This is a genomic window from Streptomyces sp. NPDC088097 (assembly GCF_044741845.1).
Lineage (GTDB): Bacteria > Actinomycetota > Actinomycetes > Streptomycetales > Streptomycetaceae > Streptomyces.
On sequence record NZ_JBIUTJ010000004.1, the window covers coordinates 110,769 to 166,907 of the forward strand.

48 protein-coding genes, 1 tRNA gene, 1 pseudogene and 1 riboswitch (1 of these 51 cut by a window edge) are annotated in these 56,139 nt (G+C 73.8%); of the genes and pseudogenes, 26 read left to right on the forward strand and 24 right to left on the reverse strand.

Annotated elements, in window-relative coordinates; genetic code table 11:
* The first annotated feature begins 98 nt into the window (after positions 1-98).
* The 3 genes from ACIOD1_RS14595 to ACIOD1_RS14605 all read left to right on the forward strand — a co-directional run bounded on the left by ACIOD1_RS14595 (position 99) and on the right by ACIOD1_RS14605 (position 2,586).
* A complete protein-coding gene (locus ACIOD1_RS14595) occupies positions 99-767 on the forward strand; it encodes a helix-turn-helix transcriptional regulator (protein WP_365618864.1) in 669 nt (222 codons plus the stop codon).
* Between the two features lie 65 nt (positions 768-832).
* Positions 833-1,390 carry a toxin-antitoxin system, toxin component gene (locus ACIOD1_RS14600; protein WP_401902466.1) on the forward strand — a complete coding sequence of 186 codons (558 nt, stop codon included), beginning with the start codon at positions 833-835 and terminating at the stop codon, positions 1,388-1,390.
* On the forward strand, positions 1,387-2,586 hold the full coding sequence (locus ACIOD1_RS14605) for an MAB_1171c family putative transporter (RefSeq protein WP_401902467.1): 1,200 nt from the start codon (positions 1,387-1,389) through the stop codon (positions 2,584-2,586). Before ACIOD1_RS14600 ends, ACIOD1_RS14605 begins: the two co-directional genes overlap by 4 nt.
* 56 nt (positions 2,587-2,642) lie before the next feature.
* Here the strand turns inward: ACIOD1_RS14605 and ACIOD1_RS14610 are convergent, their stop codons facing one another.
* Both ACIOD1_RS14610 and ACIOD1_RS14615 read right to left on the reverse strand, forming a co-directional pair.
* Positions 2,643-3,419: a hypothetical protein gene (locus ACIOD1_RS14610; RefSeq protein ID WP_365618873.1), complete on the reverse strand. Its 777-nt coding sequence runs from the start codon at positions 3,417-3,419 to the stop codon at positions 2,643-2,645.
* 48 nt (positions 3,420-3,467) lie between these two features.
* The gene (locus ACIOD1_RS14615; RefSeq protein ID WP_365618876.1) at positions 3,468-4,052 is read right to left on the reverse strand and encodes a hypothetical protein; all 585 of its coding nucleotides are present in this window, start codon (positions 4,050-4,052) and stop codon (positions 3,468-3,470) included.
* A 495-nt stretch (positions 4,053-4,547) separates the two neighbouring features.
* Between ACIOD1_RS14615 and ACIOD1_RS14620 the strand changes: the two genes are divergently transcribed.
* From ACIOD1_RS14620 to ACIOD1_RS14635, 4 genes are all read left to right on the forward strand, one after another.
* Complete coding sequence (locus ACIOD1_RS14620) at positions 4,548-6,077, forward strand: YfcC family protein (RefSeq protein WP_401902471.1); 1,530 nt, start codon at positions 4,548-4,550, stop codon at positions 6,075-6,077.
* A 49-nt stretch (positions 6,078-6,126) separates the two neighbouring features.
* Positions 6,127-7,473 (forward strand): sensor histidine kinase, encoded by a 1,347-nt coding sequence (locus ACIOD1_RS14625; RefSeq protein WP_401902473.1) that lies wholly within the window; start codon positions 6,127-6,129, stop codon positions 7,471-7,473.
* Positions 7,461-8,123 carry a response regulator gene (locus ACIOD1_RS14630; RefSeq protein ID WP_401902475.1) on the forward strand — a complete coding sequence of 221 codons (663 nt, stop codon included), beginning with the start codon at positions 7,461-7,463 and terminating at the stop codon, positions 8,121-8,123. The genes ACIOD1_RS14625 and ACIOD1_RS14630 overlap by 13 nt, the downstream gene beginning before the upstream one ends.
* Positions 8,124-8,214: 91 nt before the next feature.
* Entirely contained in the window at positions 8,215-8,562 is a 348-nt protein-coding gene (locus ACIOD1_RS14635) for a VOC family protein (protein ID WP_365618888.1), read from the forward strand.
* Here the strand turns inward: ACIOD1_RS14635 and ACIOD1_RS14640 are convergent.
* Complete coding sequence (locus tag ACIOD1_RS14640; protein WP_365618891.1) at positions 8,540-9,841, reverse strand: MFS transporter; 1,302 nt, start codon at positions 9,839-9,841, stop codon at positions 8,540-8,542. The genes ACIOD1_RS14635 and ACIOD1_RS14640 overlap by 23 nt on opposite strands.
* Before the next feature lie 101 nt (positions 9,842-9,942).
* Positions 9,943-10,362, reverse strand: coding sequence for a hypothetical protein (locus tag ACIOD1_RS14645; RefSeq protein WP_401902478.1), 420 nt, complete (start codon positions 10,360-10,362; stop codon positions 9,943-9,945).
* Between the two features lie 157 nt (positions 10,363-10,519).
* Here ACIOD1_RS14645 and ACIOD1_RS14650 point away from each other — a divergent pair, with 157 nt between their 5' ends.
* On the forward strand, positions 10,520-11,176 hold the full coding sequence (locus tag ACIOD1_RS14650; RefSeq protein WP_401902479.1) for a CatB-related O-acetyltransferase: 657 nt from the start codon (positions 10,520-10,522) through the stop codon (positions 11,174-11,176).
* Positions 11,177-11,198: 22 nt separating this feature from the next.
* Here the strand turns inward: ACIOD1_RS14650 and ACIOD1_RS14655 are convergent, their stop codons facing one another.
* The 3 genes from ACIOD1_RS14655 to ACIOD1_RS14665 form a co-directional block, all read right to left on the reverse strand.
* Positions 11,199-12,434: a glycosyltransferase 87 family protein gene (locus ACIOD1_RS14655; protein WP_401902481.1), complete on the reverse strand. Its 1,236-nt coding sequence runs from the start codon at positions 12,432-12,434 to the stop codon at positions 11,199-11,201.
* A 237-nt stretch (positions 12,435-12,671) separates the two neighbouring features.
* Positions 12,672-14,387 (reverse strand): methionine--tRNA ligase, encoded by a 1,716-nt coding sequence (gene metG / locus ACIOD1_RS14660; RefSeq protein WP_365618903.1) that lies wholly within the window; start codon positions 14,385-14,387, stop codon positions 12,672-12,674.
* Positions 14,388-14,724: 337 nt separating this feature from the next.
* The gene (locus tag ACIOD1_RS14665) at positions 14,725-16,710 is read right to left on the reverse strand and encodes a hypothetical protein (protein ID WP_365618906.1); all 1,986 of its coding nucleotides are present in this window, start codon (positions 16,708-16,710) and stop codon (positions 14,725-14,727) included.
* Positions 16,711-16,958: 248 nt separating this feature from the next.
* Here ACIOD1_RS14665 and ACIOD1_RS14670 point away from each other — a divergent pair, with 248 nt between their 5' ends.
* Positions 16,959-17,561, forward strand: a complete 603-nt coding sequence (locus tag ACIOD1_RS14670; RefSeq protein WP_365618909.1) for an RNA polymerase sigma factor — start codon at positions 16,959-16,961, stop codon at positions 17,559-17,561.
* A 755-nt stretch (positions 17,562-18,316) separates the two neighbouring features.
* A pseudogene (locus ACIOD1_RS14675) lies at positions 18,317-19,075 on the forward strand (IclR family transcriptional regulator C-terminal domain-containing protein); the annotation flags it as partial.
* Positions 19,076-19,430: 355 nt separating this feature from the next.
* Here the strand turns inward: ACIOD1_RS14675 and ACIOD1_RS14680 are convergent.
* From ACIOD1_RS14680 to ACIOD1_RS14695, 4 genes are all read right to left on the reverse strand, one after another.
* Positions 19,431-21,035: a serine/threonine-protein kinase gene (locus ACIOD1_RS14680; RefSeq protein ID WP_401903057.1), complete on the reverse strand. Its 1,605-nt coding sequence runs from the start codon at positions 21,033-21,035 to the stop codon at positions 19,431-19,433.
* Positions 21,036-21,347: 312 nt separating this feature from the next.
* Positions 21,348-22,934 (reverse strand): MFS transporter, encoded by a 1,587-nt coding sequence (locus tag ACIOD1_RS14685; RefSeq protein ID WP_401902483.1) that lies wholly within the window; start codon positions 22,932-22,934, stop codon positions 21,348-21,350.
* 78 nt (positions 22,935-23,012) lie between these two features.
* A complete protein-coding gene (locus tag ACIOD1_RS14690; RefSeq protein WP_365618915.1) occupies positions 23,013-23,492 on the reverse strand; it encodes a MarR family transcriptional regulator in 480 nt (159 codons plus the stop codon).
* Between the two features lie 88 nt (positions 23,493-23,580).
* A complete protein-coding gene (locus tag ACIOD1_RS14695) occupies positions 23,581-24,267 on the reverse strand; it encodes an SDR family oxidoreductase (RefSeq protein ID WP_401902485.1) in 687 nt (228 codons plus the stop codon).
* 125 nt (positions 24,268-24,392) lie between these two features.
* On the opposite strand from ACIOD1_RS14695, the gene ACIOD1_RS14700 reads away from it, so the two are divergent.
* A complete protein-coding gene (locus ACIOD1_RS14700; RefSeq protein ID WP_365618921.1) occupies positions 24,393-24,953 on the forward strand; it encodes a TetR/AcrR family transcriptional regulator in 561 nt (186 codons plus the stop codon).
* A gap of 165 nt (positions 24,954-25,118) precedes the next feature.
* Here ACIOD1_RS14700 and ACIOD1_RS14705 read toward each other — a convergent pair.
* Positions 25,119-25,203 (reverse strand) — tRNA-Leu (locus ACIOD1_RS14705).
* Positions 25,204-25,384: 181 nt separating this feature from the next.
* Entirely contained in the window at positions 25,385-26,326 is a 942-nt protein-coding gene (locus ACIOD1_RS14710; RefSeq protein WP_365618923.1) for a beta-ketoacyl-ACP synthase III, read from the reverse strand.
* Between the two features lie 206 nt (positions 26,327-26,532).
* Here ACIOD1_RS14710 and fdhD point away from each other — a divergent pair, with 206 nt between their 5' ends.
* On the forward strand, positions 26,533-27,375 hold the full coding sequence (gene fdhD, locus ACIOD1_RS14715) for a formate dehydrogenase accessory sulfurtransferase FdhD (RefSeq protein ID WP_365619380.1): 843 nt from the start codon (positions 26,533-26,535) through the stop codon (positions 27,373-27,375).
* Positions 27,376-27,408: 33 nt separating this feature from the next.
* Here the strand turns inward: fdhD and ACIOD1_RS14720 are convergent, their stop codons facing one another.
* A complete protein-coding gene (locus tag ACIOD1_RS14720; protein WP_401902487.1) occupies positions 27,409-27,834 on the reverse strand; it encodes a (2Fe-2S) ferredoxin domain-containing protein in 426 nt (141 codons plus the stop codon).
* A 9-nt stretch (positions 27,835-27,843) separates the two neighbouring features.
* Positions 27,844-28,893 carry a bile acid:sodium symporter family protein gene (locus ACIOD1_RS14725; protein ID WP_365618928.1) on the reverse strand — a complete coding sequence of 350 codons (1,050 nt, stop codon included), beginning with the start codon at positions 28,891-28,893 and terminating at the stop codon, positions 27,844-27,846.
* Between the two features lie 159 nt (positions 28,894-29,052).
* On the opposite strand from ACIOD1_RS14725, the gene ACIOD1_RS14730 reads away from it, so the two are divergent.
* The 7 genes from ACIOD1_RS14730 (at position 29,053) to ACIOD1_RS14760 (ending at position 38,348) form a co-directional block, all read left to right on the forward strand.
* Positions 29,053-29,904, forward strand: a complete 852-nt coding sequence (locus ACIOD1_RS14730) for a LysR substrate-binding domain-containing protein (protein ID WP_401902489.1) — start codon at positions 29,053-29,055, stop codon at positions 29,902-29,904.
* 176 nt (positions 29,905-30,080) lie between these two features.
* Positions 30,081-31,904 (forward strand): AMP-dependent synthetase/ligase, encoded by a 1,824-nt coding sequence (locus ACIOD1_RS14735; RefSeq protein WP_401903060.1) that lies wholly within the window; start codon positions 30,081-30,083, stop codon positions 31,902-31,904.
* Positions 31,905-32,039: 135 nt separating this feature from the next.
* Positions 32,040-33,311, forward strand: coding sequence for an ABC transporter substrate-binding protein (locus ACIOD1_RS14740; protein ID WP_401902491.1), 1,272 nt, complete (start codon positions 32,040-32,042; stop codon positions 33,309-33,311).
* A gap of 10 nt (positions 33,312-33,321) precedes the next feature.
* The gene (locus tag ACIOD1_RS14745) at positions 33,322-36,150 is read left to right on the forward strand and encodes an ATP-binding cassette domain-containing protein (protein ID WP_401902494.1); all 2,829 of its coding nucleotides are present in this window, start codon (positions 33,322-33,324) and stop codon (positions 36,148-36,150) included.
* The gene (locus ACIOD1_RS14750) at positions 36,147-36,917 is read left to right on the forward strand and encodes an ABC transporter ATP-binding protein (RefSeq protein WP_401902496.1); all 771 of its coding nucleotides are present in this window, start codon (positions 36,147-36,149) and stop codon (positions 36,915-36,917) included. The genes ACIOD1_RS14745 and ACIOD1_RS14750 overlap by 4 nt, the downstream gene beginning before the upstream one ends.
* Positions 36,918-37,054: 137 nt before the next feature.
* On the forward strand, positions 37,055-37,897 hold the full coding sequence (locus ACIOD1_RS14755; RefSeq protein WP_365618943.1) for an aldo/keto reductase: 843 nt from the start codon (positions 37,055-37,057) through the stop codon (positions 37,895-37,897).
* A gap of 7 nt (positions 37,898-37,904) precedes the next feature.
* Positions 37,905-38,348 (forward strand): RICIN domain-containing protein, encoded by a 444-nt coding sequence (locus tag ACIOD1_RS14760; RefSeq protein ID WP_365618946.1) that lies wholly within the window; start codon positions 37,905-37,907, stop codon positions 38,346-38,348.
* A 200-nt stretch (positions 38,349-38,548) separates the two neighbouring features.
* Here ACIOD1_RS14760 and ACIOD1_RS14765 read toward each other — a convergent pair whose 3' ends face one another.
* A complete protein-coding gene (locus tag ACIOD1_RS14765; protein WP_401902498.1) occupies positions 38,549-38,854 on the reverse strand; it encodes a 4a-hydroxytetrahydrobiopterin dehydratase in 306 nt (101 codons plus the stop codon).
* A gap of 108 nt (positions 38,855-38,962) precedes the next feature.
* Here ACIOD1_RS14765 and ACIOD1_RS14770 point away from each other — a divergent pair, with 108 nt between their 5' ends.
* The gene (locus tag ACIOD1_RS14770) at positions 38,963-39,805 is read left to right on the forward strand and encodes a helix-turn-helix transcriptional regulator (protein ID WP_365618952.1); all 843 of its coding nucleotides are present in this window, start codon (positions 38,963-38,965) and stop codon (positions 39,803-39,805) included.
* Here ACIOD1_RS14770 and ACIOD1_RS14775 read toward each other — a convergent pair.
* Entirely contained in the window at positions 39,791-40,216 is a 426-nt protein-coding gene (locus ACIOD1_RS14775; protein WP_365618955.1) for a hypothetical protein, read from the reverse strand. The two genes, ACIOD1_RS14770 and ACIOD1_RS14775, sit on opposite strands and share 15 nt — an antisense overlap.
* 384 nt (positions 40,217-40,600) lie before the next feature.
* Between ACIOD1_RS14775 and ACIOD1_RS14780 the strand changes: the two genes are divergently transcribed.
* Both ACIOD1_RS14780 and ACIOD1_RS14785 read left to right on the forward strand, forming a co-directional pair.
* On the forward strand, positions 40,601-41,164 hold the full coding sequence (locus tag ACIOD1_RS14780; protein WP_365618958.1) for a toxin-antitoxin system, toxin component: 564 nt from the start codon (positions 40,601-40,603) through the stop codon (positions 41,162-41,164).
* Positions 41,161-42,423, forward strand: a complete 1,263-nt coding sequence (locus tag ACIOD1_RS14785; protein ID WP_401902501.1) for an MAB_1171c family putative transporter — start codon at positions 41,161-41,163, stop codon at positions 42,421-42,423. The genes ACIOD1_RS14780 and ACIOD1_RS14785 overlap by 4 nt, the downstream gene beginning before the upstream one ends.
* A 40-nt stretch (positions 42,424-42,463) precedes the next feature.
* Here the strand turns inward: ACIOD1_RS14785 and ACIOD1_RS14790 are convergent, their stop codons facing one another.
* On the reverse strand, positions 42,464-43,984 hold the full coding sequence (locus ACIOD1_RS14790; RefSeq protein WP_365618963.1) for a peptide MFS transporter: 1,521 nt from the start codon (positions 43,982-43,984) through the stop codon (positions 42,464-42,466).
* A gap of 124 nt (positions 43,985-44,108) precedes the next feature.
* Positions 44,109-44,954, reverse strand: a complete 846-nt coding sequence (locus ACIOD1_RS14795) for a bifunctional 5,10-methylenetetrahydrofolate dehydrogenase/5,10-methenyltetrahydrofolate cyclohydrolase (protein WP_365619386.1) — start codon at positions 44,952-44,954, stop codon at positions 44,109-44,111.
* A gap of 93 nt (positions 44,955-45,047) precedes the next feature.
* Positions 45,048-45,141, reverse strand: a riboswitch (ZMP/ZTP riboswitch).
* A gap of 56 nt (positions 45,142-45,197) precedes the next feature.
* Here ACIOD1_RS14795 and ACIOD1_RS14800 point away from each other — a divergent pair.
* Both ACIOD1_RS14800 and ACIOD1_RS14805 read left to right on the forward strand, forming a co-directional pair.
* Positions 45,198-45,959, forward strand: coding sequence for a class I SAM-dependent methyltransferase (locus ACIOD1_RS14800; RefSeq protein WP_365618966.1), 762 nt, complete (start codon positions 45,198-45,200; stop codon positions 45,957-45,959).
* A gap of 237 nt (positions 45,960-46,196) precedes the next feature.
* Complete coding sequence (locus ACIOD1_RS14805) at positions 46,197-47,774, forward strand: RNA polymerase sigma factor (RefSeq protein WP_365618968.1); 1,578 nt, start codon at positions 46,197-46,199, stop codon at positions 47,772-47,774.
* 11 nt (positions 47,775-47,785) lie between these two features.
* Here the strand turns inward: ACIOD1_RS14805 and ACIOD1_RS14810 are convergent, their stop codons facing one another.
* The 5 genes from ACIOD1_RS14810 to ACIOD1_RS14830 all read right to left on the reverse strand — a co-directional run bounded on the left by ACIOD1_RS14810 (position 47,786) and on the right by ACIOD1_RS14830 (position 55,029).
* Positions 47,786-49,573, reverse strand: a complete 1,788-nt coding sequence (locus ACIOD1_RS14810) for a hypothetical protein (RefSeq protein ID WP_401902504.1) — start codon at positions 49,571-49,573, stop codon at positions 47,786-47,788.
* Positions 49,570-50,631 (reverse strand): ATP-binding protein, encoded by a 1,062-nt coding sequence (locus tag ACIOD1_RS14815; protein WP_401902506.1) that lies wholly within the window; start codon positions 50,629-50,631, stop codon positions 49,570-49,572. Before ACIOD1_RS14815 ends, ACIOD1_RS14810 begins: the two co-directional genes overlap by 4 nt.
* 86 nt (positions 50,632-50,717) lie before the next feature.
* The gene (locus ACIOD1_RS14820) at positions 50,718-52,169 is read right to left on the reverse strand and encodes an amino acid permease (protein ID WP_401902508.1); all 1,452 of its coding nucleotides are present in this window, start codon (positions 52,167-52,169) and stop codon (positions 50,718-50,720) included.
* Positions 52,170-52,244: 75 nt separating this feature from the next.
* Positions 52,245-54,383: a phage holin family protein gene (locus ACIOD1_RS14825; RefSeq protein WP_401902510.1), complete on the reverse strand. Its 2,139-nt coding sequence runs from the start codon at positions 54,381-54,383 to the stop codon at positions 52,245-52,247.
* Between the two features lie 241 nt (positions 54,384-54,624).
* Entirely contained in the window at positions 54,625-55,029 is a 405-nt protein-coding gene (locus tag ACIOD1_RS14830; RefSeq protein WP_365618983.1) for a hypothetical protein, read from the reverse strand.
* A 145-nt stretch (positions 55,030-55,174) separates the two neighbouring features.
* On the opposite strand from ACIOD1_RS14830, the gene ACIOD1_RS14835 reads away from it, so the two are divergent.
* On the forward strand, positions 55,175-55,951 hold the full coding sequence (locus ACIOD1_RS14835) for an MBL fold metallo-hydrolase (protein ID WP_365618986.1): 777 nt from the start codon (positions 55,175-55,177) through the stop codon (positions 55,949-55,951).
* 17 nt (positions 55,952-55,968) lie between these two features.
* A protein-coding gene (locus tag ACIOD1_RS14840) for a VTT domain-containing protein (protein WP_365619389.1) crosses the window boundary here: on the forward strand, positions 55,969-56,139 show its 5' end (the start). The gene runs 477 nt beyond the window's last position; the window shows 171 of its 648 coding nt (coding positions 1-171); it begins with the start codon at positions 55,969-55,971; the stop codon falls past the right edge of the window.

Sequence of the window (56,139 nt, forward strand, 5' to 3'; positions counted from 1 at the left end):
CAGCTGTGGCAAGTTCTAGCTCTCCCGAGGCAGACCGGATAGATTCCCTGAGGCCGACCACGTGCCCACTGACCTCGCGCGATCTAGGAGAACCACTGGTGACAGACGGCTTCCCGGCTCCCGTCGCGGTGGCCAACGCGTCCTTGGCCGCGTCCGTCACGCGGGTAGCCGAACTCGCGAACAAAATGGGCCGCGAACTGAACCAGGTCTTCGACCTGCGGCGACTCTCCGAGGCCTCCGGGGTCCCCACCGACGTCGTCCGGACCCTGCTGGACGGTCGGCGGGCCGGCGAACCCGATCTCCAGGCCCGCTTCCTCCAGCGCCTGGACCTGCTGCGGCGCACCCGCGTCAAGTCCAACGGACGCCGCTACACGCAGCAGGAGATCGCGGACGGGGCCGGCATGTCCCGCCAGCAGGCCGGCGCCCTGATCAACGGCGACCGCCGCCCCACGATGGAGCACTGTGACGCGATCCAGCGCTTCTTCGGGGTCCACGCCGGCTTCCTCACCGCCCACGACGCCGACGCCCTCACCGACGCCCTCCAGCGGACCGAGCAGCAGCTGCTCCAGGACTTCGCGGGCCGCGAGCGCCAGACCGTACCGGCCGAGGCCGCCGCGGCGGGCGATCCGCTGGCGAGACTCCTGCAGAACCACGGGGTGCGGGGCATCGCCTGGCGGGCCGCCCAACTGCCCAGCGACAAGCACCGGGACAAGGTGACCGAATGGCTGGACATGCTCCTGGAAAGCGTCAAACCGAACGAGTCCTGACCCAGTCGAAAGCCTGGATCTGCATCCTTGAATCCTGATCCGGATCCGCGCCGACGGGGAGAACGGTGAGCATAGGCAGAGCGCAGCGGCGGTTGTGCGGGGAGCTGGTGGCCGGTATCGGGCTCGCCGCCCCCGTCGAGCCGGTGGACCTCTACGTGGCCCTCTGCGAGGGCATGAGCAGGCTCCGCGGCCGTCCCGTCGAGTTCCGGATGGCCTCCTTCCCGCAGGGAACGGCCAGCGGGCTGTGGCTCGACATGGCCGACCGCGACCTCGTGGTCATCGAGGAACGCACCGCGCCCGACCACCAGCTGGTGATCCTGGGCCACGAGCTGTGGCACATGAAGGCCGGCCACTGCAGCCACCACGTGGACGGCGCCGCCGTCGCCGCCCGTCTGCTCACCGACGGGGCGGACCTCGGCGAGACGGTCCGGCGGGTCGCCGCGCGCACCCGCGCCGACGACTCGCAGGAGACCGAGGCCGAATCCTTCGGGCTCCTGCTGGGCAGCAGGTGCCGCACCTGGCTGCCCAGCTCCGGGGGCCACCGGGCTCCGGCCCAGCGCGACGAACTGGCCGGCCGCATCGAGACCTCCCTCGGCTACCGGGGGCACAGGAACGACCGTTGAACAGCCAGGACTACTACATACCGGCGGCGGCCATGGCCCTGTCCCTGGTCTTCAAGTTGCCCGCCCTGCGCGCCCGCTGGCGCGATCCGCTCCTGCGCTCCGTCTGCGTCCTGCTGCTCCTGGCGGGCTCGGTCTTCACCTTCGCGGCCCCGCCGACCATCGGCGCCGTCAACGAGTGGACGGGCGTGCCCAACATCTCCGCCCCGCTCGTGTACTGCCTCATGAGCGCCTTCAGCTGCTCCTGCCTGCTCCTGGTGTTCAACTGGCGCGGCGGCCCCCCGGAGCGGATCCGGCGGGCCTCGCAGCGCTGGATCTCCGGCTACGCGGTGGTCATCGTGGCCATCGTGGTCCTCTTCGCCCTCGGTGACGTGCCCGAGCAGCGGCTGCGCGACTTCGACACGCACTACGCGAACACCCCGTACGTCCGGGTGATGATCGCCCTCTACCTGCTGGCGCACCACGTGTCCGCGCTGACGATGGTGGCGATGTGTTGGCGCTGGTCCCGCCAGGTGGGCGGCTGGCTGCGGTCCGGCCTGCTGATCATCGTGTCCGGCTACGCGATCAGCCTGTCCTACGACGCCACGAAGCTGTCCGCCGTCGTCGCCCGCTGGCTCGGCCACGACCTCGACTACCTGAGCACCTATGTCGCCCCGCCCCTGGCCTCCGCCGGCGCCCTGGTCAGCGCGGTCGGGTTCGTCCTGCCGCTCGTGTGTCAACGCGTCTCGGACAGCTGGCGCACCTGGGCCACCTACCGGGACCTCGGCACCCTCTGGCACGAGGTCCACGACGGCGCGCCGCCCGGCTCCCCCGGCGTGCGGATGTCGTGGTGGTCCCCGGCCGAGATCCGAGTGATCCAGCGGGAGTCCGACATCCACGACGGCTTCCTGCGGCTCGGCCCCCGCTTCGACCCCCACCACCGCGACGCCGCCTACGAGCGGGCCCGCGCGACGGGCGCCGACGAGGCCACGGCCCGCGCCGTGGCCGATGCCGCCATGGTCGCGGCGGCCGTACGCACGGGCGCCGCCCGCCCCGAGGGAGCGGACGGCGAACTGCCCGTCACGGACCGGGCGGGGGACGGGAAACGGGCGCTCCTCGGCGCCGACGGTCCCCGCGACCTCGTACGGATCTCCCGCGCCCTGCGGCACTCCCCCGTCGTGGCCGCCGCCCGGCGGCAGGCGGCGGCCTCACCCTGCTGACGGGCGGCGGGCGGTGCGGGGCGCAACAGGAGGCGGTGCTCAGCAGGAGGCGGTGCTCAGCGGGAGGCGGTGACGGACACCGTCGGGAAGAGGTCCGCGAAGGGCCCCGCCGAGTCGATCCCCTCGCGCCCGAAGGGGGCGTCGAAACTCCAGACCATGAACAACAGGAAGACGATCAGCGCGCTGAACAGACCGGCCAACAGCAACTCCCGTCCGGAGCGGCGGATCTGCAGGGTGAAGATCAGCCCGATCGTGACGATCCCGCCGACCAACAGCCCCACCCACACCACGCTGGGCAGGGTGGACGCGTCGCTCTGGGTGCGGGAGTGGCGGGCGTCGTCGGCGGTCGCGATGTGGTCGAGGAGCGGCTGGTAGGCCTGCGCCTGGAGCTCGTTGGTCGGGCTCTGGTGGGTGACGTCGGTGCGCAGCGCGCCCAGCAGCCGGCTGCCCTCGGTGCTGGCGCCCTGGCCGGACACCAGGCGCGGCCAGTCCACGCTGACGGTGTGGGAGACGTACGCGTCCACCTCGCCGCGGATCCGGTCGCGGACGGGGGCCGGGTAGACGTCGGCGCGCTGGGTGACCTCGTAGAGGGACTGCGCCTCGCGGCGCACGCTGTCCTCGGCGGAGCCGCGCGCCTCCCAGACCCCCGCGATGGCCAGGCCCAGGACGATCGCGTAGACCACCCCGACCATCATCGTCATGTACTCGATGACGTCGGGGGTTTCGCTGGTGTCCTCGTCGGCCGCGACCCGGCGGTGCCGGAACGCGGTGATGGCGAGGACGGCGGCGCAGACGAGCGCCATGGCGATGGCCAGGACCAGCCATTCGGACACGAGGGGTCTCCCGTTCGTGGGTACGTGGGTACGTGGGTGCCGGGCCGCTCAGGAGCGGGCGGCGCCGCCCCGGCCGGAGGAGCGGGGGCGCAGCGCGGCGGCGGCGAGGACGGACGGGGTGGTCACGACCACCATCAGCATCATCGTGCTCAGGCCTCCGGCGTTGCGCCGGGCCAGGGCGGCCGAGTGGTACGGACGCGTGTGGAAGGCGCTGACGCGCTTGAGGGCGGCCGGGGGCCCGGGCGGGGCGGGAGCCGTCGCGGGGACGGGCTCCGGTTCGGGGGTGGCGGGCGGCGGGGCCTGCGGGGCCGGAGCGGCCGGTGTCCCGATGGCCCCGGGGGCTCCCGGCAGGTCGGGGGCCCGGCCGACGTGGCGCACGGTGGGCGCGCTCGCGCCGGGCAGGGTCACCCGCGGCGGGGGCGGTGCGATCGGCGAGGGGGCGGCCGGTACCCCGGGCGGGGGCGGTACGGCGGGGTCCGGGCGCGCGGTGGGCGGCTTCGGGTGGCCGCCCGGCACGCACACGTCGACCCGCGCCCCGCGGCCGTGGCCGTCTCCGGCGACCGCCACATGGCCGTGCAGCGGACAGAGCGCCGCCACCAGCCCCGCTCCGGCGAAGTACTGCCAAGCCGTCACCGCGCTCCTCCCGATCCGGCAGCCGTCATGAGGGTTACGGCTGAAGAAACGATCAGAGCGCCGGCGCGACACGCGTCAAACAGGTCAAGATCCCCGGCCGGCGGGTGACTTCGGAACGTACGAGCGGATGCCGCCCCCGGCCGGGCCCGTCACCGCCCCCGTCACCGCCCCGTCCGGGCCCGGGAGCGACGGCCCCGCGGACCGGCCGGTCCGACCCGCGGCGCGAGACCCGTCGGGCGCGGTGGGGCGGGGCGACCCGGTGCGCGGACCGGGCGCGGCCCCGGCGCGGTGGGAAGACGGGCGGGACACGGACGGGCGGCGGCCTCACCCTTGCGGCCCAGTCCGCCACAGCGAGGGCCCCGCACCCGGCCGATGATCGGGAGACCGCGACCGCGGATCGGCGGGGATCTCAGCAGAGGGACGGTGGCGCGTGCACACAGCCGGTCAGGACGGCCCCGCGGCGCCCGTGGACTCCCGGCCGGCGGGGGAGCCGCGATGACCACGAGCGCCCCGCCCGCACCGGAACAGGAGCCGCCCGCCCCCGCCAAGGGCCTGCGCTTCCCCAGCGCCCTGACCATCCTGGCCCTGGTCACGGTCGGGGTGTGGCTGCTGGCCTTCCTCATCCCGGCCGGTCAGTACGCGCACGACGCCAGTGGAGCCCCCGTCTCCGGCACCTACCACCGGGTCCCGAACACCCAGAGCCTCACCGACCGCCTCGACGACCTCTTCCTCGCGCCCGTCAACGGCCTGTACGGCATCCAGGACACCACCACCCACGAGGTCGGCCCGACCTTCACGGGCGCGCTGTACGGCAGCGCGGGCGTCTTCCTCTTCGTGCTGGCCATCGGCGCGTTCATCACCGTCGTCTTCGCCACCGGCGCCCTCGACCGGGGCATCGCCCTCCTCGCCCACCGGCTGCGCGACCGGGGCGCCCTGCTGATCGCCGCCGTGATGCTGGTGTTCTCCGTCCTCGGGACTGTGGAGGGCTTCGCGGAGGAGACCCTCGGCTTCTACGGCCTGTTGGTGCCGATGATGCTGGCCCTCGGCTACGACCGGCTCGTCGCCGTCGGCTCCGCCGTCCTGGGCGCGGGCATCGGCGTGCTCTGCTCCACCGTGAACCCCTTCGCCACCGGTGTCGCGTCCTCCGCCGCGAACATCTCGCTCGGCGACGGGATCTTCCTGCGGTTCGCGATGTGGGTGGTGCTCACCGCCGTCACCATCCTCTACGTCGTCCGCTACGCGCACCGGGTGCGCAAGGACCCGACGAAGTCCCTGTGCGGGTTCCTACCGGGCGACCGCGACCAGAAGGCGGCGGCCGACTCCGACCGGGCGCCGGAGCTGACCCGTCTACACAAGGCCGTGTTGGTCCTGCTCGTCCTGGTCTTCTCCTTCATGATCTTCTCGGTGGTGCCCTGGTCCGGCGCGCTCACCGGCAAGGGCGACGCGGCCCCGTACGGCTGGGAGTTGGACTGGTCCTTCCCCCAGCTCTCGGCGCTGTTCCTGTGCGCGGCGGTGCTGGTCGGGCTGGTGGCGCGGATGGGCGAGGCGAAGCTCAGCTCGACGATCATCCAGGGCGCCGCCGACTTCATCTCCCCGGCGCTGGTCATCATGCTGGCGCGCGGGGTCACCGTCATCATGAACAACTCGAAGATCACCGACACCGTCCTGCACTCCATCGAGGGCGTGGTGCAGGGCACCTCGTCCAGCATGTTCGCCGTGATGGTCTTCGTGGTGAACCTGCCGCTGGCCTTCCTGATCCCCTCCACCTCGGGCCACGCCACCCTCGCCATGCCGATCCTGGCCCCGCTGGCCGACTTCGCGGGGGTCTCCCGGGCCCTGGTGGTCACGGCCTGGCAGTCGGCGAGCGGCTGGATGAACCTGTGGGTGCCGACCACCGCCGTCACCATCGGTGGCGTGGCCCTCGCCAAGGTCGGCTACGACAGGTACCTGCGTTTCGTGTGGCCGCTGTTGGCCATCCTGTTCGTGCTGATCTGCGGCTTCCTGGCCCTGGGGGCGGTGGTCTGACGGCCCGGAAGCCCCGGGGGACCTCACCCGGACGGCCTAGGCTTTCCCCATGCCCTCCCCCGCCGCCCCCCTCGCCGACCGCGCCACCGGACGAGCCGCTCCGGATGCCTCGGGTGCCCCGGACGCCCCGGTGGCCCTGTGGCGGGCCGCGCGGCGGCCGGGGGCCTTCCTCCGCTCCTGGTGGCCCTGGCGGTGCTGGGGGTACCTCGGCAGCGGGGCCCTCCTCGGTTACGCGGTGCTGGTGGCGCTGGCCGTGCTCCTCGGGCTCGGGCTGCTGCTGGCGGTGGCCGGGGTCGGGCTGGTGCTGCTGCTCGCCGCCGTGGCCGGGGCGGTCCCGCTCGGGGAGCTGGAGCGCCGGCGGCTGCGCTGGGTCGACCCGCTCCCGGTCGGTGACCCGCACACCTCGCTCGCCGGGGCCGGACCCGCCGCCTGGGTGCGGACGCGGCTGCGGGAGCCGGCCACACGGAGGGAACTGGGCTACGCGGCGCTGCTCGGGACGGTCTTCGGGCCGGCCGGGTTCGGGGTGCTCGCCCTGGTCGCCTTCTCGCTGATCCTGGTGGCCTCCCCGGCCGTCGTGTGGGCCCTCGCCCCGGAGCCGGTGATGCTGGTGCCCGGGCGGGCCGTCTCGGGACCGGTGGAGGCGCTCGGCGGGAGCGTCGTCGGGCTGCTCGGGCTGGCGTCGGCGGCGTACGCGGGCGCGCTGCTCGCCGGGGCCCAGGTCAAGGCGGCCCGGCTGCTGCTGGGGCCGCGCGAGGAGGACCCCCGGGTGCTGGAGCTGACCCGCTCGCGGGTACGGCTGGTGGACGCCTTCGAAGCCGAGCGGCGGCGCATCGAGCGGGACCTGCACGACGGGGCCCAGCAGCAACTGGTCGCCCTCAGCATGACCTTGGGCCTCGCCGAGATGCGGCTGCGGGCGCTGCCCGAGGCGGCCGAGGCCGCCGTGCTGGTCGGCCGGGGACGCGAGGAGGCCCGGCGGGCCCTGGAGCAACTGCGGGACCTCGTACGGGGCATCCACCCCCGGGTCCTGACCGACCACGGGCTCGCGGCGGCCGTGGCCGAGGTGGCGCGGCGCCATCCCGTGCCGGTCACCGTGGACCTGGAGGTGCCCCGGCTGCCCGAACCGGTCGAGATCACCGCCTACTTCACCGTCACCGAGGCCCTCACGAACGCGGCCAAACACAGCGGGGCCTCGCACGTCGGCGTCGCGGGTAGGGTCGAGGGTGACCGGCTCACCCTCACCATCACCGACGACGGCCGCGGCGGGGCCGACCCCGGCGCGGGGGCGGGCCTGGCCGGACTGGCGGACAGGGTGGCGATGTTGCGGGGCAGGCTGACGGTGTCCAGTCCGGCGGGCGGGCCGACCCGGCTGTGCGTGGAGGTTCCGTGCTCCGGGTGATCCTCGCGGAGGACTCCGTCCTGTTGCGCGCCGGGCTGACGGAACTGTTGACCCTGGGCGGCCACGAGGTCCTCGCCGCCGTCGGCGACGCCCCCTCCCTGCTGCGGGCGGTGGAGTCGGAGCGGCCCGACGTGGTCGTCACCGACGTGCGGATGCCGCCCGGCCTGCACGACGAGGGGCTGCGGGCCGCGCTCGAACTGCGCTCCCGGGACGCCTCGTTGCCCGTGCTCGTGCTCTCCCAGTACGTGGCCGGCGCGTACGCGGCCCAACTGTTCGGCGCCGGCTCGCCGGCCGGGCTCGGCTATCTGCTCAAGGACCGGATCGGCGAGGTCACGGAGTTCCTCGACGCCCTGCGGCGGGTCCACGAGGGTCACACGGTGATCGACCCGGAGGTGGTCCGCGTCCTGCTCGCCCCGCCCGCCCGGCCCGACCTGCCGCTGGCCCGCCTGACCCCGCGCGAGCGGGAGGTGCTCGCGCTGATGGCGGAGGGCCTCAACAACCAGGCGGTGGCGGCCCGTCTCTTCATCACCGAGGCCTCCGTCGTGAAGCACTCCGGCGGCATCTTCACCAAGCTGGACCTGGACCCCACCGAGGGCAACCGCCGGGTCCTGGCGGTCCTGGCCCACCTCCGGGGCCGGGCGGCCGACTGAGGCGCGCCGTGCGCGGGGGCGGGTGCGCCGGCGGGCGGTCCGCGATATTCCTGGGGTCCGCGGGTCCGCGCACCCCTGATCGGAGTCCTCGATGTCCGTACGCCGCGTCGTGCCCAACATCCGCTCGCACTCCCTCCCGGAGAGCCGGGAGTTCTACGGCCTCCTCGGCTTCGAGGAGGTGATGAACCACGGCTGGATCATGACCCTGGCCTCCCCCACCGAACCGGCAGCCCAGGCGAGCTTCATGGCCGAGGACGCGACCGCGCCCGTCGCACCCGACCTCAGCGTGGAGGTGGACGACGTGGACGCCGCCCACGCGGTGATGCGCGGGAGCGGCGCCGAGATCGTGTACCCGCTGACCGACGAGGAGTGGGGCGTGCGCCGCTTCTTCGTGCGGGACCCCAACGGCCGGGTGGTCAACGTACTGGGCCACCGGTGACCTGGAGTGCGACCGCCCCCGCGACCGCGACCGGCGCCGGGGTCGGGGGCGCGGCGTACACGGCCTCGGCCGGGAGGTGGCGTTCCAGCCGCACCAGCGCGAGGGCGGCGCCCAGCGCGGCGACGGTCAGCAGGGCCCACGGCAGCCGGCCGTCGACGGCGAGCAGCCCCGTGAAGAGGGACGGGGCCAGGGCCGAGGCCAGGGAGTACGAGAGCTGGTAGGTGGCCAGGTAGCGGCCGCGCACCGCCTCGGGCGCGGCCGAGACCGACAGGGCTCCGCCCGACGGACTGTGCACCAGCTCCCCGACGGTGTAGACGACCACGATGAGCAGCAGGACGACGAGGGTCGCGCTCTGCCCGGGGCGGACCGTACCGAGCAGGATCTGTCCCGCGAAGGCGGCGGCGAACAGCAGTGCGCCGAGGGCCGCGGAGCGGGTCCTGCGGGCGCCGGAGCGACGGACCCGGCTCGCGATCAGGACGCCGACCCCCGCGCAGAGCGCGGTGTTGACGGTGAAGGCCGCTCCGGTGAGGGAGTCGGGCCCGTGCAGCCAGGTGGCGATGTAGAGCGGGAAGAGCACGGACAGGGCCGAGTAGCCGAGCGCGGTGAGGAAGTTGGCGGCCGTCAGCCCCAGGAAGGGGCGGTCGGCCAGCACCATGCGGTATCCGGCGGGCGGGCGCACGGCCGAGCCGGCGGTGGGGCCGTCGACCGGCCGCACCCGGCCGACGAGCAGTCCGGCGAGGGCGAAGGCCACCGCGTTGCCCCAGGCGGTGTAGGCGAAGCCGCCGGTGCCCCACAGGGCCAACACCCCGGAGACCAGCAGGGCTCCGGCACCCATCCCGGCGTTCTGCAGGGCCCTGATGGACGCCTGGAGCCGGTCGCGCGCTCCGCCCCGGGCCACCTCGCCGATGAGGGACTGCTGCACGATGGGGAAGGACCGGTCGGCGAGGGCGGTGATCAGCGCGACCGCCGCGAAGGCGGGGAGCGAATCGGCGAACGGGTAGAGGGCGAAGCCGAGGGCGCGCACCGCGTAGAGCACCAGGTTGGCCTTCTTCGCCCCGAACCGGTCGACGGCCGAGCCGGCGAGCGGCATGACGGCGAGGCCCGCGAGCCCGGTCACCGTCAGCACGACGCCGACGAGGGCGAAGGAGAGGCCCGTGACGTGGTGGAAGAAGACCAGCGAGAAGGGGATGTACATCCCGATGCCGACGGCGCTGATCCCCACTCCGAGGAGCAAGGGCCCTTCCCCGCGCACCCGTTCTTCCTTCACGCGCTCGGCCATGTCAACGCTCCCCCGAATTGAATTGCTTGGAAGTAGCTTAGCTCTAAGCTGCTTTTCGTCAAGCAATATCCCGGGGAGGCGCCGGGCCTCCGGGCGCGACCTCAGTCGAAGGGGTCGATCTCGACGTGACCGGCCGACGCGGAGCACACCTGCCAGTGGGTGCCCGTGCGCCGCAGGTCCAGCGAGTAGGCGACGACGGAGCCGCGGGCGGGCGTGAGGTCCACGTTCACCGTGGCCTCGCCGTCGCTCTCGGTGGAGGAGACGATCCGGTGGCCGAAGCCGGGTTCCAGCCGGCGCAGCGCCGCCGCCGGGTCGGAGGTGACGCCGGGACAGCCCGTGTCGGAGGTCGCGGCGCCGGTGGCGACCGCCTCCAGCCAGGCGTCGGCGGCCCGGTGGAGCGGGTTGCGGTCCGGGTCCGCCGCGCGGACCACGGTGACGACGAGGACGACGACCGCGGCCGTCAGCACGAAGCCCGCGCCGAGCAGCAACCTGCCGGTACGGACCGGCCTCCATGTGGACATGACGTCTCCCCTTCCGCTCCGTCACCGACCCTGCCCTGCCCTGCCAGGGACGCCCCCGGGCACCGGGCCGTTCCCGGGCGGGCGGTGGAATCATGGACGCCGTCAGCCCCGCCGACCCGTCGACCCACACAGTCCCCGGAACAGGAGTGTCGCCCCCATGGAACCCGCCGCCCCCGTCGTGCCCGACCCGTCCGTGCTGCACCCGATGCCGGGACAGCCCCGGGTGGTGCTGCTGAAGCCACTGATCACCTCCGCGCTGATCGAGGTGGGCGACTACTCGTACTACGACGACCCCGACGATCCGACCGCCTTCGAGACGCGCAACGTGCTCTACCACTACGGGCCGGAGCGGCTGGTCATCGGGAAGTTCTGCGCGCTGGGCACCGGGGTCCGTTTCATCATGAACGGTGCCAACCACCGTATGGACGGGCCCTCCACGTTCCCCTTCCCCATCATGGGCGGCGACTGGGCCGCGCACTTCGACCTGATCACGGGCCTTCCGGGGCGCGGGGACACGGTCGTCGGGAACGACGTGTGGTTCGGCCACGGCGTGACGGTGATGCCGGGGGTCCGGATCGGCCACGGCGCGATCGTCGCCACCGGCTCGGTGGTCGTCTCCGACGTCCCGGACTACGCGGTCGTCGGAGGCAACCCCGCCCGAGCGGTCCGCAGTCGCCACAACGAGGCGGACGTGGCCCGGCTGTTGGCCATCGCCTGGTGGGACTGGCCCACGGAGCACCTCACCCGACACCTGCGGGCCGTCATGTCGGGCAGCGTCGACGAACTGGAGGCCGCCGCCCCGACCCGCCCCTGAAGCCCCCCGGCGTCACCGGCGCTCACCCCCGGGAGCGGGCCACCACCCGCGCAGCGGTGGCGGTCGGCGGGGCGGTCGCCGAGCGGGCCCAGACCACCAGCAGGACCGGAAGCGCGAGGTAGCCGAAGCGGCCCGCCGGGGCCAGCAGGAAGGCCAGGCCGAGCCCGAGCGCGAGCCGGTCCGCCGCGGCGGCCACCGAGCGCGGCGGGCGCACCCACAGCGAGAGCGCCACCCCCGCCCCGGCCACCAGGAGCAGACCCACCGTCAGGTACCAGCCCCACGGTCCGAGTTCCGTCAGGAGGTGCCCCGGGAGCGGGCTGCTCGCCGGGGTCGCCACCGCGGCCCGCCCGGTCGGGAAGGCGAACACCTGCCGCCACAGCTCGGCCGGCTGGAGCAGGGCGCCCGGCAGCACCAGGGCCGCCGTGCCCAACGCCGCCACCAGCGAGCAGCGCACCCCCGCCCGCGCCCCCCGCGCCGCCCCGAGGACGGCGACGGCCACCACCACCGCGGGCAGGGCGGTCCACTTGAGGGCGCAGGCCACCGCGAGCGCCACCCCGGCCACCGTCGGGCGGCCCGACACCGCCGCCGCGAGGGCCAGGCAGCACAGGCCCGCCAGCGGCAGGTCCACCCCGCTCACGGCCAGCGGGAGCGCCACCACCGGCGAGGCCACCAGCACCGGGAGCAGCGGGGAGGGGGCGGCGCCCAGCAGGCGCCGACCGGCCCACATGCCCCCGAAGAGGACGGCCGCGCACCAGAGCCGGGCGTCGCCCAGCAGCCGCGCCGCCCACACCCCGCCCGGACCGAAGGCGCCGTCGAACAGGGCGCGGGGCACCCCGAGGAGGGCCATGCCGGGGAGGTAGGGGGTGTACTCCTCGACTCCGGCGGGCCGGTCCACGTAGAGGCGTCCGGTGGTGAGCAGGAGCCGCCCGGACCGTTCGATCACGCCCACCTCGGACTGCCCCTGCCCGGTCAGGACCAGGTACAGCAGGGGCAGTGCGACGGCTCCGGTGAAGGCCGCCGCGAGCGCCGAGCGGGGGCGGCCGAGGGCGGTGGCCCCGGCGGCGACCAGGTATCCGGCGGCCGCGCAGCAGCCCCACAGCCGGTGCGGGCCGAGCGAGGAGAACAGCGGGAAGGACAGCGCCCAGGCGGCGGCCGACAGCCATCCGAGCACCCACAGGGCCGTACGTGCGGGCGCGGGGGCGAGGGGTGCGGGGGCGGCGGTCGCGGGACGGGCGGAAGCGGACGAGGTCGTGGGCATGGCCCCATTCCAGCCGCGGCACCCCGCCCGGGTCTGCACGCCCAGGTCGACTCCTCGGGGTGGGGTTTCCCCTACCGTGGACCGCCGAGGACCGCCGAGGACCGCCGTGGTTCACCCAGCACCGCCGGGGATACCCAGGACCACCGGGCACCGAACGCCGCCGCCGGCGACCCCGCGTACGCCGGAGGGCGCGGCCTCGTCGAGGCCGCGCCCTCCGGTCGGGCGGTGCGGGGACCGTCAGGCCTCCGGCGTACCGCCGAAGCGCTCGCGGTAGGACTCCAGGTCCTCCTCGGTGATCTTCGCGAAGAGCACCGGCGGCACGGTGAACGGGGTCCCGGCGGGAACCGCGTCGAGCGAGCGGGCCTGCTCGGGCGTGATCCAGGTCGCGGTGTCGTCGGCGAGCGTGAACGCGGCCCGCATGGCGCCGGCCGAGGCCGGGATGAACGGCTCGGAGACCACCGAGTAGAGGTGGATGAGGTTCATCGCGGTGCGCAGAGTCAGCGCCGCGCCCTCCGGGTCGGTCTTGATCTCCAGCCAGGGGGCCTTCTCCTCCAGGTAGGAGTTTCCGGCCGACCACAGGGCACGCAGCGCGGCCGCGGCCTTGCGGTACTGGAGGTCGTCCATGTGGCCCTCGTACTCGGCCAGCAGGTCGGCGATCTGCCCGCCGAGCTTCGCCTCGGCCTCGCCGGCCGCGTTGCCCGCGGGGACGTCGTCGCCGAAGCGCTTGCGGGAGAAGGACAGCACGCGGTTGACGAAGTTGCCGAGGGTGTCGGCGAGGTCCTTGTTCACCGTGGCGGTGAAGTGCTCCCACGTGAAGGAGGAGTCGTCGGACTCGGGCGCGTTGGCGATGAGGAAGTAGCGCCAGTAGTCGGCCGGCAGGATTTCCAGCGCCTTGTCGGTGAAGACGCCGCGCTTCTGCGAGGTGGAGAACTTGCCGCCGTAGTACGTCAGCCAGTTGAAGGCCTTGACGTAGTCGACCTTCTTCCACGGCTCGCGGGTGCCCAGCTCGGTGGCCGGGAACATCACGGTGTGGAAGGGGACGTTGTCCTTGGCCATGAACTGGGTGTAGCGGACGTCCTCGGCCTCGTACCACCACGACTTGTAGTCGCGGTTCGCCGGGTCCAGGTCCGACCACTCCTTGGTGGCGGCGATGTACTCGATCGGGGCGTCGAACCAGACGTAGAAGACCTTGCCGTCGGCTGCCAGCTCGGGCCAGGTGTCGGCCGGGACCGGGACGCCCCAGTCGAGGTCACGGGTGATGGCGCGGTCGTGCAGGCCCTCGGTCAGCCACTTGCGGGCGATGGAGGAGGCGAGCTGCGGCCACTCCTCCTCGTGCTCGGCGACCCAGGCCTCGACCTCGCCCTGGAGCGTGGACTGGAGCAGGAAGAGGTGCGTGGTCTCGCGGACCTCCAGCTCCGTGGAGCCGGAGATGGCCGAGCGGGGCTCGATCAGGTCCGTGGGGTCCAGGACGCGGGTGCAGTTCTCACACTGGTCGCCGCGCGCCTTGTCGTAACCGCAGTGCGGACACGTGCCCTCGACGTAGCGGTCCGGCAGGAAGCGGCCGTCGGCGGGCGAGTACACCTGCCGGATCGCGCGCTCCTCGATGAAGCCGTTCTCCTGGAGCTTGCGCGCGAAGTGCTGGGTGATCTCCGCGTTCTGCGCGGAGGAGCTGCGGCCGAAGTAGTCGAAGGACAGCCGGAAGCCGTCGTAGACCGCCTTCTGGGCGTCGTGGGCCTGCGCGCAGAACTCGGCGACCGAGATCCCGGCCTCCTTGGCGGCGAGTTCGGCGGGGGTGCCGTGCTCGTCGGTGGCGCAGATGTACAGGACGTCGTGGCCGCGCTGGCGGAGGTACCGGGAGTACACGTCCGCCGGAAGCATCGACCCGACCATGTTGCCCAGGTGCTTGATCCCGTTGATGTAGGGAAGCGCGCTGGTGATCAGGTGTCGAGCCATCCTCGGATGCTCCATTTCATTGGTGCGGTGACGACGTGCCGGGCCGTCGGTGACGGAACGTGATGCGGGTTCATGGTATCGAACCGGCATCACGGCACGCGCCCGCAGGTGTCGCGGGTGATCTTCGGGACAACGGCGGTGACGGGCACCGGAGGTGGTGTCCGGCACCGGGACAACGCAGAAGCGAGGGCTGTGACCTTTGCGTCACGGCCCTCGCGATGGGGCCATGCTACAGCGGTACGGGCAGGCCCCCGACCGGTGTCCGGCCCCCGGACCGGCCGCCGGACCCGCCCCCGGACCGGGTCCCGCGGCCCCGGGAGCCGGTCCGGCGGCCGGCTCAGTCGCGGCCGCCGCCCGAGGCGTCGAGGGCGGTGATCCGGGCCCCGCTCGCGAGCCTGCCGACCACGGTGGAGGGGGCGTCCTCCGGTCCGGCGGGGGCGGTGAGGACCCGGCCGGCGGCCTCCGCCCGGACGGATCCGGTGGCGGTGATGCCGGCGACCTCACGGCTGCCGGCGGCCAGGAGGTACCAGCGGCCGGCCGGGGAGCGCCACCGGGTGGCGGCCAGGAGGTGTTGGCCGAAGCGGCCGCAGGCCGCGGTGGAGCGGGCGCGCGCCACGTCCTGCGGGGGCCCGGCGGGCGGGCGCAGCCGGATGCTGACGTCGCCGGGTCCGGCCCAGCCGGAGGCCCGGGTGCAGCTCCAGACGGCCCGGCCGGCCCCGTCGGGGAGTTCGGAGTCGGCGAAGTCCCAGACGTTGACGGCGCGGACGGCCCCGCCCCGCTGGTCCCGCAGCCCGCACACCAGGGGCGCCCAGGCGGCGCGGGCGGCCGGTCCGGTGGCCTCGCGCGGCTGTCGGGCGGCCACGGCGCCGGGTCCGTCGGGCAGCGGGGTGTAGGTGAGGTGGACGGGGGTGAGCGCGCCGAGGTCGGCCAGGACGAAGGCGTGCTTCTCCACGATGCGCGGGGAGGAGGTGAGTTCCAGGGCGGGCCACTGCGCGCAGGCGCCGTCGGTACGGGGGACCGCCGCCGGATCGGTGACCCCGTCGGCGGCCACCGTCAGGGACCGGGCCTGGTCACCGGCCCGGATCAGGTCGCGGGTGGCGGCGCCGGCGATCCAGGGCGCGAGGAGGTAGCGGGCGGCGGAGCCGTCCGCGGTCCGGGCGAGGGTGAGCGCGGCGGCGGTGGTGACGTTGGCCTCGTCGGTGCGGGCGAGGTCGAGGGTGCGCCCCGGGGCGCCGGGGGCGGGCTCGGCTCCCCCGGTGGGCTCGGCGTAGCGGGCCACCCGGTCCCCGTCGAGCAGGACCACCACGGTCCGGCCGGTCCCGGGCACGTCCCCGGCGTAGAGGAGTTGCGCCGGGTGCGCGGGCGGGTCGGTCCGGGTCGCCGGGGCGGCGGTGAACGCGACCGACCCGGGCCGGGCCGCCCAGGCGCCGAGCGCCCGGGCCAGGAGCGGCCGGTCGGCCGTGCGACCGCCCCGGGCGGGCCAGGCGGTGAAGTCCACGCGGGCGGTGTCGGCCCAGGCCTCGGCGGGGACCCGGAGCAGCCGGGCGGGGTCCATCACTCCGGCGGCGGCGGGCCCGGCGAGCGGGGTGGCCTCGGTGCGCCGGGGCGATCCGTCGGCGGCGAGGATCCCGGAGATCAGCGCGAGCGCGGCGAAGGCGGCCCAGGCGGCCCGGACCCGGCGGCGCCGGCGCAGCAGGTCGGTGGGGCGGGCGCTGACCACGGTCGGGTCGAAGTCCGGGTTGCGCAGGGCGCTCAGGAGCGCTTCGTCGGCGGGTACGGCGAGGGCTTCGCGGACCGCGTCCGCCGCGTCCGCGGCTCCGGCGGCGCCGAGCACCCGGACGACGGCCTCTTGGGGCAGTCCGTCCATGCGGTGCAGCACGAAGGCGGCCCGGACGGGGCCGGGCGCGTCCACGAGCAGCCGGGCGGCCTCGTCGATGCCGCCCGCGGGGGGCCACAGCCGCAGGCCCCAGACGAAGGGCGGGGCCGCCGGCCAGCCGGTGCGCGCGAGGAGTGCGCGGGCGCGGCCGGCGGGTGCGAGGGCGGCGCGCACGACGCGTACGCGCAGTTCCTCCAGGGGGCCGCCGGGGCTGTCGGGGCCTCCCGGTCCCCCCGGATCGGGGCCGCCTCCGCCGCGCGGCAGTGCGCGCTGGACGGCCCGGTGCGCGAGCAGGACGCGGGCGTGCCTGCCGAGCGTGCCGGGGAGGGTGACGTAGGCGAGTCGGACGAGCTGGGGGTATTGCTCGACGAGGACGGCCTCGGCCTGTTCGACGGCGGTGGCGGTGGACCTCGCGGGTCCCGGGCCTGAAGGGTGAGTTGGGGCCACGTCGGACAAACGAGTGAATCATGGGATGGTCACACGCCGTGGACGCGTCAGTGGGCGTTCCCGTGACATCTCATGCCTGGGAGAACCACCCCGGCATATGCGTATGCGCTGGTGGAGCGAGCGTGTGATCAATATCGATCACCATCTGATCATCACGAAAAGTAACGCTTCAGGTTGTATCTCTGCGCCCTCCGAATGCGCCCGCACTGCTCTCATGGACCCCGCACCAGGGGATGAGGTGGGGAACGGTGAACGATGGCGGACCGGAGGAGTCCGGCAGGGCCGTGGGGCTGCCCAGCCGGCGACGGCAGCCGACGCCCATGAGCCAGTGGGATCCGGCCTCGCGGCTGTCGTACTGGGCATTCCACAGCGACAGGCGCCCGGCCTACATGCGTTTCGCCTACCTCCAGCTCGGCTCCGACGCCGACGCCGAGGGGGCCGTGGACGCCACCTTCGACTCGATCATGAACGAGTGGCTCCGCATGCTGCACATGGACCGCCTCGACGCCTACGCGTGGACCGTCCTCAAACAGCGCATCGTCGACTGGCAGCAGCGCCGGGACCCTCGCCGCAGCCCGCCGGAGCCCATGGACACCACGGCCTTCGAGGCCGCGCTCAAGGAGGCCCACAGCGACCGGTACGAGGTGCTGACGGACACGATCCGTTTCTACTCGGCGGTCTCCCGGCTCGCCGAACGGCAGCGCGACACCGTCATGTTGCGCTACGGCCTCCAGTGCACCCCCGGAGAGGCCGCCGCCGTGATGGGCGTCGACGAGGCCACCGTCCGCTCGCAGCTCGGCCAGGCCCACCGGCGCCTCGCCCGGCTGCTCGACACCGCCGGCGAGTCATGAACGTCCTCGACCCCGACGGCGATCACGACGCCGCCCCCCGCTCGCTGGCCGCGCTCCTGGCCCGGGCCGGCGTCCGCGACCGCTACCCGTCCTACGACCTCGGCGCGGCGGAGTTCCGGCTACTGCGCGTCCCCCGCACCCCCGGCCCACCGGCCGCCGCGGGCCGCAACCGGCGCCGCCCCTTCGGCTGGAGCGACCCGGCGCGGGACTGTCCCCTCGACGCCGAGCGCGCCCGGCGCGACCTCAAGGCCGCCTGCCTCGCCGTGGTCGGCGAACCGCGCGCCGAAGCCGACCTGGAGCGCTTCCTGGAGGACGGCACGCACGCCGACCCGCCCGGAGCCGTCGTCCTCGGCTGTCTCCTGCACCTGGCCGGGCTGCGCGAAGGCTCCCGCTTCTGGTGGCAGTTCGCCGCCGGGGCCGCCGGCCCGCGCACCGCGCCCGCCGCGTACTGCCTCTTCCTCGACCATTCCCGGCGGGGCGAGCACCACGACGCCCGGGTCTGGGCCCGCGAACTGTCCCGCCGGGGCTTCCGTCCGAGCGGCCGGCGCGAACTGCGCGAGGTCCGGCTGTGCGCGCAGGCGGCCGTCCTGCGCCACGTCCACCAGCTCGACGACCCCGACCTGGGACCGGTGCCGCTGCCCCTGCCCGGACTGGCCTCGGTCCTGGCCGCGTTCCTGGCGCCGCCCGCCCCACCGCCGCGCCGCCCCGGCCCGGAGGCGGGCCCGGCGCGGGGTCCCGCGCCCGTACCGGCCCCGGTGTGGGGCACGGCCCGGCACCCGGACACCGGCGGGGCCCTGGCCGAGGCCCGCCGCGCGCTGGAGGTCGTACGGATCCTGGAACGGCACCCCCTCGGCGTGCGGACCGGGCAGCTCGCGCGGCAGGCCGGGCTGGGCGAGGAGGCCCTGCGGTCGGTGCTGACCATGCTCTGCGAGGAGGAGTACGCCTGCCGCCCCGGCGCGGGGGTGTACGCGCGCGGCCCCGCCCTGGACCGGCTCGCGGCCCCGGGCGGCGCGGGCCTCGCCGGGCAGCTCCAACGGACGTTGGCCCTGGCCCGGGACAGCGCGGGCGCCGCCGTCTACCTCAGCCGGTACGCCGACGGCGAGGTGCGCATCACGCAGATGGCGGACGGGCCCGGGGCCCCGCCCGTGCGGGAGTGGGTGGACTTCCGCGCCGCCGCGCACGCCAGCGCGGTCGGCAAGTGCCTGCTGACCCAGTTGGACCGCGACGGCCGGGCCGACCACGTGGCCCGCCACCGCCCCGCCCGGCTGACCCCGCGCACCATCACCGACAGCAGGCTCCTGTTCAGCGCCCTGGACTCGGTGGCTCCCGGGGCCCCCGTCTTCGACCTGCGCGAGTACTCCCCCGGGGTCGTCTGCTCGGCCGTGCCGATCACGGTCGGCGGGGCCGCCGGGAGCCTCGCGCTCTCGCTGCCCGCCGCCCACTCCCACCGGCTGCGCTCCGCGACCGACGCCCTGCGCCGCAAGGCGGTCCCGGTGCTGTTGGCCCTGCTGCTGTCCGGCGCCATCCCCCCGGACGCCCCGGCGGAGACGGCCGATCCGACGACGGTCCCGGTCCCGCGGCCGACGGGGGTCACCCCGGAGACGGTGCGCCACCTGCGCAGGCTCTTCCGTACGCCCCTGACCCGCGTCACCGCCCCGCCGGAGGGGCCCCACCTGGTCAGCGACCCGGCGACGGACGCGGCCTACCTCTTCGACGCGCTTGCGGAGGACGAGGACGGCGAGGGGCCCCGGCTCGCCCTGCCGCGGACGTTCGCGCCGATGGGCCTGGGCGGCCCGACCCCCCCGGACGGCGTGGTGGTCCTGGGCATCTGACGGGGCGGCGCGGGCCGGGGCGTCCGGGCCGGCCGGGCTATCCGGCCGGTACGAAGGAGTCCAGGGCCGTGTCGAAGTGGCTCCGGGCCTCGGCGAGCCGGCCCACGGGAGCCGACACCCAGACGTCGTACATGCGGCCGTTCTCGTCCCAGCCGAGGTCGAAGGTGTGGCGGGCGCCCTCCGCGGCGGAGAAGCCGTCCCAGCTGAACTCCCAGAGGGCGGCGGGCAGTCCGTTGTGGGTCGTCGCGACCACGCTGTTGTCGCGGTAGCCGGGGTTGCTGGACGGGCCGGCGCGGTCCGAGCCGCGCATCGCGCCGAGCGCGCCACCGGTCGAGGCGGGCTCCGCCTTGATGCCGATGCGGAAGGCCCCGTCCGGGGAGACGTAGAAGACCCGCCGGTCGTCGGTGGTGCGCTGGAAGCCGTTGGGCACGGCGATGCTGAAGCCGTCCCGGTCGGTCACGGTCCGGTACCCGGAGGGCGCGGGCTTGGTCGACGGGGCGCGGGACGGCGGCGGGGCCTGCGGCGACCGACCGTCCGAGGCCTTGGCGTCCGGTCCGGACGGGGACGGCGACGGGGCGGCGGAGGGGGAGGTGGAGACGGGCGCGGAGGCGGGCGCCGCCGGCGCGGGCGCGGAGGGGGCACTCGCCGACGGTTGGCGCGCCCGGTCGTCCGTACGGTCCGTGAGGCGGTAGGTGACGAGCACCGCGCCGACGACGGCCACGACGACGAGTGCGGCGACCAGGGCCGCGCGGACCCCGGGCCCGATCCGTCGCGGATCCCCCGGCGGAACTCCGGTGGGCCGGGTGGCGACGCGTTCGGTGGGCGAGTAGCCGATCGGGGTGCGGGCCGCCGCGCGGGCGCCGACCTCGGCCGGCGCGGCGGGGGCCGGGTCCAGGAGCGGGACCCGCCCGGTCGTCACGTACGCGGAGAGCAGCGTCCGGGCCCGCGCCGCCTCCAGCCGCCGCTCCGGGTCGCGTTCCAGCAGACCGCTGATGACCGGGAGCAGCGGCCCGGCCTGGAGCGGCGGGCGGATCTCGTCGTAGACGACGGCGTGCAGCACCCCGCCGATCGAATCGCGGTGGAAGGGCGATGCGCCGGTCAGCGCGGCGCACAGCAGGGCGCCGAGCGACCAGAGGTCGGAGGCGGGCCCGGCGGCGGCGCCCCGCATCCGCTCGGGCGAGGTGTATTCGGGCGAGCCGACGAACGCGCCCGTCTCGCTGATGGTGGTGTACCCGGCGAGACTGGCGATGCCGAAGTCGGTGAGGACCACGCGGTCGGTGTCCGCCTCCAGGAGGACGTTGGCGGGCTTGACGTCGCGGTGCAGGACGCCGCGGGCGTGGGCGGCGTCCAGGGCGCCGAGGAGGGCGAGCCCGATGCGGGCGGTCTCGCCGAGGTCCAACGTCGCGCCGGCGGAGAGCCGGTCGGCGAGGGAGCCGCCGTCGACGAGTTCCATGACGATGTGGGGGCGCCCGTCGTGCTCGACGACGTCGTGGACGACCACGACGTGCGGATGCTTGACCTGGGCGACGGTGCGGGCCTCCCGCAGGGCTCCGGTCGTGGCCGTACCGCCGTCGACGTGGAGCTCCTTGACGGCGACCGGCCGCCCGAGGAGTTCGTCGGTGGCCCGCCACACCGTCCCCATCCCGCCGCGGCCGAGCCTGGCTCCCAGCCGGTACCGTCCGGCGATCACCTTGTCGTCGCGTGGATCGTCCTGCGCCACTGTCGCTCCCCCTCGGCCCCGTTCCGGGTCATGATGCCGCACGGGGCCTCGCCGGAGGCGTGGAACGACGGGTCGACGGCGCCCCCCGGGGGGCCTTCGTCACTCAGGGGCGGCCAACAGCACGCGGTCATGCCGCAGTTGATCGGACGGCCCGGGCGCGGTGCGGTGGACCCGCCGACCGATGGCGGCCCGCATCGAACTCCGTCGGGCCGCCGACCCTCAGCCCACCGGCCCTCAGTGGCGGGCCGCTTCGGGGTTGCGCCGTACGCCGGCCACGGCGACAACCGCGCCGAGGAGGCACAGCACGCCGGTGACCAGGGCGGCGGTGTGCACGCCGTTCATGAAGGCCTGTCCGCTGCCTTCGACCACGGCGGACCTGAGCTGGGCGGGCATGGCGCCGGAGACCGGCGAGATGCCCATGGCCACCGCGTCCTTGGCCGCGTCCAGGCCGTGGGCCATGGGTACGGGTACGCCCGCGGAGGTGAGTTCACCGGTCAGGGTGGAACTCACCCGGCTGCTGATCAGGGAGATCAGGACCGAGGTGCCGAGTGCGCCGCCGATCTGCAGCGCGGTGGCCTGCAGGCCACCGGCCACACCGGCATCCCGGACCGGGGCGTTGCCCACGATCGCTTCGGAGGAGGCGGCCATCACCATGCCCACGCCCAGGCCCAGCGCGATGAACGGCGGCCACATGGCGGCGTAGGAGGAGTGCACGCCCCAGCCGAGCATTCCGAAGGCCGCGCCGGCCTGCAGCAGCATGCCGAGGGGCATGGTCAGGCGGGCGCCGAACCTTTCGGTGAGCTTGGCACCCAGCGGTGAGGCGACCACGGAGGCCAGGCTCAGGGGCAGGGTGCGCACCCCGGCCTCAACCGGTGTCATGCCACGAACGTTCTGCAGGTAGAGCATGACGAAGAAGATCACGCCGAGCAGCGCGAAGAAGTTGATCGCGGTGATGACGGCGCCGATGGTCAGGGCGGGGCTGCGGAACAGCCTCATCGGCAGCAGGGGGTGCTCGATGCGGGTCTCGTACCGGCAGAACAGCGCCAGGACGAGGAGGCCGGCGGCGAGGGTGCCCAGGGTGGTGCCGGAGGCCCAGCCCCAGCCCTCGCCCTTGACCACGCCGAAGACCAGGATCAACATGCCCAGCGCCAGCAGGACGACACCGGGGATGTCGAAGCGCTGATGGCCGGTGGAGTTCTTGCTCTGCGGCAGCACGAAGGCGCTGAAGGCCAGAGCGATGATGCCGATGGGGGCGTTGATGTAGAACACCGACTCCCAGCTGACGTGCTCGACCAGCAGGCCGCCGACGATGGGGCCCAGCGCGGTGGACACCGAGGAGACCATGGCCCAGATACCGACCGCCATGCCGAACTTCCGGGGCGGGAAGACCGCGCGCAGCAGTCCCAGGGTGTTGGGCATCAACAGGGCGCCGAAGAAGCCTTGTAGGGCGCGGAAGGCGATGACGCCCTCGATGGATCCGCTCAGGCCGATGGCGACCGAGGAAGCGGTGAAGCCGGCCACGCCGATCATGTAGAAGGTGCGCCGTCCGAAGCGGTCGCCGAGCTTGCCGCCGAGGATCAGCGCGGCGGCCAGTGCCAGCAGGTAGGCGTTGGTGACCCATTGCAGGTCGGCGGTGGAGGCGTGCAGGTCCCGGCCGATCTCGGGGTTGGCGATGGCGACCACGCTGCCGTCCAGACCGACCATGAACAGGCCGAAGGCCACGGCCGTCAGCGTGAGCCAGGGGTTGGCGCGACGGCCTCGCGGGGCGTCCGGCGGGGAGTCTGCGGGCAGGGTGGGGCGGTCCACACGGGTGGAGGACATGAAGGTGCCTTGTTTCTCAAAGGGAACGGCGTAAGCGGCGGCCACGCGCATACGGGTGGCCCGGCCGCACGATCCGGCTCAGTCGGTGGCGGGGTTGATCCGACCCGGGAGCGTCGCGAGTGCGGACAGGACCGAGCCGATGGCCGCGACGTCCCCGTCCGACAAGGTGAGCAGGGCCTCGGTGACATAGCCCTGGAGCAGTTGCTCGATCGCCGCGACCCGGCGCAGTGCCTCGGCCGTCAGGCGCAGGTGCGCGATGCGCTTGTCGGTGGCGTCCTGCCGCCGTTCCAGCAGGCCCTCGGCGACCAGTTGTGAGACCAGGGCGCTGACGTTGTTCGGCTTGATGAGCAGGGCCTCGGCGGCCTCGCGCACGGTGATGCCGGCGCGCTCGCCGACCAGCCGGAGCAGGGCCAGCTGGTTCTTGGAGGGCTCCGCGTGCGGGAAGTCCTGGGCCAGGCGCCGGTCCAGTGCCCGGTTCAGCGCGGGCAGGGCAGCGGCGAGCCCGGAGGCTACGGAGCTGATGTCCTGCGCGGACGCGCTGGTGGGAGGCCGAGGCATGCGGCCATTATGAGTATGACTCCATACCTATGTCAACATAGGTATGGAGTCACCCGCCGGTCGACGCACCGGCTGCTCGAACGGCCGACTACGCGGTCGCCACCGGCGTCGCGAGGCCCTGCTTGACCTGGCGACTGACGTCGTCGGCGAGGATTTCCGGGATTCCGTTCTCCAGGCCGTCCAGCGCCAGGGCGGCGACCTCGGCGGGGTCGGTCTTCTGGTCGTCGGGTACGTCGGCGGCCATGTCGGTGTCCATGTAGCCCACGTGCAGCGCGGACACGGCGATGCCCCGGGGGGCCAGTTCCTCACGGGTCGCGTTGGTCAGGGCCCAGGAGGCGGCCTTGGCCGCGCTGTAGCCGCCGTACGCGGCGGGGTGGAACCAGGAGAGCGCGGACAGGACGTTCAGGACGGATCCGCCGCCGTTGGCCTCGATGACCGGGGCGAAGGCCCGGGTAACCGCCAGAGGCCCGAAGAAGTTCGTCTCCATCTCCAACCGCAGGTCCTCCAGCTCCCCGCCGATCAGCGCGGCGCCCGTGTAGAGGCCGGCGTTGTTGACCAGCAGAGTGGTGTCCGACGCGATCAGGGCTGCCGCACGCACCGATTCCTCGTCCGTCAGGTCCAGGCGGAGCGGGATCGCTCCGGGTACGTCGACCGTCTCCGGCCGGCGTGCGGCCGCGTACACCTTGGCGCCGCGCTCGACGAGCTGGGTCGCGAAGTGCCGTCCCAGGCCCCGGCCCGCTCCGGTGACCAGGGCTACGGAGTCCTTGAGTTCCATGACGCTTCTCCTCGTTCGGGCCCGGTCGCCCCGGCGGGCGACGGCACCACAATTAGATGTCGTTCAACATCTAAACATGGGCGTACGATAGATGGCAACCGACATCCAACAGAGGGGCGATCGTCATGGGGCGTGTTTCACAGGCTCAGGCGCAGGCCAACCGTGCGCACGTGGTCGCCACCGCCTCCCGGATGTTCAGGGAGAAGGGGACCGGCGTGAGCGTCGCGGACCTGATGAAGGCCTCCGGCCTGACCCACGGCGGGTTCTACAAGCAGTTCGCCTCGAAGGAGGCCTTGGTCGACGAGGCCATCGCCCACGCCTTCGCCCAGCCGGGACCCCGGAGCGCCGCCGAGAGCCGTCACGTCGGCGATCACCCCGCCGCTCAGCGGGCCATGATCGAGGAGTACCTCTCCCCGCCCCATCGGGACGACCCCGCCGCCGGCTGTCCCGTCGCCGGCCTGGTCACCGACATCGCGCGCACCGCGGACGATCCCGCGGCGTGCGAGGTCTACGCCGAGGGAGTACGTGACTTCGCGCGGTGGCTCGACACCGATGACCAGGACGGCAAGGTGCGACTGGCCACCATGGTCGGCGCACTCCTGCTCGCGCGCTCGACCCGCGGGACCGCCCTGTCGGAAGACTTCCTGAACGCCGCCCGCACGGCCCTGACGGACCGCACGGCCTGATGGCCCCGGGCCTTCGCCCGCGCCCGGGCCCCGCCCGCGCCGGCCGGCACCAACAGATCCGGCCCCCCGCGGTGCGCAGGGGGCCGGATCGTTCAAGCACGACAACAGAGCCGCCAGAGCGACGATGGGTCGCTTTGACGGCTCTGTTTGGTCGATTGACCTTTGTGTCCGAGGGGGGACTTGAACCCCCACGCCCGATAAAGGGCACTAGCACCTCAAGCTAGCGCGTCTGCCATTCCGCCACCCGGACCAGGTGGTCGGCCCCGGTTTCCCGCGGCGACAAGGACAACAATAGCAAAGGATCGGCGGGGTTCCGACCACTTATCCGGGCGGCCGGAGATCGGACTCGCCGCGCTGACCTGCGCGCATGCCCGAATGCCACGAGGCCCGCCCCGGGATCGGGGCGGGCCTCGGGAGGTGTGCGCAAGGCGCTACGGGCAGGCGATGACCTGGCCCGCGTAGGAGAGGTTGCCGCCGAAGCCGAACAGCAGGACCGGGGCCCCCGAGGGGATCTCGCCGCGCTGCACCAGCTTGGACAGGGCCATCGGGATGCTGGCGGCCGAGGTGTTGCCGGAGTCGACCACGTCGCGGGCGACGACGGCGTTCACGGCGCCGATCTTGGCGGCGAGGGGTTCGATGATCCGCAGGTTCGCCTGGTGGAGGACGACGCCGGCCAGCTCCTCGGGGGTGACCCCCGCCTTCTCGCAGGCCTTGCGGGCGAGCGGCGGGAGCTGGCTGGTGGTCCAGCGGTAGACGGCCTGGCCCTCCTGCGCGAAGACCGGGGGCGAGCCCTCGATGCGCACCGCGTGGCCCATCTCCGGAACCGAGCCCCACAGCACCGGGCCGATGCCGGGCCGCTCGCAGGCCTCGACGACGGCGGCGCCCGCTCCGTCCCCGGTCAGCACGCAGGTGGTGCGGTCGGTCCAGTCGGTGATCTCGGTCATCTTGTCGGCGCCGATGACCAGCGCGCGGGTGGCCGAGCCGGCCCGGATGGCGTGGTCGGCGGTGGCCAGGGCGTGGGTGAAGCCCGAGCAGACGACGTTGAGGTCCATCACCGCGGGGGCGCCGCGCATGCCGAGCTTGGCCGCGACACGGGCGGCCATGTTCGGCGAGCGGTCGATGGCCGTGGAGGTGGCCACCAGGACGAGGTCGATGTCGTCCGGGGTCAGGCCGGCGTTGGCCAGGGCCTTGCCCGCGGCCTGGTAGGCCAGCTCGTCCACCGGCTCCTCGGGGCCCGCGACGTGTCGGGTCCGGATGCCGACCCGGGAGCGGATCCACTCGTCGTTGGTGTCGACCATGGCCTCCAGGTCCTCGTTGGTGAGCACCTTTCCGGGCTGGTAGTGCCCTAGCGCCACCACGCGTGAACCGGTCATGGGCGGGGTCCCCCTCTGTACGACGGTCAGGACCACCCAGCTTCGCCTGCTACCGGTCGGTACGGGTGCGCGTGACCCGACAGGATTCCGCTACCGGAATTTGGAGAATTCCGAGCAACTTGCTGCCGGGGGCACCGATCATCCCGTATCCGGGACAATGGGCTCGTCAGGTGCACGACGAAAGCGGAACGGGCGGGCGGATCACCATGGGAAGGGTCACCGAGCGGCGCCGCGTCGTGCGGATCCGGGGCGGGGCGGTCGGGGTGCGCCCCGACACGCTGGTCGCCGAGGAGCCGCTGGAGATTCGGCTGAACGGCAAGCCGCTGGCGATCACCATGCGCACCCCGGGGGACGACTTCGCCCTGGCCGTGGGCTTCCTCGTCAGCGAGGGCGTGCTCGCGCGGACCTCGGACGTCCAGGCGGTGACGTACTGCGAGGGCGCGACCGAGGACGGCTCCAACACCTACAACGTGGTCAACGTGCAGCTCGCCGCCGGAGTGCCGCTGCCCGACATCACGCTGGAGCGGAACGTCTACACCACCTCCTCCTGCGGGCTGTGCGGCAAGGCCAGTCTGGACGCCGTGCGCACGGCCACCCGTTTCCCGGGGCTCGCCGAGGACCCCGTACGCGTCCGCGCGGAGCTCCTTTCCGAGCTGCCGGACCGGCTGCGCACGGCGCAGAAGGTGTTCGACCGCACCGGCGGGCTGCACGCGGCCGGGCTGTTCTCGGCGCAGGGCGAGCTGCTCGACGTACGGGAGGACGTGGGGCGGCACAACGCCGTGGACAAGATCGTCGGGCGGGCCCTCCAGGCCGGCCGGCTGCCACTGGCCGGGGCGGTGCTGCTGGTATCGGGCCGGGCCTCCTTCGAACTGGCGCAGAAGGCGGTCATGGCCGGGATCCCGGTCCTGGCGGCCGTCTCGGCCCCGTCCTCCCTGGCGGTGGACCTGGCCCTGGAGTCGGGTCTGACCCTGGTCGGCTTCCTGCGGGGCCCCGACATGAACGTGTACGCGGGCGACGAGCGCGTCCTGCTGCCCGGCGCGGCCGGCTAGGCCGGCTCCTTCGGATCGCGCCGGGCCGGGCCTTCAGCGGCGGCGGCCGCGGCGGGGTGTGGGGGCGGGCTTGGGTTCCGGTGGGTCGATGCGGTGCAGGTCCAGCGTGGCCGGGAGCGGGGTGGCGCCGGGGCCGCCCGAGCGGGCCCAGGCGATGATCTCGTCGGTCGCGGTGTCGTCCAGCGCGAAGCCGAACCAGACGGCGCGGGCACCCCGGCGCCGGGCCTCGGTGGTGGGCTGGACCACGATGACGTTGGCTTGGGCGCAGGGGCCGAGGCAGTCGCTCGTACGGACCGCGAGGCGCCCCTCGGACTCGGCGGCGGCCCCGCGCAGGCGCTCCAGTTGGCCCGCGTGGTCGGACCCCGGGTTCTTGCGGGGATCGCCGCAGCAGCAGCCCCGGCACACCACCAGGGTGCAGGGGCGGGGGGCGTGGGCGGCGAGCGGGCGTATCCAGGTCACCGCCGCACGTTACCGGCCCTGTGGGACCGGGTGTTGGGCCGGGGCCGAGACCTCCGCCACACGGTCGGCCGGGAAGGGGGCGGCCTCCGGCTCGGCGTCGCGGGCGCGACGGCGGGCCAGGACGGCGCAGACCATCAGCTGCATCTGGTGGAACAGCATCAGCGGGAGCACGGCGAGGCTCGCCTGCGCCCCGAACAGCACGCTGGCCATGGGCAGTCCGGCGGCGAGGCTCTTCTTCGACCCGGCGAACTGGATCGCGATCCGGTCGCCCCGGTCGAAGCCGAGGCGACCGGCCCCGTACCAGGTGACGAGGAGCATCACGGCGAGGAGTACGGCCTCCACCACCATCAGGACTCCCAGCCGCGCCGGGCCGACCTGGTGCCAGACCCCGGCGGCCATGCCCGCGCTGAAGGCCGCGTAGACGACGAGCAGGATCGAGCCCCGGTCCACGTGGCCGAGCACCTTCTTGTTGCGGACCAGGAAGCCGCCGACCCAGCGGCGCAGGCTCTGGCCCAGGAGGAAGGGCAGCAGCAGTTGGAGGCAGATCTTCACCAGGGAGTCGGTGGAGAAGCCGCCCGCGTGGCCACCGAGGAGGCCGGCGGCGAGGAGCGGGGTGAGGAAGATGCCGGCGAGGCTGGAGAAGGAGCCCGCGCAGATCGCGGCGGGGACGTTGCCCCGGGCGATGGAGGTGAAGGCGATGGAGGACTGGATGGTGGACGGCACCAGGCAGAGGAAGAGCAGGCCGTTGGAGAGGGACGGCGTCAGGAGGGTGGGGACGAGCCCGCGCGCGGCCAGCCCGAGGAGGGGGAAGAGGACGAAGGTGCAGGCGAGCACGGTCAGGTGCAGGCGCCAGTGCCGCAGCCCGTCGAGGGCCTCGCGGGTGGAGAGCCGGGCGCCGTAGAGGAAGAAGAGCAGGGCCACGGCTCCGGTGGAGGCGCCGTCGGCGACGGTGGCGGCCCTGCCGGTGGCGGGCAGCAGCGCGGCGAGCCCCACCGTGGCGAGGAGGGCCATGACGTAGGGGTCCAGGGGCAGCCGGGCGGGGAGGCGGGGGCGTCGCATGGGCGGTGCTCACTTGCTGGTGGCGGATCGCGGGCGGTTGCGGGCGGTCTCCCCGGGTCGGGGCGCCTTCCATCGTCGCCGGTGGGTGGTGATCGGGAAACCCGCACACCGCACTGACTGTCATCACGGTTCACGATGAGGCGGCCTACAGTGGGCCCCATGTACGACCCGGTTCAGCTGCGGACCTTCCTCACCGTCGCCCAGACGCTCAGCTTCACGCAGGCCTCCGCGCGGCTCGGAGTGCGGCAGTCCACGGTGAGCCAGCACGTGCGCAGGCTGGAGGAGGCGACCGGCCGGCCGCTCTTCGTCCGGGACACGCACAGCGTCGGGCTGACGGAGGACGGCGAGGCCCTGTTGGGCTTCGCGCGGACCATCCTGGAGGCGCACGAGCGGGCGGCGGCGTTCTTCACCGGGACGCGGTTGCGGGGGCGCTTGCGGTTCGGGGCCTCGGAGGACTTCGTACTGACGCGGCTGCCGGAGATCCTGGAGGGGTTCCGGCACGAGCACCCCGAGGTGGACCTGGAACTCTCGGTCGAGCTGTCCGGGATCCTGCACGAGCGGCTGGACGAGGGCCGCCTCGACCTGGTGCTGGCCAAGCGGCGCGGCCCGGGCGACGAGCGGGGCCGTCTGGTGTGGCGGGACCGGATGGTGTGGATCGGGGCCGAGGGGCTGCGGGTGGACCCGGAGCGTCCGGTGCCGCTGATCGTCTTCCCGCCGCCGGGGATCACCCGGGCCCGGGCGCTGGAGGTGCTGGAGCGGGAGGGGCGGGCCTGGCGGATCGCCTGTACCAGCGGCAGCCTGAGCGGGCTGATCGCGGCGGCCCGCGCCGGACTCGGGGTGATGGCGCACACCCGGGGCCTGATCCCGCCGGGCCTGGTCCGGGTGGGCGGGCTGCCCGAACTGGGGCCGGTGGAGTTCGCCCTGCTCCAGGGGGGCCGCCCGACCCCGGCTTCGGAGGCCTTGGCGGCGGCGGTCCTGGCGGGCGGCGACCGCCTGAGCCGGCCGGCGTAGGACCGGGCACGGGCGGGGGGCGTGGGCAAAGGGCGTAGGCGGGGGTGGGGCGGGGCCCGGCCGGGCGGCCCGCGCGCCGGTGCCCGTAGGGATCTTGTGGAGGTTTGCGAAGGGGTCCCGGGTGGTGGGGTCGGTGGGGTAGCGTCGCGGCGCCCGGCCCGGAGAGGAGCGCCATGTTGCGCGAGTTCAGCGTTCCACCCGTGGTCACCGGCGCGCCGGTCGGTGGGCTGGCGGACGTCGTCTTCCGGTACGCGGCGGAGGATCCGCACCGGGTGGTGCTGGGCCGGAAGGTCGACGGGGCCTGGCGCGACGTCACGTCCCGGGAACTGGCCGACGAGGTGCTCGCGCTGGCCAAGGGACTGCTCGCGCAGGGGATCCGCTTCGGGGACCGGGTGGCCCTGATGTCGCGCACCCGCTACGAGTGGACCCTGTTCGACTTCGCCCTGTGGGCGATCGGCGCCCAGCCCGTCCCCGTCTATCCGTCCTCCTCGGCGGAGCAGGTGCACTGGATCCTGAACGACTCCGCCTGCTCCGGGTGTGTGGTGGAGGGTGAGGACCAGGCGATGACGGTGGGCTCGGTGATCGAGCGGCTGCCGGCGCTCCGCCGGTTGTGGCAGCTCGACGCGGGCGCGGTCGAGGGGTTGGTGGAGGACGGGCGGGCGGTGGCCGAGGACGTGGTGCACCGCCACCGGCGGGCGGTGACCCCGGATTCGGTGGCCACCGTCATCTACACCTCGGGGACCACGGGGCGGCCCAAGGGCTGTGTGCTGACGCACGCGAACTTCATGTTCGAGGCCGACACGGTGGTGACCCGCTGGGAGTCGGTGTTCCGGGCCGGAGCCGGTGAGCGGCCGTCCACCCTGTTGTTCCTGCCGCTGGCGCACGTCTTCGGGCGGATGGTGCAGGTGGCGGCGGTACGGGCGCGGGTCAAGCTCGGGCACCAGCCGGTGCTGGCCGCCGCCGAACTGATGCCGGACCTGGCGGCCTTCCGGCCCACCTTCGTCCTCGGGGTCCCGCACGTCTTCGAGAAGGTGTTCGCGGGCGCGCGCCGCAAGGCCGAGGCGGAGGGGCGGGTCGCCGCCTTCGACCGGGCGGTGGAGACGGCCGTACGGTACGCGGAGGCGCGCGAGCAGAAGGCGTTCGGGACGGGGCCGGGGCCCTCGGCGGGGCTGCGGATGGAGCACCAGCTCTTCGAGAGACTGGTGTACGGAAAGGTCCGCGCGGCGTTGGGCGGCCGGGTGCGGTACGCCATGTCGGGCGGCTCGGCGATGTCGCGGCGGCTCGGGCTCTTCTTCGAGGGAGCCGGGGTCACGGTGTTCGAGGGGTATGGACTGACGGAGACCTGCGCCGCCGCCACCGCGAACCCGCCGGGGGCGACCAAGTACGGGACGGTGGGCACGCCGATCCCGGGCGGCACGGTCCACATCGCCGACGACGGGGAGGTGTGGCTGTACGGCGGACACGTCTTCTCCGGGTACCTCAACGACACGCGGGCCACGGAGCAGGTGCTGCGCGGCGGCTGGTTGGCGACCGGGGACCTGGGGCGGCTGGACAAGGACGGGTACCTGACCATCACCGGGCGCAAGAAGGAGATCCTGGTGACCTCCAACGGCAAGAGCGTCTCGCCGGCGGCGCTGGAGGAGCGGGTGCGTTCGCATCCGCTGGTGTCGCACTGCGTACTGGTGGGCAACGACAGACCCTTCATCGCCGCGCTGGTGACCCTGGACCCGGAGGGGATCGCGCACTGGCTCTCGATGCGGGGGCTGTCCCAGCGGTCGGCGGACCAGGTGGTGGAGGATCCGGAGCTGACGGCGGAGGTGCGGCGGGCGGTGGTGGCCGCCAACACGCTGGTCTCGCAGGCCGAGGGGATCCGCGCCTTCCGGGTGCTGCCCGGACAGTTCACCGAGGAGCGGGGGTTGTTGACCCCCTCGTTGAAGCTGAAGCGGCGGGCGATCGAGAAGGCGTTCGCGCGGGAGGTGGAGGGCCTCTACCCCTCCTGAGGACACCCGGCCGCCCCTGTCGACCGTACCCGTCGGCACAATCTGACGGTCCGTCATTTTACTTGGTCATTGATATTGACGGTACGTCAGGTCACGCACAGAATGCGGGGATTCCTACCGGAGGGGATCCCCGTCATGTCCCGACCTGTCCGCGCCCTGGCCGCCGCAGCGGCCGCACTCGCCCTCGTCTCCGCCTGCAACTCCGCCACCCCGAAAGCGGACGGGCCGGGTGGGATCGGGGAGGGCGGCGGCGCCGTCACGCGCGGGGTGAGCGCCGACTCCATCAAGGTCGGCGGCATCGTCTCGATGACCAGCGCCGCCGGCTACAGCAAGAAGGACACCGACCTCGGGGCCAAGGCGCGCTACATGAGAGCCAACGCCGAGGGCGGCGTCAACGGACGCAGGATCGACTACATCGGCGCCGAGGACGACGGCCAGGACCCGGGGAAGAACCTGGCGGCCGCCCGCAAACTGGTCCAGCAGGACAAGGTGTTCGCCGTGGCCCCGATGAGCTCGGTCACCTTCACCGGGGCGGACTTCCTGGAGCAGGAGAAGGTCCCGACCTTCGGCTGGGGCACGCTCCCCTCCTTCTGCGGCCCCCGGTACATCTACGGCTTCAACGGCTGCCTGGTCCCCAGCCCCGGCGGCACCCTCAACCAGACCTGGCCCGAGGGCATCGCCCAGGTGCTCGGCGGGGCCGCGGGCAAGTCGGTGGCGATCATCGCCAATGACAGCGACGCGGGGAAGTTCGGCATCCGGACCTTCGAGCAGGGCTTCACCAGCGCCGGGTTCAAGGTCTCCTACGCCAAGGCCTCGGTGCCCGCCACCGCCGTACCCAGCGACTGGTCCCCCTACGTCAAGGAACTCCTCGCGGGCACCGACGGCAAGGCCCCCGACGCCGTCGTCTCGGTGATGCAGACCCCGAACAACATCGGCCTGTTCACCGCGCTCAAGCGCGGCGGCTACAAGGGCGTGTTGACCGACCCGACCGACTACGACCCGGGGCTGCTCGCCAAGGAGGCCACCAAGCAGGCCCTGGACGGGGTGCACGTGCTGCTCCAGTTCGAGCCCTTCGAGTCGAACGACCCGAAGATGACGCGGTTCAAGGCCGACATCAAGGCCGCCTCGGGCGGCCAGGACGTACCGCTGAACATGCACATGCTGACCGGGTACATGTCGGCCGACCTCTTCCTGTCGATCGCGCAGAAGGCCGGCAAGGACCTCACCCTGGCCCACTTCCAGAACGCCGCCCAGAGCTTCTCCGACACCGACACCCTGGTCGGCGACCGCGCCGAACCCAAGGGGCAGAAGGACAGCTTCGGCTGCGGGGCCCTGGTCCAGCTGAAGAACGGGACGTACGAGGTCTCCGTACCGTTCAAGTGCCACGAACCCATCCCCTTCAAGTAGGGGCAGCGGCATGGGAGAACTGCTCGTCCTCGTCCTGAGCGGACTGGTCTCCGGGGCCCTGTACGCACTGCTGGCCACCGGCTTGGTGCTGTCGTACTCGGCCTCCGGGCTGTTCAACTTCGCGCACGGGGCCACCGCCTACCTGTGCGCCCTCGTCTTCTACGAGCTGCACTCGGGCCTGGCCTGGCCCGCCGTCCCGGCCGCGCTGCTGGTGGTGTGCGTCCTCGCGCCGGGGCTCGGCTGGGCGCTGGACCGGATGATGTTCCGACGGCTCGCGCGGGTCGGGGAGACCGCGCAGATCGTCGCGACCATCGGCCTGCTGGTCGCGCTCCCCGCCGCCGGACTCTGGGTCGTCCAGCTGCTCGCCGACGCGGGAGCGCCGGTCCGACCGGCGGAGAACCAGTTCGGGCTGCCGGGGGTGGGGCCCAGCCCCGCGAAGTCCTGGCAGCTCGTGGACGGGGTCGGGGTGGACTCCGACCAGCTGATCACCTGGGGGGTGACGGCCGTGGTGGCCGTCGCCCTGTGGGTGCTGCTGCGCCACACCCGGCTGGGGCTGAGGCTGCGGGCCGCCGTGGACAACCGTTCGCTGACCGAGCTGCGCGGGATCAGCGCCGACCGGCTGTCCTCGATCGCGTGGATGATCGCCTCCGCCCTCGCCGGGCTCGCCGGGGTCCTGGCGACCCCGCTGCTGGGGCTGTCCGCGCACGACTTCACCCTGTTCCTGTTCGTGTCGGCGACGGCCGCGGTGATCGGGCGCTTCGCCTCGGTGCCGCTCGCCTTCGCGGGCGGGCTGGGGCTCGGGGTGGTGCAGAACCTGGTCGCCGGCTACGCCTCGTTCGCCGAGTCGATCACCGGGTTCAGGACGGCGGTGCCGTTCCTGATCCTGTTCGGCGGGCTGCTGGTGCTGACCCGGCGGGCCCGGGCGGCGGGGGTCACGGCCGTGGACGCTCCCCCGCCCGACCATCTGGCCGGCGCCCCGTGGGGGCGGCGTTGGGGGCCGTGGGCGGTGGCCGCCGTCCTGCTGGGCACGGCGTTCTACACGGTCACCACCCCGTTCTGGAGCGGACTGCTCGCGCAGGGACTGGCCGTCGGCCTGGTGTTCATGTCCTTCACCGTGGTGACCGGGCTCGGGGCGATGGTGTCCCTGGCGCAGGCCACCTTCGTGACCGGCGCGGCCCTGGTGGCGGGGCTGCTGATGAGCCGGGGCTGGCCCTTCGTGGCGGCCCTCGCGGTGGGGACCTGCGTCGCCGCCGCGTTGGGGGCGCTGGTCGCGCTGCCCGCGCTGCGGCTCGGCGGGCGCTCGTTGGCCCTGGCCACGCTGGCGCTGGCCTTCCTCGCCGACCAGGTGCTGTTCCAGATGCGCTGGCTGCGCGGCGGGGACGCGGGCTGGGCGGTGCCCCGGCCGGTGATGGGGCCGCTGGACCTCTCCGACGACCGGGCGCTGGGGGTGGCGCTCCTGGTGGTGGTCGCGCTGGTCGCGGCCGGGCTGAGCGCGCTGCGGAACTCCCCCTCGGGGCGGGCGATGCTGGCCGTGCGCTCGGCGCCGGCCGCCGCGATGGCCTCCGGGGTGTCCGTCCTGCGCACGAAGCTGCTGTTGTTCACCCTGTCGGCCGGGCTGGCCGGCTTCGGCGGCGTCCTGTACGCCTCTTACAACACCCGGATCACGGCGACGGACTTCACCGCGATGACGGGGCTGGTGTGGCTGGCGGTGGTGGTCGCCGCCGGGGTGCGCAGGCCCGCCTACGCGGTGGTCGCGGGGCTGGTGTTCGCGGTGGCCCCGCGCCTGCTGGCGGACTACGTGACGGACTCCGCCCACCTGCCGGTGATCCTGTTCGGCCTGGCCGGCCTGGCCCTGGCCAACGACCCGGACGGGTACTGCGCGGCCGTCCCGCAGCGTTGGGCGAAGGCCCTGGCCGGGCGGCGCAAGGTCTCGGCGGGCACTGCCCGACCGGGCACGGGGCTCGACCCCGCCACGCCCGAGGAGCCCCGACGGCCGGACCCACGGGTGCCCGGCGCACGCACGGACGGCGCACGTACGGACGGCGCGCGCACGGACGGCACGCGCACGGACCGCAGGCCTACGCACGGCACGCGCCCACCCGTCGCCGGGGCCCCGGCGACGGGTGGGCGGGGTCCCGCCCGCGGGGAGGTCGCGTTGGAGTTGCGCGGGGTCAGCGCCGGGTACGACGGGGGCACGGTCCTGCACGGGGTGGACCTCACGGTCCGGCGCGGGGAGATCCTCGCCGTGCTCGGGCCCAACGGGGCCGGGAAGAGCACCGCCTGCCGGGTCGCCGCCGGGCTGCTGCCGGCCCTGGGCGGGACGGTGCGCGTCGACGGCCGGGACGCGACCCGGGACGGGGCGGTGCGCCGTTCCCGGGCCGGGGTGCTGCTGGCCCCCGAGGGGCGGGGCATCTTCCCCTCCCTCACCATCGAGGAGAACCTGGCCCTGCACCTCACCGACCCCGCCGCCCGCGCCGCCGTCTACGACCGCTTCCCCCGGCTCGCGGAACGCCGCTCGGTGGCCGCCGGCGCCCTGTCCGGCGGGGAGCAGCAGATGGTGGCGCTGGCCCCGCTGCTCCAGCGCCCGCCGGCCGTGCTGATCGCCGACGAGCCCTCCCTCGGCCTCGCGCCCCGGATCGTGGACGAGGTGTACGCGCTGCTCGTCGAACTGCGCACGGCCGGCTGCGCCCTGCTGCTGGTCGAGGAGAAGGCGGCCGAGATCCTCGGGGTCGCCGACACCGTCGCCTACCTCGCCCAGGGCCGGGTCGCCTGGTGCGGCCCCGGGGCCGAGGTGGAGACGGACCGGTTGACCGAGGCCTACCTGGGGATGGCGCCGTGAGCGAGTACGTGGTCCGGGCGAGCGGGGTCGGTGTCCGGTTCGGCGGGGTCAGGGCGCTGTCCGGTGTCGGCCTCGGGATCCGCGCCGGGGAGGTGTGCGGGCTGATCGGGCCGAACGGGGCCGGGAAGACGACCCTGTTCGACGTGCTGTCCGGGATCCGGCGCCCCGACGAGGGGCGGTTGTTCCTGGACGGGGCCGACATCACCCGCCGCTCCCCCGTCTGGCGGGCGCGCCACGGGATGCGCCGGACCTTCCAGCGCCAACAGCTCTTCGGGCAGCTGACGGTGGCCGACAACGTCCTCGTCGCCCAGGAGTGGCGCGGCGGCGGGGGCGGGCTCGCCGCCGACCTCCTCGCGGCGCCCGGCCGGCGGGCCAGGGAGCGGACCCGGCGGGAGCGGGCCGCGCGGGTGCTGGAGGACTGCGGGGTCGGCGCGCTGGGGGCCTCGTACGCGGGCGGGCTGCCGGTGGGCCGGTCGCGGATGGTGGAGCTGGCCCGGGCCGTGGCGGATCCGCCGAGGGTGTTGCTGCTGGACGAGCCCGCTTCGGGGATGTCGGCGCCGGAGCGGGAGCAGTTGGCCCGGGTGGTGCGGCGGCTCGCGCACGAGGAGGGCTGCGCGGTGCTGCTGGTCGAGCACAACGTGGCCTTCGTGATGGACCTCTGCGCCCGGGTGGTCGTCCTGGACCTCGGCACCGTCCTGGCCGAGGGCACGCCCGCCGAGGTGCGGGCGGATCCCCTGGTGCGGGAGGCGTACCTGGGGAAGGCCTGACCTCGCGGTGGGGGGCGGGAGCCGGGGCCGCAACCACCCGGATGGCGGGAATACGGCGTACGGGCGGCCGGTTGTGGCCCCTCGTACGCCGTGGCACGGGCCACAACCCCGCACCGACCCCGAGGGAACGACCAGACGTGAACCAGGTCCCCAGCATCAAGCTCAACAACGGCACGCTCATGCCCCAGCTCGGCTTCGGCGTCTGGCAGGTCCCGGACTCCGAGGCCCAGTCGGCCGTCGGGACCGCCCTGGAGGCGGGCTACCGCAGCATCGACACGGCGGCGATCTACGGCAACGAGCGGGGCACCGGCCGGGCGGTGGCCGCCTCGGGGCTGGCGCGCGAGGAGGTGTTCGTCACCACCAAGCTGTGGAACGGCCCGAAGCAGGACTGGGACCGCGACGCGGTGCTGCGAGCCTTCGACGAGTCCCTGGACAAGCTGGGCCTGGACCACCTGGACCTGTACCTGATCCACTGGCCCCGTCCGATGCGCGAGGACTTCCTGACCATCTGGAAGACCTTCGAGGAGATCGCGGCGAGCGGTCGCGCGAAGGCCGTCGGCGTGTCCAACTTCCGCACCGCCGACCTGGAGCGGCTGCGCACCGTGAGCCCGCTGGTGCCGGCGGTGAACCAGATCGAGCTGCACCCGCTCTTCCCGCAGGCCGAACTGCGCGCCCTGCACTCCTCCCTGGGCATCGTCACCGAGGCCTGGTCCCCGCTGGGCCAGGGCAAGGAGCTGCTGGGGCTCCCCGCCGTCGCCGAGGTCGCCGCGAAGCACGGGCGCAGCGCCGCCCAAGTGGTGCTGCGCTGGCACCTCCAGCTGGGCAACGTCGTGATCCCGAAGTCGGTGACCCCGGCGCGGATCAGGGAGAACCTGGACGTCTTCGGCTTCGAGCTGGACTCCGCCGACCTGGCGGCCCTGGACGCACTGGGCTCGGACGGCGGCCGGATCGGGCCGGACCCGGCCTCCTTCGACGTCTGAGGGCGGCGTGGACCTTCCCGGGGGCGGGAGCCTCTCCGAGGGCGTGTACCGGATCCGCAACGTGCACAGTGGGCTGGTGCTCCAGCTGGAGGGCGCCTCCCGGGTGCGGGTCGGTCCCGACGGGCCGCCCGCCCCGGCCGGCGCGCGCCGGTGGCGGATCTCGCCGGTGCACAGCGGTGGCGGGATCTTCCACCTGGTGAGCGAGGACAACGGGCGCCGGCTGGACGTGGCGAACGCCTCCGAGGAGGCCGGTGCGCGGGTCCAGGTGTGGCGGCCCAACGCCTTCGGGGCGCAGGAGTGGCTGGTCGAGGGGCACGTGGACGAGCCGGGGGTGGTGTCGCTGGTGGCGTGCGTCAGCGGGCTGGCACTGGAGGCGGACGAGGAGGGCCGGGCCCGTCAGGGCGAGGACACCGACTCCCCCGAGCAGTGGTGGAGGCTCGAGCCGGTGTGACACCCGCCTGCCGCCCGGCCGCGACACCCGGGCGCGGCCCCGTCAGTCGCGTACGAAGGTCCGTGGGCGGTACGTGGGGTCCGCGCGCGGGGGGCCCGGAGGACCGCCCCGGCGGCGGCCCCGGCGCGCGGGAGACCACCGCCCGTGGCGTCGTGGGCCTCGGCCCCGGCGGCGTGGGCCGGCAGGGTTTGGGCCACCCGTCAGTGCGCTCCGTGAGCGGGGGCGAGGGCTGCCACGCGCTCGGCGAGCGCGAAGTCCTTCTCGGTCACCCGGCCGCCGGCGTCGTGGCTGTTGACCGACAGGCGGACCGTGTCGTAGCCGAGGGTCAGGTCGGAGTGGTGGTTCAACTCGTCCTGGACGACGGAGATGTGGACGACGAGGGCGGCGGCGGCCCGGTGGCCTCCGAGCCGGTAGGTGCGCAGGATCCTGTCGTCCTCGAAGCACCAGCCCGGAAGTTCCCGCAGCCGGTCCTCGATCTCCTTCTGCGACAGCGGCTCGCTGGCCATGCTCGGCTCCTTCCGGCTGCACGTGACGGGGGGTCAAGACTGCCACAGGGTGGGCCGGAACGAGCCGGTCGCGCGCCGGGGCGCGGCCCTTGGGTTAACGTCGCGTCCATGACGACCACGAACCCCGTGCCCGGGAGCGGGGCGGGCGCCCTGCTGCGCGGCTGGCGCGAGCGGCGCGGGATCAGCCAGCTGGAGCTGGCGAACCGGGCCGGTTCCTCCTCCCGGCACATCAGCTTCGTCGAGACGGGCCGTTCGCGACCCAGCGAGGAGATGGTGCTGCGGCTCGCCGGACACCTGGAGGTGCCGGTGCGGGAGCGCAACGCGCTGCTGCTGGCGGCCGGTTACGCGCCCCGGTACGCGCACACCCCGTTGGACGATCCGGCCATGAGCACCCTGCGGGAGGGCCTGGAGCAGTTGCTGACGGGCTACGAGCCGTACCCGGCGCTGATCGTGGACGCGACCTACGGGGTGGTGGCGGCGAACCGGGGCATCGCGATGCTGCTGGACGGGCTGCCCGAGCACCTCCTCGCCCCACCGCTGAACGCGATGCGGATCACCCTGCACCCGGAGGGGCTCGCTCCGCGGATCCGCAACCTGCGGCAGTGGCGCGGGCACCTGCTGGCCCAGATGGAACGGCAGATCGCGCTGTCCCGTTCGACGGGACTGCGGGCGTTGTACGACGAGGTGGCGGCCTATCCGCTGCCGGACCGGCCCGGTGGGGAGCACGCCTCCGGGGCCGCGGGGGGCGATGGGGACGCGGACGCGGACGGGCCGGTCGCGTACCTCGCGCTGCCGTTGCGGATCGAGCACGAGGGGCACCTGCTGTCCTTCGTGTCGTCCATCTCCACCTTCAACACCCCGATGGACGTGACGGTCGCCGAGCTGGCCATCGAGACCCTGCTGCCGGCCGACCCGGCGACGGTCAAGTACCTGCGTTCACTGGGCCCCTGACCCGGCCGCCCGCAGCGACAGCCACTGGAGCAGGGCGAAGCCGCCGACGACCAGCGCCTGGAGGGGGATCCACACCAGTGCGGCGGCGGTGGGCGAGAGCCACAGCGGGAGCGAGATCAGACCGAGCGCCGTCCAGCCGGCGTTGACCGCGACGACGAGCCGTACGGGCAGGGCGCGCGGGCGGCTCCGCGAGGCGAGCAGCCCGACGGCGGTTCCGTACACGACCAAGAGCACCCCGAGCCCGAGCAGGAGGCCGTCGCCGATGCCGAGGAACCGGCCGAGCGGACCGGGGAGGGCCGCGTAGGCGAGGCCGTTGGAGGTGGTGACGACGGCGTCGAGCGCGAGGAAGCGGCGCAGCGCGGTCCGGGGGTCGGGGGTGCGGGCGATACCGGCGAACAGGGTTGCGGACATTGCGGATCAGCCTCCGTCGAGGGTGGAACGGGACGGGCGCCGGACCCGGCGGGTCCCGGCGCCCCCACCCTCCCGGCCCGCCGCGCCCCCGTCGATTACCTGCGGGGTAAGGCCCGGGCGCGGAATCCGGCCGCGGGTTCGCGGGCGCCCGTCGCCGGGCACGGCGCGGCCCGCGGCGGGGCGTGTTCAGCCCCGGGAGAAAGGCCGGGATGCGCTGGTTCGCGGCGGGGGTGGAGGCTAGGCTGCGCGGGAAAGCAGCCCTCGAACTCCCTGTCGACGTACGGAGAACCCCCCGGTGCGAGCCGCCCCCCTCCCCGACCGCACCGCGGCGGCCCGGGGCCGAGCGGTGGGGGCGGCCGGGCGGCGCGGCGCGGGGGTGGTGCGTTGAGGACCTCCCGTGCCATGCGCGCCCTCGCCTCCGAACTGCTGGCCGGCGCCCGCCTCACCCCGCCGACCGCCATCGCCGACGTCATCGGCGGTCTCTGTGCCGCGTTCGCGCGCCGGCGCGGCGGACGCCCGGTGGACTTCCGCTTCGCCGCCTTCCCCCCGGACACCGCCAGCGGCCTCTGGCTCCAGCTCGAAGCCCGCGACCTGATCGTCGTCGAGGAACGCACCCGCCCCGAGCACCAGCTCGTCATCGCCTGCCACGAGTTGTGGCACGTGGACGAGGGCACCTGCGACGGCCACGGTCCCGGCATGGCGGTGGCGGCCCGGCTGACGGCCCCGCACGGCGGACTCGCCGCGCTCCTGCGCTCGGACTCCGGTCTGGACTCGGTGGTCCGGCAGGCCGCCGCCCGCGCCGACCACGAGGATCCCGCCGAGGTCCGCGCCGAGACCTTCGGACTGCACCTGGGCCAGATCCTCAAGGCCTACCTGCCGGCGCCCCGGCAGGAACGCTTCCCCGTCGAGATCGAGCGGATCCAGAGCTCGCTGGGCTGGGACCGGTGAGCAACGGTGAGGGCCTCTACCTGGCCGCGGCGGTGCTGGTGCTGGCCCTGCTGCTGAAGGCCCCCGTGCTGCGCCGGAGCTGGGACCAGCCGATCATGCGGTCGGTGTGCGCGCTGCTCGGCGTCGGCTGTGTGCTGACGGTGCTGGCGGCGCCGCCGTCGATCGCGGCCGTCAACCGGATCACGGGCGTCGTGAACTTCGCCGCCCCGCTGGTGTACAGCACCCTGACGGCCTTCTCGGGGGCCTCGATCGTGCTGATCCTGCACTGGTCCGGGGGGCCGGCGGCGAGCGTGCGGCGGGCCACCCGGCTGACGGTGGTGGTGTTCGGCGCGCTCAGCGTGCTGATCGTCTTACTGTTCGCCCGGGGGGACGCGCCGGTGGAGCGGCTTCGGGACCTCGACACGTACTACGCCAACACCCCTTGGCTGCGCGAGATGATCGTCTGCTACCTGGTCGCGCACACGGTGGCGAGCGCGGCCCTGTTCCTGCTCTCCCTGAAGTGGCTGCTGCGCGTGGACCCCGCCCTGCGGGCCCTGCGCACGGGGTTGGCGTCGCTGATGCTCGGCGGGCTGCTGGACATCGGCTACAGCATCGCGAAGTGGGCCGCCGTGGGGGCGCGTTGGTCGGGCCGCGACTGGGACGGGCTGTCGACGTATGTGGCCCCGCCGCTGGCCTCGGGGGCCGCGCTGCTGGTGGGGGCGGGGTTCATCGTGCCGATGCTCGGCGGCAGCGCGACCTGGCGGGACTTCAGCCAGTACCGGCGGCTGCGTCCGCTGTGGCGGGCGCTGCGCGGGTTCGCCTCGCGCAGTGTGACCACGGTCCCGCTGACGTGGTGGTCGCCGATGGGGATCCGGTTGATCCACCGCGAGTCGGTCATCGACGACGGGCTGCTGGCGCTGGCCGGCTGGTTCGACCCGGCCGTGCGTTCCGGGGCGTACGGCGCCGCGCGCGGGCAGGGCCTGACGGACGAGGCGGCCTCGGTGGTGGCGGACGCCGCCATGCTCGCGGCGGCCTGCCGGGCCCGTACGGCGGCCGACGCGGCGGGGACGGCGCCGGCCCGGCCCACGGGGACCGGGCCCACCTCCGACGGGCCCGGTCCGGGCGCCTGCGCCGGCCCCGTGGAACCGGCCCCGTACCGGCTCGACGGGCAGCCCCTGGAGGCGCTGGCCCACGCCTTCCACACCTCCCCGATCGTGGCCCGGGCCCGCCGGGGGGAGCCGTCCCCCCAGCCGGCCTCCCCCGCCGGCCGCGTTCCGTAGGGCGCCGGGGGACGCCCTCCCGAGTACCCGCCGCACCGCCTCAGGCGCCGACCAGAACCGGCGCGCGGTCCGCGCCGGCCTCGGCGGCCTCGCCGGTGAGGATCTTGAGGCGGCGGGTGAAGAACACCATCACGGCGCCGGCGACGAGCACCAGGGCCCCCTGCCACAGGAAGTTCAGGCTCTGCCCGATGACTGCGTCGAGCCGGGGCAACTGCGCGCCGATGGCGTCGCCGGTCGCCGCCGCGAGGAACCAGACGCCCATCATCTGGTTGGTGAACGCGCGCGGTGCGAGCTTGGTGGTGACCGACAGGCCCACCGGGCTCAGGCACATCTCGCCCATCACCTGGATCACGTACACCCCGACCAGCCACATCAGGGAGACCTTGACGCCGGTGGAGGCGATCGCGGCGGCGCCCGACATCACCAGGAAGGAGGCGCCGGTGAGGACCAGGGCCAGGCCGAATTTGAGGGGGGTGCTCATCCGGCGGCCCCGACGGACCCAGAACGCCGCGAAGAGGGGGGCCATGACGATCACGAACAGAGAGGGCAGGGACTGGGTCCAACTGGCCGGGACGTGCAGGCCGAAGAGGCTGAGGTCGGTCTTCTGCGCGGCGAACATGTTCAGCTCGTTGCCCATCTGGTCGTAGACCAGCCAGAACAGGGTCGCGGCGAGGAAGAGCCAGACGTAGGCGCGCAGCCGGGTCCGCTCCACGACGGTGACCTTGGGGCTGCGGTACATGGACAGCAGCACCCCGGCGGGGACGACCACGGCGACGACGGTGAGCACGAAGGTGATGTTGTCGATGCTCAGGGCGTGCGCGGCGACCAGCAGCCCGATCAGCGAGGCGGTGAAGGCCAGGCCGTACGAGGAGGTGCGGCGCAGCCGCCGGCGCTCGGCGGGGGTCAGCCGCACCACGGGCTCCTCGCGCAGCTGCCCGGCGAGGCGGCGCCCGCCGAGGACGTACTGGAGCAGGCCGAGGGCCATGCCGACGGCGGCGGCGCCGAAGCCGAGGTGCCAGTTCACCTCCTCGCCGAGGTAGCCGACGACGAGCGGGGCGATGACGGCGCCCAGGTTGATGCCCATGTAGAAGATCGAGTAGCCGGCGTCGCGGCGCTGGTCGTCGTCGGCGGCGTAGAGCCGTCCGACCAGGGCGGAGATGTTGGGCTTCAGCAGCCCGGTGCCGATGACGATGAGGACCAGGCCGGGCCAGACGAAGGCGGCTCCGGGGAAGGCCATCAGGACGTGGCCCGCCATGATGACCACGCCGCCCCACAGGACGGCCCTGCGGGCGCCGAGGAAGCGGTCGGCGATCCAGCCGCCGGGCAGCGCGAGCAGGGAGATCATGGCCATGTAGACGCCCTCCACGGCCTCGGCCGTGCCCTCGTGGAGGCCCATGCCGCCGTGGCCGCGGGAGGCGGCGAGGAAGTGCACGAGGATGGCGACCATCCCGTAGAGGCTGAAGCGCTCCCACAGCTCGGCGAGGACGAGGGTGGCGAGTCCGCGGGGGTGGCGCCGCCCGCTCCCCGTGCCGGGCGTCTGCGTGTCCTTGGGTGGGTTCACCTCTTCAGTGCAGCCCCGGGGTGCGCCGCGCGGGATCGGTCTTTCGGCCCCTCGGGCGCCGCGCGCGACGCCCCGGACCGTAGGGCCCGGGGCGTTGGTCGTACGGGGAGCCGTGCGCGGCGGGTCAGAGGTCCGCGAGGTCCAGACCGGCCTGGGCGGCGGCCGCGGCCACGGTCTGCTCCAGCAGGACGGCGATGGTCATGGGGCCGACACCACCGGGGACCGGGGTGATCAGGGAGGCGACGGCGGCGGCCGACTCGAAGTGGACGTCGCCGACGTTGCCCTCGTTGTACCCGGCGTCCAGGACCACGGCGCCGGGCTTGATGTCCTCGCCGCGGATGAACTCGGCCTTGCCGACGGCGGCGACCAGCACGTCCGCCTGGCGCACGATCGAGGGGAGGTCGACGGTGCGGGAGTGGCAGTAGGTGACGGTGGCGTTGCGCTCCAGCAGGAGCATCCCGGCGGGCTTGCCGAGGATCGCGCTGCGGCCGACGACGACGGCGTGCTTGCCGGTGAGGTCGACGTCGTAGGCCTCCAGCAGGCGCATGATGCCGCCGGGGGTGCAGGAGACGAAGCCGGGCAGGCCGAAGCCCATGGCGGCGAAGGAGTGCATGGTGACCCCGTCGACGTCCTTGCCCGGGGCGATGGCCTCGAAGGCGGCGCGCTCGTCGATGTGGTGCGGGACGGGGTGCTGGAGCAGGATGCCGCTGATCTCCGGGTCCTCGGAGAGGGCGGTGAGCGCGGCGACGAGCTGCTCGGTGGTGGTCTCGGCGGGCAGCTCGACGTGGCGCGAGGTGATCCCGGCCTTGGCGCAGCGGTTCTGCTTCATGCGTACGTACGTGACGGACGCGGGGTCCTCGCCGACCAGGACGGTGGCGAGGCAGGGGGCGGTGCCGGTGCGCTCGGTGATCTTCGCCGCGGAGGCGGCGGTCCGCTCGGCAATGGTGCGGGCCAGCGCGGTGCCGTCCATCAGCCGGGCGGTGCCCCCGGCCGGCGTGGCGGTCTGGGCGCTCTGAACGGTCTGGGCAGTCGTCACGGGGTCTCCTGAACGTCGCTGCGGATCGCGGTTCGCCCAGGCGCGCGGCAGTCGGCGCGGTCTTCCGCGCCGGGCCGCTCCCCGGTGGTGATCCACCCGAACGCCAGTCACGGCCCGCCCCGAGTGTAATCGACTTATCAGGTGGTTGACGGGGGCGAGGCCTGGGACGATCGAAGGATGACGCGCACTTTCGACCATCTCGTCGCCGAGGCCGATTCCGTCTCCGTGGACGGTTGGGACTTCTCCTGGCTCGACGGCAGGGCCACGGAACAACGTCCCTCCTGGGGCTACCAGCGGCTGATGGCCGAGCGGCTGGCGCGGGTCCGTTCCGCGCTGGACGTCCAGACGGGCGGGGGCGAGGTCCTCGCCGGGGCCGCTTCGCTGCCCCCGCTGATGGTGGCCACCGAGTCCTGGCCGCCCAACGTGGCGAAGGCGACCCGGTTGCTGCACCCGCTGGGCGCGGTCGTGGTCGCGGACGCCGACGAGCCTCCGCTGCCCTTCGGCGACGGGGCCTTCGAGCTCGTCACCAGCCGGCACCCGGTGACCGTCTGGTGGGAGGAGATCGCCCGCGTGCTGGCTCCGGGCGGCACGTACCTCTCCCAGCAGGTCGGTCCGGCGAGCGTTTTCGAACTGGTCGAGTACTTCCTCGGCCCGCAACCCGAGGAGGTGAGGCGTGGCCGCCACCCCGACGACGCGGTCGCGGAGGCCGGCGAGGCCGGCCTCGAAGTGGTCGATCTGCGCTCCGAACGACTGAGGACGGAGTTCCATGACATCGGAGCCGTGATCTACTTTCTGAGGAAGGTGATCTGGATGGTGCCCGGCTTCACGGTCGGGCAGTACCGGGACCGGCTGCGCGAGCTCCACGAACGGATCGAGCGCGAGGGCCCGTTCGTCGCACACACCGCCCGTTTCCTCATCGAAGCCCGCAAAACGGACTGACGGAACGACGGCGAAAAGTGCGACTCCGGAGCGGACGGATCCACGCCGGATCGGTTGCGCGGCCACAGCGTGGCGCAGGTCACTCAATTCAGCGCGTAACGAATCGACTCGGGCATGCGATGAACCGACAGGTGTCCTCGCGCGGCCCGGAATACAGACCCCCCTCGGGTCTGTTTCCCGAGTTCGCGCGATGATGTCCCGCCCACACCCTTATTTGTTCGCAACGAGAGGCTCCTTGTGTCGCTCAGCCCGTCCCGTACGTTCCCTCCGGAGATCGCCGAATCGGAGGCCCTCGTCGCGCTCGTCGAGCGCGGCCGCGAGCAGGGTCACATCAACGGTGACGATGTGCGTCAGGCCTTCGAGGCCGGCCGCATCCCGGTGGACCAGTGGAAGCGGGTCCTGCGCAGCCTGAACCAGGTCCTGGACGAGGAGGGCGTCGCCCTCCACGTCAGCGCCGCCCCCGCCACCAAGGTCGCTGCCAAGAAGCCCCGCAAGGCAGCCGCCCCCGCCCGCACCGTGACCAAGAAGGCCGCTGCCGCGCCGCGCCCCATCGGCGCGCGCAAGACGGCGGCCACGGCCACCGCTGCGGCGATATCCGCTCCGACGGCCTCCGCCACCGGGGACGAGGTGACGGCCGAGGCCGCCGCCGAGCCCAAGAAGCGCGTGGTCAAGAAGACCGCCGCCAAGAAGGCCACGGCCACCAAGAAGACCGCCGCCACGAAGAAGGCCGGCGCCAAGGACGGCGACGAGGGTGAGACCCCGGCCGCCGAAGGTGAGGACTGGGCAGCCGAGGACACCGCCGACGAGCCCGAGGAAGGGGCACCCAAGCCGGGCGGCACCCAGGGCTTCGTCCTGTCCGACGACGACGAGGACGACGCTCCGGCGCAGACCGTCATGGTCGCCGGCGCCACCGCCGACCCCGTCAAGGACTACCTCAAGCTGATCGGCAAGGTGCCGCTCCTCAACGCCGAGCAGGAGGTGGAACTCGCCAAGCGCATCGAGGCGGGTCTCTTCTCCGAGTACAAGCTCGAAGAGGAGGAGGACCACAAGCCCGCGTTCAAGCGCGAGTTGGAGATCCTCGTCGAGGACGGGCGCCGCGCCAAGAACCACCTCCTGGAGGCCAACCTCCGTCTGGTGGTCTCCCTGGCCAAGCGCTACACCGGCCGCGGCATGCTGTTCCTGGACCTGATCCAGGAGGGCAACGTCGGTCTGATCCGCGCCGTGGAGAAGTTCGACTACACCAAGGGCTTCAAGTTCTCCACGTACGCGACCTGGTGGATCCGGCAGGCGATCACGCGTGCCATGGCCGACCAGTCCCGCACCATCCGCATCCCCGTGCACATGGTCGAGATCATCAACAAGCTCGCCCGCGTGCAGCGCCAGATGCTCCAGGACCTGGGCCGCGAGCCCACCCCGGAGGAACTGGGCAAGGAACTCGACATGACCCCCGAGAAGGTCATCGAGGTCCAGAAGTACGGCCGTGAGCCGATCTCCCTGCACACCCCCCTGGGTGAGGAGGGAGACAGCGAGTTCGGTGACCTCATCGAGGACTCCGAGGCGGTCGTCCCGGCGGACGCGGTGTCCTTCACCTTCCTCCAGGAGCAGCTCCAGTCGATCCTGGGGACGCTCTCGGAGCGCGAGGCGGGCGTGGTCTCCATGCGCTACGGCCTCAACGACGGCCAGCCGAAGACCCTGGACGAGATCGGTCGCGTGTACGGGGTCACCCGTGAGCGCATCCGTCAGATCGAGTCCAAGACCATGTCGAAGCTGCGCCACCCGTCGCGTTCGCAGGTGCTGCGCGACTACCTCGACTAGGCCGTAGCCCCTCAGGCCAGTCGGAAGACCGGCCCCCGGGGTGTGAACGGCAGGGAGGCACCCTGCGGGACCAGGAAGGCGTGCTCGCGCCGGATCCGCAGGGTGTCGGTCCACCCGTCCGTGATCACCAGCACCGGGGCCCGCGGAGGGAAGTCCTCCGCCCGGTGGAGCAGGTCGATGCCCGGTTGGAGCACCGTCCCGCCCCGCCCGCGCACCCGCACCCGGCCCGCGATGTCGGCCGGGGGCAGATAGCCCGCGTCGTACGGCGCCGCGTCACAGAACACGACGCGTGCCGCCGGTACGTCGCGGGCTTCGGCGTACGAGGCGATCGCGCCCAGGGCCTTGCCGAGCAGGGTGGTGTCCATCGACCCCGAGGTGTCCAGCACCACCCCGAAGGTGCATCGGGCCACCTCCTCGGGCGGGAAGTACCGGCCGGCGCGCGGGATGTCCGGGGTCGAGGCCTGGCGGCGGGCCGGGCGCGCGAAGGAACGGACCGGCTCGGGGCGCGGGACGTACTCGTCGAACCAGCGGGCGAGGCGGGCGTCCCAGGGCACCGGCGGTTGGGCCAGCGCCCGGATCTCCTCGACCAGCCCGGCCGGCAGCAGCCCGCGCTTCCCGCGCTCGTGCAGGTCGAACCCCTGGACCAGACCGCGCCGGTAGAAGGCGTCGAGATCCGTGTACGGGCCGCTTCCCGCATGCGGCAGCGGCTCCCCCAGGATGTCGCCCCGCCCCTTGCCCCGCAGGGTGGCGAGCCGGCGCATCCGGCGCAGGTCCCCGGTGAGCCGGTCGTAGACCTCCTCGACCGCGAGGTCCTTCAGCCCCGGGTCGTACAGCAGCCCGTCGGGCATCTCGCCGACGTCCATCTCGACGAGCCAGCCGTTGACCACGTAGTCGGCGGCCACGTTGTGCAGGTACGGGTCGCGGGCGCCCCTGCGCTCGCAGTGGCGTAGGGCCGCGTGCAGCATCTCGTGGGCCAGGATGAACCGCCACTCGTCGTCGGTGAAGGTGCGCAGCGGGTTCACGTAGATCTCCCCGGCGCTCGCGCTGACGGCCGCGACGTCGATGCCCTGGGCGCGGGCCAGCTCGGCGTCGGCGACGACCTCCAGGCCGGCGGCGAGGCCGCCGAGCAGCGGGTACGAGGAAACGAACCAGTTCAGGGCGCGTTCCCACGGGCGCGGCACGTGTCCCTCGCGGCCGGCCGCGCGTTCCATGGTGCTCGACACGGACCGGGTGAGGGCGTGGGCGAAGCCGGTCTGCCAGTCGGGCGCCGCCTGCCAGTGCGACCAGCCCTCCAGGATCTGGTCGGGGGCGCCGGGGGCGTTCGTGCCGCAGTCCTCGTAGCGGGGCGGTACGCCGTCCCGGCTCCAGGCGCCGGCGAGCTGTTCCTCGTCGCCGCCCGGGTAGGCGGCAGGCAGCCGGTCGGGGGCCCGGCCGACGGGGAAGGTCAACAGGAAGCGGTTGACGACGACGCAGCGGGCGGCCAGCTCGGCGTGGTCGGGCTGCGGCCGGGTCCCCTTGGCGGCGGGCACGTGCCCGAAGCCGAGGTGGAGCAGGCAGTGGGCCAGGGCCCAGGCCCACTCCGCGGGCTCCGCGTGGCGGGTGGGGTGGGCGTGGATCACGCCGTTGGAGGTGACGACGGCGAGCACCGCGGCGGTGCAGGTCCCGCAGCGCGGGTCACGGCAGTGGGTGGCCGGGACGGCGTGCAGGGCGGGGTTCTGCCGGACGGCGGCGCGACCGGCCTCGTAGGCGAGGGTGGCGGGATCCGGCTTGGCCGGCTGTCCGGGCCCGCGCTTCTTCACCGGCGGGCCTCGACCAGGCGGGGCATGTCCCGGGCGGCTTCGACGAGGAACCAGGCGGGCAGCACCGGCAGGCCGTCGGCGTCGTCGGCGATGACGGTCCGGGCGACCTCGACGGAGATCTCGGCGAGCTGCACCAGCAGGGACTTGGCCCGGTGGGCGGTCTGCCGGACGGCCGGCGAGACGTGCTCCTTGCGGCCCGGCAGCTCCTTGATCAGGCGGCCCCGGAAGGCCTCGGCGAGGTAGTAGAGCAGATCGCGGTCTTCGAGGCGGGCGGGCCAGGAGGCCTCGCCCTTGATGATCGCCCCGATGCCGAAGGTGTGACGGACGATCTTGGCGTAGCCGCGGAAGGAGACGGCGTGCGCGGGGGTGAGCGTGCCGTGCGCGAGGACGGCCAGGGTGTGCTCGTCCAGGTCCCGACCGAAGGAGTGCAGGGCGTCGGAGAGCATGTGCCAGGAGCGGGGCGTGGAGAAGGGCTCCTCGGTCTTGGGCGGCTGGGACCAGAGGTGGTCGGGGCGGTCGGTGAGGTAGTCGGTGACCCAGGGGTGGATGTCGTGCTCGCCGGCCCAGACCAGCCAGTCGTGGGCGGACGCCTGGAGGTGCACGTGGGTGAGCCGGTTGACCAGCGCGGAGGCGATGGGTCGGGCGAGGGCGTTGTCGGTGGCTCGATTGCCCGCGCCGATGACGAGGGAACCCTCCGGAAGTTCGTACGAGCCGATGCGCCGGTCGAGGATCAGCGAGTAGAAGGCCTTCTGCACGTCCGGGCCCGCGGCGTTCAGCTCGTCGAGGAAGAGGCAGTACGGCTCGTCGCGGGCTATGGCCTCGGGCGGGCAGAACACCGAGCGGCCGTCGCGGATCTGCGGGACGCCGATCAGGTCCTCGGGGGCGAGCTGCGTACCGAGCAGGCTGACGCACTCCAGGCCCAGGGATTCGGCGAACTTCCGCACGAGCGAGGACTTGCCGATGCCGGGCGCGCCCCACAGGAACACGGGCCGGACGGTGGCGAGGCCGAGGAGCAGTTCGGGGATCTGGGCGGGGGTGACGGTGGCGGCTGCCTGCACGGGTGGGGACGTCCTTGACGCGTCGGGGGTGTGGTGCGCCCAGTCTGGGCGCGCCACACCCCCGAGGGCATCCGGTTTTTCGCGGGTCAGGCCGCGGCGCGCGCCTTGCGGGCGGACATCAGGGCGAAGCCGAGGACGCCCGCGAAGAGGAACAGGACGCCCTGGTAGACGGCGGCGTAGCCGGAGCCGGCGACCAGCCACATGGAGAAGGCGAAGGCCACGCCGGCGAGGGTGGCGTCGCGGACCAGGCGGCCTCGGGAGACCTGCTCGGAGCGGCCCGAGGCGAGGAAGTACAGCTGGGCGGCGGTGGAGAGCAGGTACGGGACGGTCGCCGTGAAGGTGGTGACCAGGACGAGGACCTCGAAGACGCCCTCGGAGCCGGCGGTGTAGTTGTAGACGGTCAGGCAGGAGGCCAGGACGGCGGTGACGAGGACGCCGACGACCGGGACCCCGCGCCGCCTCTTCTCGAAGACCTTGGGGAAGAGCCCGTCCTTGGCGGCGGCGTACGGGGTCTGCGCGCTGAGCAGGGTCCAGCCGTTGAGGGCGCCGACCATCGAGATCACGGCGGCGCAGGCCACGAGGGTGCCGCCCCAGGTCCCGCCGAACATGGCGTCGACGGCGTCGCTGAAGGGGGCCTGCGAGGTGAGCAGCTCCTCGTGGGCGACGAGCCCGAAGACGGACAGGGTTCCGAGGAGGTAGACGACGGCCGCGCCGGTGGTGCCGAGGATGGTGGCCCGGCCCACGTTGCGGGCCGGGTCGCGCACCTCGCCCGCGCTGACGGCGGCGGACTCCACGCCGAGGTAGCTGAACAGCAGGATCGCGGCGGCGGCGGAGACGGCCCCGACGGGGCTCTGGTCGCCGGCCCGGAAGGGGCCGAGGTTGGCGGGGTCGAAGAAGAACAGCCCGCCGAAGGCCACGAGGAGCAGCGGGACCAGCTTGAGGACGGTCGCGACCAGTTGGACGGCGCCCACGCAGCGGGTGCCGGCCAGGTTGGCGAGGGCCGGGAGCCACTGCACGGCGAGGGCGGCCAGGCACATGGACCAGCGGTGGGTCCCGACTGCCGGGAAGAGGACGGCGAGGTAGCCCACGGACGCCACCGCGAGGGCGGCGTTCGAGACCCAGGTGGTGATCCAGTAGCTGTAGGCGGCGAGGAAGCCGGCGAAGTCGCCGAAGGCCGCGCGGACGTAGACGTAGGGGCCGCCGGTCTGCGGGTGCCGGCGGGCGAGATGGCCGAAGACGAGGGCGAGGGCGATCGCGCCGGCGGTCAGGACCGCGAAGGCCACGAGGCTGATGGTGCCGAAGGGGGCGACGGAGGCGGGCAGCAGGAAGATGCCGCCACCGATGATGTTGCCCATCACGAGGCAGACCGCGACCGGCAGGCCGAAGCGCCGGGTGTGGCGGCTCTGCGGGGGATGCGGGCTCTGCCGGCTTTGCGGGTGGCCTTCGTCGGCGGCGTCGGGGCCGACCCCGGCGCCGGCGCCGCCGTCCGGGTGTGCGGGTCTGTCGGCCTCGGCGGGCGGGGCTGCGGTGCTGGTCATCGGGGGTGCGCCTCGGGACGTCTCACATGCTGGGCAGGACGCCCCATGGTCGGCCACCCTGAACCGCGTACCAAATCAACGGGTTTCGTCCGGTGCGGACACCCCTGCGGAAGGAAGGGTTCCGCGCGATTCGCCCTCCCGCCGGGGATCCTCCGGCCGGTCCGGGACGGCGGCGGGGACTGCCGTCGGGACTGCGGTCGGGAAGGAGGCGGGGATCGCGTCCGGGGCGGGGACCGGGCCGGACACGGGGATCTGGGGTCCGTCCGTCTCCCGCAGCCAACCCCGCAGCACCTCGTGGACGGCCTCCGCGCCCACCAGGTCGGCCCCGGGCCGCGGCAGCTCCGTCGGCCACATCAGGAAGGGGTGCCCCTGTTCCCCGCCCAGCCCGCCGTGCGAGCCGATCTGCTCCTCGAAGGCGTGCACGGCGCCCGTCCGCGGGTCGTAGGCCGAGTTGACCATGATGTCGGCCACGTGCGGGAAGCCGTTCGTGCGGCGGACGGCGTCGGCGGCGCCCGGGCCGAAGTCGGCCAGCAGTTCCTCCGCCTCCCCGGGCACGTCCAGTCGGGCCACCGCGCCGCCCGGACCCAGGACCTCCCCGTCCACGAGCAGGAAGCCCACCCCGGGGTGGTCGGCCAGGGTCGCCAGCAGCGCCGGGTGGGTCCGCTCGATCCACTCCCGCGAGGCCCTCCCCTCCCGGTCCGGGAAGGAGATCAGCCCGAGGTTGCCCGAGGCCAGCACCACCGGGTCGTCGCCGGGCGGCGGGTGGGCCTCGTCGCCCTCCTCCTCCACGGGCCGGTGCAGGGCGGCCAGTACGGCCGCACGTGCCTCGGCGCCGCTGCGGGTGCGGCGGGCCCGGCGCGGGACCGGCAGCCCGCAGCCCGCCCGGACCAGGTCCTTGAGGGTGAGCCCGTAGCGGCCGAGGAAGGTCTCCCCCGGGCTCTGCCCGTGGTCGGAGAGCAGCACGATCCGGTAGGGGCGCGGCGCGTGCTCGGCGACCCGGGCGATCAGCGCCAGGCTGCGGTCGAGCCGGGCCAGGACCCGGTCGGTGTCGCGGCCGTGCGGGCCGGAGTGGTGGGCCACCTCGTCGTAGGCGACCAGGTCGGCGTAGACGGCCGCCCGGCCGGCGAACATGTCCCCGATCACCGCGGAGACCACCACGTCCCGCTCGACGACCGTGGCGAAGGCCCGGATGACGGGGTACAGGCCCGAGCGCGAGACCCGGGGCCGCTCCTGGCGGGCGCGGGCCCCCAGCGACTGCCCGATCTCGCGCCCCACCTCCGCGACGAAGGACAGCGCGGTGCGCACGGCGTTGGCCGGGTCGGAGAAATACGCGAAGTAGCCGGCCCGGGAGCGGGTGCCGGGGGACCTGCGCGCGGCGACCGACAGCACCAGCGCCAGTTGGTCCGCGCCCCCGCCGAAGAGGTTGCCCCGGCTGGCGCCGTCCCGGACGAGGAGGCCTTCGTGGCCGGTGCGGGCGGCGGCTCGGCGTTGGAGTTCGGCGGCGCTGGTGGGCCGGTTGCAGACCATCACCTCGCCGGTCTCCTTCTCGTACCAGCGGAAGGCGGGCACGTCGAAGTTGGAGCCGTGCAGGATGCCGAGCTGACTGGCGCCCGTCTGGCTGGACCAGTCCGTGCGCCAGGGTGCCACCCGGTGGCTGCCGTCCGTCCACCGCGCCACCGTCGGCATCAGCCCCTCGGCCACGGCCCGGTGCAGCGTCGCGTACCCGACCCCGTCGAGCTGGAGGAAGACCAGCCCGGGCCCCGCTTCGTCACCGGGGCCGCCCTGGCGGCGCCGGCGGCGGTCGGCGAGCCGGTGCAGGCGGCGCCGGTAGGCCTCGTCGTCGCGCACCGCGAGCGCGGTGGAGGTGGCGGAGGCCACGGCCGACATCACGGCGGCCACGACCACGGCCGTCTCGGGGGCCGCCGTCACGCCCCGGCTGTCGGGGATCAGCCAGAGCGCCATGAGGAGGAGCGAGCCGTTGAGGAAGAAGACGAGCAGCCCGAGCACCAGGGCCGGCACCAGCAGCAGGGCCCGCACGACGACCGGCCACACGAGCGCGCTCAGCAGACCGAAGGCGCCCGCGCCCCAGGCGGCGGTCAGCCCGACCCGGGTGACGCTCTCGCCGTCGGCCGATTCGAGGCGGAAGTCCGGCAGGATCGCCGCGAGGGCCAGCATCGTCAGGGTCGAGACCGCCCACACCAGGACGACGCGCACGAATGCCCCGCCCGCGGCCCGCCACCGCAACCGCCGTCGCCACACGCCCGTACCCACCTCACACGTCCGGTCCGCGCCCCGCCCGCGGTCCCCCCGCCAGCCTCGCACAGGGTGACGGGTACGGCCGGTCGAAACGGGCGGCGCACGGTCGTGCGGAGCCGGGATCGGGCCCCGAGGCCTGATGGAGCCGGGGCTCAGGTCCCACGGTGGCCGGGACTCAGGTCCCCGCCGTGGCCGGGACTCAGGTCCCGTCGTAGCCGGCGGTCGGCATGGACAGGCGGCGGTGGACCTCGGCCTTCATGGCGGAGGTGTAATGGGGTTCGTCGAGCCCCGCCGTCTCCAGGCGCACCCCGCGCCGCGCGCACTCGGCGGTGAATTCCTCCACCGAGCGCAGGGCGCGGGCCAGGACCCTCGGATTGGGGGCGACGAACAGGTCGACCTGTCCGGCGTCGATGTCGCACCACAGCCCGCAGTGGTCGTGCCGGAGCCCGTAGAACAGCAACTGGCGGGTGACCACGTAGCCCTGTTCCTCCGCCCAGCGCGCACACATGGCGTGCTGGCCGCGGGTGTCCACGGCGAAGGGATCGTCGTCGAGTTCCTCAAGCGGGGCCAGGCTGGCGATCGCGGCCACGCGCAGCTCTTCCATGGCGCCCGACCCTACTCCTCCCCGGGCCCGGGGAGGAGTGGGCCGGCGAGTTCCGCTCCCGGCGGATCACGGGGACACCGCCTACCCTCGGGGGAAGGGGGTAGGGGCAGGGGATCGAGGTCGAGCACGGACGAGGGGTGGCGGGGTGGCGGTGGACATCACCTGGTGGGGGCACGCGACGTGCACGGTGGCCGATTCGGGGGTCCGGGTGCTGACCGATCCCTTGTTCGCCCGCCGGTTCGCGCACCTGCGACGGCGGCGCGGGGCACTGCCCCCGCCGCAGGCGTCGCTCGCGGATGTGGTCGTGGTGTCGCACCTGCACGCCGACCACCTCCACCTGCCCTCGCTGGCCCGGCTGGCTCCCGGTACCCGTCTCGTCCTCCCCGCGGGAGCCCGCGCGGCGGTGCCGGGGCTGGGGCGACTGGAGCGGCAGCGGGGACTGGTGGTGACCGAGGTCCTCCCGGGCGACGTGGTCGACGTACGGGACGGCGTACGGGTCAGGGCGGTCGGAGCGCTGCACGACGGGCGGCGGGTGCCGTTCGGGCCGCAGCGGGTGCGGGCCCTGGGGTACGTGGTCCAGGGCGCGGAGCGGACCTACTTCGCCGGCGACACCGGCCTGTTCGACGAGATGGCCGAGGAGGTGGGCCCGGTGGACGTGGCGCTGCTCCCGGTCGGCGGCTGGGGGCCCTACCTGGGACCGGGGCACCTGGACGCGCAACGGGCTGCCCGGGCGCTGGTCCGGCTGGCGCCGGCGGCGGCCGTGCCGGTGCACTACGGGACGTACTGGCCGATCGGCATGGACGCGGTGCGACCGCACGAGTTCCACGCGCCGGGCGGGGAGTTCGCCCGGCACGCGCTGCGGCTGGCTCCGAAGGTGGACGTACGGGTACCCGCGCACGGGGAGCGGGTGCGGCTTCCGTGACGCCGTGGCGGGACGCGATGGGCGCGCTGGGGGTGGTGGGCCAGGTGCCGCCCGGGGGCGCCCAGCAGGCGCTCGGCTACCCGGCGCTGTTCGTGCTGGTGGCGGTGGGCGCGCTGGTGCCGGTGATCCCGACCGGGGCGCTGGTGAGCACGGCCGCGGTGGTGGCGTTCCACCACGGGTCGCCCGCC

What these genes read in the sequence shown, in the direction of transcription:
- ACIOD1_RS14620 (WP_401902471.1), top strand. Translation starts at nt 4,548, where the DNA reads ATGACCACGAGCGCCCCGCCCGCACCGGAACAGGAGCCGCCCGCCCCC.
- ACIOD1_RS14625 (WP_401902473.1), top strand. Translation starts at nt 6,127, where the DNA reads ATGCCCTCCCCCGCCGCCCCCCTCGCCGACCGCGCCACCGGACGAGCC.
- ACIOD1_RS14635 (WP_365618888.1), top strand. Translation starts at nt 8,215, where the DNA reads ATGTCCGTACGCCGCGTCGTGCCCAACATCCGCTCGCACTCCCTCCCG.
- ACIOD1_RS14640 (WP_365618891.1), bottom strand. Translation starts at nt 9,841, where the DNA reads ATGGCCGAGCGCGTGAAGGAAGAACGGGTGCGCGGGGAAGGGCCCTTG.
- ACIOD1_RS14645 (WP_401902478.1), bottom strand. Translation starts at nt 10,362, where the DNA reads ATGTCCACATGGAGGCCGGTCCGTACCGGCAGGTTGCTGCTCGGCGCG.
- ACIOD1_RS14650 (WP_401902479.1), top strand. Translation starts at nt 10,520, where the DNA reads ATGGAACCCGCCGCCCCCGTCGTGCCCGACCCGTCCGTGCTGCACCCG.
- ACIOD1_RS14655 (WP_401902481.1), bottom strand. Translation starts at nt 12,434, where the DNA reads ATGCCCACGACCTCGTCCGCTTCCGCCCGTCCCGCGACCGCCGCCCCC.
- metG (WP_365618903.1), bottom strand. Translation starts at nt 14,387, where the DNA reads ATGGCTCGACACCTGATCACCAGCGCGCTTCCCTACATCAACGGGATC.
- ACIOD1_RS14680 (WP_401903057.1), bottom strand. Translation starts at nt 21,035, where the DNA reads ATGGGGACGGTGTGGCGGGCCACCGACGAACTCCTCGGGCGGCCGGTC.
- ACIOD1_RS14685 (WP_401902483.1), bottom strand. Translation starts at nt 22,934, where the DNA reads ATGTCCTCCACCCGTGTGGACCGCCCCACCCTGCCCGCAGACTCCCCG.
- ACIOD1_RS14690 (WP_365618915.1), bottom strand. Translation starts at nt 23,492, where the DNA reads ATGCCTCGGCCTCCCACCAGCGCGTCCGCGCAGGACATCAGCTCCGTA.
- ACIOD1_RS14695 (WP_401902485.1), bottom strand. Translation starts at nt 24,267, where the DNA reads ATGGAACTCAAGGACTCCGTAGCCCTGGTCACCGGAGCGGGCCGGGGC.
- ACIOD1_RS14700 (WP_365618921.1), top strand. Translation starts at nt 24,393, where the DNA reads ATGGGGCGTGTTTCACAGGCTCAGGCGCAGGCCAACCGTGCGCACGTG.
- ACIOD1_RS14710 (WP_365618923.1), bottom strand. Translation starts at nt 26,326, where the DNA reads ATGACCGGTTCACGCGTGGTGGCGCTAGGGCACTACCAGCCCGGAAAG.
- fdhD (WP_365619380.1), top strand. Translation starts at nt 26,533, where the DNA reads ATGGGAAGGGTCACCGAGCGGCGCCGCGTCGTGCGGATCCGGGGCGGG.
- ACIOD1_RS14725 (WP_365618928.1), bottom strand. Translation starts at nt 28,893, where the DNA reads ATGCGACGCCCCCGCCTCCCCGCCCGGCTGCCCCTGGACCCCTACGTC.
- ACIOD1_RS14730 (WP_401902489.1), top strand. Translation starts at nt 29,053, where the DNA reads ATGTACGACCCGGTTCAGCTGCGGACCTTCCTCACCGTCGCCCAGACG.
- ACIOD1_RS14740 (WP_401902491.1), top strand. Translation starts at nt 32,040, where the DNA reads ATGTCCCGACCTGTCCGCGCCCTGGCCGCCGCAGCGGCCGCACTCGCC.
- ACIOD1_RS14745 (WP_401902494.1), top strand. Translation starts at nt 33,322, where the DNA reads ATGGGAGAACTGCTCGTCCTCGTCCTGAGCGGACTGGTCTCCGGGGCC.
- ACIOD1_RS14765 (WP_401902498.1), bottom strand. Translation starts at nt 38,854, where the DNA reads ATGGCCAGCGAGCCGCTGTCGCAGAAGGAGATCGAGGACCGGCTGCGG.
- ACIOD1_RS14770 (WP_365618952.1), top strand. Translation starts at nt 38,963, where the DNA reads ATGACGACCACGAACCCCGTGCCCGGGAGCGGGGCGGGCGCCCTGCTG.
- ACIOD1_RS14775 (WP_365618955.1), bottom strand. Translation starts at nt 40,216, where the DNA reads ATGTCCGCAACCCTGTTCGCCGGTATCGCCCGCACCCCCGACCCCCGG.
- ACIOD1_RS14795 (WP_365619386.1), bottom strand. Translation starts at nt 44,954, where the DNA reads ATGGACGGCACCGCGCTGGCCCGCACCATTGCCGAGCGGACCGCCGCC.
- ACIOD1_RS14800 (WP_365618966.1), top strand. Translation starts at nt 45,198, where the DNA reads ATGACGCGCACTTTCGACCATCTCGTCGCCGAGGCCGATTCCGTCTCC.
- ACIOD1_RS14820 (WP_401902508.1), bottom strand. Translation starts at nt 52,169, where the DNA reads ATGACCAGCACCGCAGCCCCGCCCGCCGAGGCCGACAGACCCGCACAC.
- ACIOD1_RS14830 (WP_365618983.1), bottom strand. Translation starts at nt 55,029, where the DNA reads ATGGAAGAGCTGCGCGTGGCCGCGATCGCCAGCCTGGCCCCGCTTGAG.